Origin of the sequence: Bradyrhizobium sp. LTSP849 (assembly GCF_000938255.1) — a bacterium.
GTDB lineage: Bacteria > Pseudomonadota > Alphaproteobacteria > Rhizobiales > Xanthobacteraceae > Bradyrhizobium.
The window spans coordinates 170,339-226,630 of record NZ_JYMR01000038.1; the positions used below are offsets into that span (position 1 = coordinate 170,339).

Sequence of the window (56,292 nt, forward strand, 5' to 3'; positions counted from 1 at the left end):
GTGTTCAACAATCTCGTCATCTACAAGCAGGACGAGGCCCAGAACACGATGGACAACATCGTCCCCGAGCTCGCCGAGAGCTGGGCCTGGGTCAACGACAACAAGACGCTGACCTTCAAGCTGCGCCAGGGCGTCAAATGGCATGACGATAAGCCATTCACCTCGGCGGACGTGAAGTGCACCTTCGACATGCTGATGGGCAAGTCGCAGCAAAAGTTCCGGCAGAACCCGCGAAAATCCTGGTACGATCAGGTCAACGACGTCTCGACCAATGGCGATCTCGAGGTCTCCTTCAATCTGAAGCGGCCGCAGCCCTCGCTGCTGGCGCTGCTGGCCTCGGGCTACACGCCGGTCTATCCCTGCCACGTCTCGCCCGGCGACATGCGCACCCATCCGATCGGCACCGGTCCGTTCAAATTCGTCGAGTTCAAGGCCAATGAATCGATCAAGCTGACCCGCAATACCGACTATTGGCGCAAGGGACGCCCCTATCTCGACGGCATCGAGTTTACCATCATCCCGAACCGCTCGACCGCGATCCTCGCCTTCGTCGCCGGCAAGTTCGACATGACCTTCCCGACCGAGGTGAGCGTTCCGCTGCTGAAAGACGTCAAATCGCAGGCGCCCAATGCGATCTGCGAGGTCGAACCCAACAATGTCGCGACCAACATCATCGTCAATTCAAGCGCGCCGCCATTCGACAACATCGACATCCGCCGCGCCATGGCAATGTCACTCGACCGCAAGGCCTTCATCTCGATCATGTTCGAGGGCCAGGGCGACGTCGGCGGCACCATGCTGCCGCCACCGAACGGGCTGTGGGGCATGCCGAAGGAGATGCTCGAGAGCATTCCGGGCTACGGCCCGGATGTGAATGCGAACCGCGAGGAAGCCAAGAAGCTGATGCAGAAGGCCGGCTACGGACCCGACAAGCATCTCGCCGTCAAGGTCTCGACCCGCAACATTCCGGTCTATCGCGATCCCGCGGTGATCCTGATCGACCAGCTCAAGAGCATCTATATCGACGGCGAGCTCGACGTGGTCGAGACCGCCAACTGGTTCCCAAAGATCGCGCGCAAGGACTACATGCTCGGGCTCAACCTGACCGGCAACGCCGTCGACGATCCCGACCAGTCCTTCTACGAGAATTATTCCTGCGGCTCCGAGCGCAACTATACCAATTACTGCAACAAGGAGATCGAGAAGCTGTTCGACGTGCAGTCGCAGGAGACCGATATCGCCAAGCGCAAGAAGCTGGTGTGGGACATCGACAAGAAATTGCAGGAGGACGTCGCCCGCCCGATCATCTTCCATGCGCGAACCGGCACCTGCTGGCAGCCCTATGTCAAAGGCGTGACTGTGATGACGAACAGCTCGTATAATGGGTACCGGTACGAAGACGTTTGGATGGACAAGTAGCGCACGAACGGCTCGGCGGGAGGGCGCGAATGTTTGCCTATCTGGTGCGGCGCCTGTTCCTGATGCTCGTGACCCTGTTCGGGATCTCGATCGTCATCTTCTTCCTGTTGCGGATCGTGCCCGGCAACATCGTCGATATCCTGTTCGCCGCCGCCGGCTATGTCGACCCCGCCGATAAAGCCACTCTGGAGAAGGAGCTCGGCATCGACCAGCCGCTGGTGGTGCAATATTGGCACTGGATCAGCGGCTTTCTGCGTGGCGATTTCGGCTACTCCTACGTCTCCGAGAAGCCGGCGCTTCAGGAGATTTTGCCGCGGATTCCGATCACGGCGCGGCTAGCGGGCCTCGCATTGCTGTTTTCGGCGTCGATCGGCATTCCGCTCGGCGTCATCAGCGCAGTGAAACAGGGCACGCGGCTCGACTATGCGTTGCGCGTGGTGAGCCTGTCCGGCCTGTCGCTGCCGTCATTCTGGCTGGGGCTGCTGGTCCTCACCGCATCGGTGGCGATGTTCGGCGAGATGCCGCTGTTCAATCCGAACCCGCAGAGCTTTGGCGAGGCGCTTGCGACCTATTGCATCCCGGCGATGGTGGTCGGGTTCCGCAGTTCGGCGCTGACCATGCGCATCACCCGCTCCTCGATGCTGGAGGTGCTGCGGCAGGACTATATCCGCACCGCGCGCGCCAAGGGTGCATCAGATGCCGCGGTGAACTATCAGCATGCGCTCAAAAACGCGATTCTGCCCGTGATCACTGTGATCGGCATCGAGGCGGCATTCTTGATCGGCGGCCTCATCGTCACCGAGACCGTGTTCAATATCCCCGGCGTTGCGCGCTTCCTGGTCGAGGCGATCCGCTGGCGCGATTATCCGATCGTGCAGAACCTGGTGATGCTGATTGCCGTCGTGGTGGTGAGCGCGAATTTCGTCGTCGACATGCTGTACGCGGTGTTCGACCCACGCATCCGGTACACCGATTAGGAGACCTATTTGGCCGCGATCGACTATGAGGTTGAACTGAGACGCGCCGGGGCACACGCCACCGATGGCTGGCGGCGCGTGCTGTTCCTGATGCAACGGCATGTGCTCGGCGCGGCCGGGCTCATCATCATGATCGCGTTCGTGTTCACCGCGATCTTCGCGGACTTCATCGCGCGCTATGATCCCCTGACGATCGACGCCGCCCGCGCACTGGCTCGCCCGAGCCTGGCGCACTGGATGGGCACGGACTCCTTCGGCCGCGACGTCTTCAGCCGGATCATCCACGGCGCGCGGATCTCGCTTGCGGTGGGAATCGGCTCGACCACGCTCGGCGGCACCATCGGCGTCATCGTTGGCCTGACCTCCGGCTATCTCTCGGGCTGGGTCGACCTCGTATTCCAGCGCGTCTCCGACGTCCTCCAGGCGCTGCCGTTGCTGGTGCTGGCCCTGATCATGACGGCGGCACTCGGTCCGTCCCTGCCGAACGTCATCATCGCCATCGCCATTCCTCTGATCCCGACCGTGTCACGCGTCATCCGCGCCAACACGCTGGCGCTGCGCGAACTGCCCTTCATCGAGGCCGCCAAGTCGATCGGGATGAGCGAGACGCGGATTGCGCTGCGCCACGTGCTGCCGAACACGCTGGCGCCGCTGATCGTGCTCGCCACCGCCCAGCTCGGCTCGACCATTCTCACGGAAGCCTCGCTCTCCTTCCTCGGCCTCGGCATTCCCGAGCCCTACCCATCCTGGGGACGCATGCTCTCGGAATCCGCCGCCGAATACGTCCGCACCGCGCCCTGGCTCGTGATTTTTCCGGGCATCGCCATCAGCCTCGCCGTGTTCGGCGCCAATCTGTTCGGTGACGCCTTGCGCGACATCCTCGATCCCCGGCAGCGCGGCTGATGACGAACACATCCGATCTCGTCCTCGAGGTAAAGAACCTCAAAACGGTGTTCTTCACCAATTCGGGGCTGTTCAAGGCGGTCGACGACATCTCGTTCACCGTGAAGCGCGGCGAAACGCTGGCAATCGTCGGCGAGTCCGGTTGCGGCAAGAGCGTCACGGCGCTGTCCCTGATGCGGCTGGTGCCCGATCCGCCCGGCCGCATCGTCGGCGGCTCGATCACGCTCGAAGGCACCGATCTGCTGGCGCTGGACGAAGCAGGAATGCGCGCAATCCGGGGCGATCGCATCTCCATGATCTTCCAGGAGCCGATGACCTCGCTCAACCCGGTGATGCGGATCGGCGATCAGATCAGCGAGGCCGTGCGGCTGCATCGGACCGTCTCGACCAGGGAGGCAGGCGACATCGCGGTCGAGATGCTGCGCCTGGTGCGCATCCCCGAACCCGCGCGGCGCGCCCGGGAATATCCGCATCAACTCTCGGGCGGCATGCGCCAGCGTGCCATGATCGCGATGGCGCTGGCCTGCCGGCCGGCACTTCTGATCGCGGACGAGCCGACCACCGCGCTTGATGTCACCATCCAGGCGCAGATCCTGGCGCTGATCCTCGATCTCCAGAAGGAGCTCGGCACCGGCCTCGTGCTGATCACGCATGATCTCGGTGTCGTCGCCCAGACCGCGCAGCGCGTGATCGTGATGTATGCGGGCAAGAAGGTCGAGGAAGCCAGCGTCGAGGCGTTGTTCGCCGCACCAAAACATCCTTATACGCGTGGGCTGATGGCCTCGATTCCCACCGTGCCGGCATCCGGTGTCGCGGCGCAGGCACGGCTGAATGAAATTCCCGGCACCGTGCCGTCGCTGGTGCGGCTGCCGCCGGGCTGCGCCTTCGCGCCGCGCTGCAAGCTCGCAATCAAGCGTTGCCAGGAGGAATATCCGCCGCTTGCAGATTGGGGCGGTGGCCATCTCGCCGCATGCTGGCGCGCGGAAGAAGTGGCGGAGGTGGCATGACCGGGGCGTTGCTCGAAGTCACCGATCTCATGAAGCATTATCCGGTGCGCGCCGGCGTGCTGCGCCGGCAGGTCGGCACCGTGCATGCGGTGGACGGTGTCTCCTTCTCGGTTGGTGTCGGAGAAACACTGGGCCTCGTCGGCGAATCCGGCTGCGGCAAATCGACGGTGGCGCGCAGCGTGCTGCGGCTGGTCGAGCCGACCTCGGGCCAGATCCGCCTCGACGGTGAGGACATCACCCATCTCTCCAAGACCGCGCTGCGCCCGCATCGCCGTTCGATGCAGATCGTGTTCCAGGACCCGTTCGCCTCGCTCAACCCGCGCATGACCGCAGGCGACATCGTCGGCGAGCCGCTGGCCGTGCACGGGCTCGCGACCGGCAAGGCGCTGGTGACACGCACCGCACAACTGTTCGAGCAGGTGGGCCTGCGGCCCGACCAGATGCGCAATTTCCCGCATCAATTCTCCGGCGGCCAGCGCCAGCGCATCTGCATCGCGCGCGCACTCGCGCTCGGGCCCCGGCTGATCGTCTGCGACGAGCCGGTCTCCGCGCTCGACGTCTCGATCCAGGCGCAGGTGATCAACCTGCTGATCGATTTGCAACGGCAGCACGGCTTCTCCTATCTCTTCATCGCGCATGACCTCGCGGTGGTCGCCCATATCAGCCACCGCGTCGCCGTGATGTATCTTGGCCGCATCGTCGAGATCGCCGACAAGGACGAGCTGTTCCGTAATCCGCGCCATCCCTACACGCAGGCACTGCTGGCTTCGGTGCCGGTCGCGAACCCCCTTGCCAAGAAGCTTGCGCCACTTGTCGACGGCGATGTGCCGAGCCCGGTCAATCCGCCACCAGGATGCGCGTTTCACACGCGCTGCCGGTTTGCGGTGGAGCAGTGCAAGACGGAGCGGCCAGCGCTGGTGCAGGCCGGTGATGGGCACCAGGTAGCGTGTTTGCTGAATGAGGGGACGGGACGGAGCCAGTGACGTCGTCCCGGCGAAGGCCGGGACCCATAACCACTGGATCGAGTTTGGCGAAGACTCGGAGTTGTCAGCTCGCATCATAACCTCTCCCGGTGGTTATGGATCCCGGCCTTCGCCGGGACGACGAGATGAGTTTGAGGCGCTAACCCGCCCAATCTCCGCCACGATCCTCCCCGTCGTGACCTGCTCGCCTTCGACAACATCGATCGCGGCGACGACGCCGTCGATGCCGGCCTTGTGGACATGCTCCATCTTCATCGCTTCCAGCGTCAACACCGGCTGACCGGCCGTGACACGGTCGCCCGGCTTGACCAGGACGGAGACGACGCGGCCGTTCATGGCGGCGCGGACCTTGCCGTCGCCGCCGTTGGTGGCGGCAGCCTTCGGTGCTGTGAGGGTGAGATCCGTGACCGCGAGCGGGATGCCGCGATGCCCGAGATAGAGCCCGTCGCCGTCGCGCAGGAACTTCGCACTGTCCATCACGCCATCATGACGGAAGCGAACGGCGTCAACATCCAGCTGGTCGATATCGAACTTGTCCTGCCGGCCGTCGGAAGCCACGACGTAGCTGCCGCCGCGTTCGCGCGTGACTTCCAGCTCATGCGTGTGACCGGCGATCTCGATTTTCGCCGGCAGCGGGAACGTTGCCGCGAGACTCCGCCCGCTGCGCCATGACGGCGCGAGAGGATTGGTGATGTAAAGCAACAGCCCCGCCAGCGCCGTGGCGAACGCACTGTCCGCCCGAGGCGCCAGCAGCTCATCGCGATGCGCTTCGATGAACGCTGTCGTCGCCTCGCCCCGGGCAAAACCGGGATGGCGCAGGCAGGACATTAGGAACGCCTGATTGGTCGTCACGCCGAACGCTGTGAGTTGCTCCAGGCCGACAATCAGCCGCCCCCTCGCCTCCTCGCGCGTCGTGCCGTGGCTGATGACCTTGGCGATCATGGAATCGTAGAACGGCGGGATCTCCGTGCCCGATTGCAGCGCGTGCTCGACGCGGATGCCGTCCGGCACCTGCCAGCGCGCTATACGGCCCGACTGCGGCATGAAATCCTGCGCGGCATCCTCGGAGCACAGTCGCACCTCGATGGCGTGGCCTGAGAATTTAATGTCCTGCTGCTTCACCGGCAACGGCTCGCCGCGCGCGACGCGCAGCTGCAATTCGACGAGGTCGAGCTCGGTGATCGCCTCGGTCACGGGATGCTCGACCTGGAGGCGCGTGTTCATCTCCATGAAGTAGAACGCGCCGCTCTCATCGAGCAGGAATTCCAGCGTGCCGGCGCCCTCGTAACGCAGCGCCTTGACCGCGGCGACGGCGACCTCGCCCATCTTTGCGCGCAGCTCCGGTGTGACCGCGGGCGACGGCGCTTCCTCGATCAGCTTCTGGTGCCGGCGTTGCACCGAGCAGTCGCGCTCACCGAGATGGATGGCATTGCCGTGGCTGTCGCCGAACACCTGGATCTCGATGTGGCGCGGATTCTGGATGGCGCGTTCGAGGATCACGGTCGGATCGCCGAACGCGGCCTTAGCCTCGGAGCGCGCGCTGCGCAACGCATCGGGAAACGACGCCGCATCGGTCACGAGCCGCATGCCGCGGCCGCCGCCACCAGCGACCGCCTTGATCATGACGGGGAAGCCGATCTTCCTGGCCTCCGCGTGCATCACCTCGTCGTTTTGGTCGGCGCCCTGATAGCCGGGCACGCAGGGCACGCCGGCCTTCCTCATGATCTCCTTGGCGCCCGCTTTGTTACCCATCGCCTCGATCGCCTGCGGCGACGGGCCGATGAAAACGAGGCCGGCGTCCTTGCAGGCCTGCGCAAAATCCTCGTTCTCGGCGAGGAAGCCGTAGCCGGGATGCACGGCATCTGCACCGCTGGCTTTAGCGGCAGCAATGATCGCGGCGATGTTGAGATAGGATTGCGCCGGCAAAGCTTCGCCGATGCGCACGGCCTGATCTGCCTGCTTCACGTGGAGCGCATCGCGATCGGCATCCGAATAGACCGCGACGACGCCGAGGCCGAGCTGACGCGAACTGCGCATCACACGCAGCGCGATCTCGCCGCGGTTGGCAATCAAGACCTTGAAGAACGGGCGGTGCTGCACTGATCCGTTCCTCATGGGCGGGCCACCGAGAACTGCATGCGCTGCGGCGTGCGTGCGTCACCCTCGCGGCAGATCGCGAGCACTTCAGACAGGACCGCGCGGGTATCGCGCGGATCGATCACGCCGTCGTCGAGCACGCGGGCGCTGGTCGAGAACACGTCCATCTGGCCGTCGAACACGCCGATGATCTGCGCCTTCATGGCCTCGAGCTTTTCCTTCTCGGCCGGCTTGCCGCGTCGCGCGGCGGCGGCCTCGGTCACGATCGCCATGGTCTCGGCGGCCTGCTCGCCGCCCATCACGGCGGTCTTGGCGTTGGGCCAGGAGAAGCAGAAGCGCGGATGGAAGCCGCGGCCACACATGCCGTAATTGCCGGCACCGAACGAGGCGCCGCAATAGATCGTGATCTGCGGTACCGTCGCCGAGGTCACGGCCTGGATCATCTTCGAGCCGTGCTTGATCATGCCGGCTTCTTCGTAAGATTTTCCGACCATGTAGCCGGTGGTGTTGTTGAGATAGAGCAGCGGTGTGCGGGTCTGGCAGCAGGCCTGGATGAAATGGGTCGCCTTGTTGGCGCCGGCCGGATCGAGCGGACCGTTGTTGGTGATGATGCCGATCGCCTGGCCCTCGATGCGGGCATGGCCGCAGACGGTGGCCGGGCCGTAATTCGGCGCCATCTCGGTGAAATCGGAATCATCGACGATGCGCGCGATCACCTGCTTCATGTCGACGGGCCGCTTGTGATCCATCGGCATGATGCCGAGCAGCTCGTCCTGGTCGTAACGCGGCGGCTTGAATTGCGCAGCCGCCCTTTCCGGCCGCTGCCATTCCAGCGCCGCCATGATCTCACGCGCGATGCGCAGCGCATCGCGGTCGTCTTCGGCAAGATAATCGCCGAGGCCGGACACCTGCGTGTGCATCTCGGCGCCACCGAGCTCCTCCTCGGTCGCGATCTCACCGGTCGCGGCCTTCAGCAGCGGCGGCCCGGCAAGGAAGGCACGGGTGCGGCCGCGCACCATGACGATGTAGTCGGAGAGACCGGTCTGATAGGCGCCGCCGGCGGTCGAGGAACCGTGCGTCACCGTGACGACCGGCAACCCTGCTGCCGACAAACGCGCGAGGTTGCGAAAGATGTTGCCGCCGCGAACGAAATCCTCGACGCGGTAGCGCAGCAGGTTCGCGCCAGCGCTTTCGACGAGCTGCACGTAAGGCAGCTTGTTCTCCAGCGCGAGCTCCTGCACGCGCAGCGTCTTGTCGATGCCATAGGGCTGGAGCGCGCCGGCATCGATGCCGGCGTCGTTGGCGCTGACCATGCAGCGGATACCCGACACGAAGCCGATGCCGGCGATCACGCCGCCGCCGGGCACGCTCTTGTTCGCATCCGGCACGTCGAACATGTAGCCGGCGAGCGTCGACAGCTCGATGAAGGGCGCACCGGGATCAAGCACGAGCGCGACACGCTCGCGCGGCAGCAACTGGCCGCGCTTGTGGAAGCGATCCTTTGCTGCGGCGGATGCCGCGCGCGTGCGCTCTTCCAGCGCGCGCATGCGGTCGATCAGCGAGAGCATACCGTCGCGGTTGGCGTGGTAGGCCGCGCTGCCGGGGGAAATGGTGTTGTCGAGAATGGACATAATTTGATCCTGCTCGTCATTGCGAGGAGCGACTTGTCCGCCGTAGCTCGAAGAGCGAAGGCGGAAGCGACGAAGCAATGACGGGTGAGGCGACCCCCTTACCGATTCGTCCCAAAAATCTTCCGCGCCTCGGCGGGACTGGCGATCTCGCGGCCCGCGCGGCGGGCGCAGGCGGCGATGGCTTCGATCAGCTGGCCGTTCGACGTCACCTTCTTGCCGTCGGCGAGATAGAAGGCGTCCTCAAGGCCGGTGCGCAGGTGACCGCCGAGCTCGGCGCAGCGCTGGTGCAGCGGCCAGATCTCCTCGCGGCCGATCGCGGTGATCTGAAAATGCGCCTCGGGACGCTTCAGCTTGATCAGTATCGGCAGCAGGTCGGGATCCGACGGCATGCCGGAGGCCACGCCCATTACGAAATTATATTCGAGCGGGCCTTTGTACATCCCGACCTGATGGTACATGCCGACGCAGCGGATGATACCGACATCAAAACATTCGAACTCGGGGATGGTGCCGACCGCGTTCATGACGTCGAGATAGTCCTTCACCTTCTCAACCGCGTTGTCGAACATCATCGGCGGCCAGGCCCAGCTGTTGTCGGCCTTCACCTTCAGATAGTTCAGCGAGCCGGCGTTGCAGGCGGCTATCTCAGGTTTGGTCTCGCGGATGCAATCGAGCGCGCCGCTGTAGTTGGGACCTGAGACACCCGAGGTGTGGTTGATGATCACGCCGGGGCAGGCTTCGCGGATCGCCTGCTGGATCTCTTTGCTGACGCTGACCTCCCAGGACGGCAGATGCCCCTTATTCGGCGCCTGCTGGCGCAGATGGATGTGCATGATGCTGGCGCCCGCATCGAACGCGGCCCTGGCCTCGCGTGCCATCTGCTCCGGCGTAACCGGCACGTTGTGCTGCTTGGGGTCGGTGAGCACGCCGTTCAGCGCGCAGGTGATGACGGCCTTGTCGCTCATGACCTAAATGTCTCGCACGTTGAGAATTCAACGCTTGCGATCATGTGACGCGCGGCATGTGGCTTCTTGCGCGGAGAAGCTAGCTAAACGCGAGCTGTCGTAGGGTGGGCAAAGGCGCGCTTGCGCCGTGCCCACCATCTCTCCACACCTTACGAAGGTGATGGGCACGCTTTCGCTTTGCCCACCCTACTAGACTGTCCCTAGCTCGCCTCCGCAAGCACCCTCACCGTCTCACTGCTGCGATAGATCGCGAGATCCCGCGAGCCGACGAAGATCGCGCGCGGCTTCAGGCCATAGAAGCGGCGGATCGAATGGCTGAAATGGGTGGAGTCGGGATAGCCGATGTCCTGCGCCAGATGCGCGAGGTTGAGGTCCTGGTTCGCGAAGTGCAGCAGATGGCGCGCGCGCTTCCAGGCGCGGAAGGAACGGAACGAGATACCGGTCTCCTCCTTGAACAGGTGCAGGAAGCGCGAGGCCGAGAGCCCCGCCTCGGCCGCGCATGTATCCGCCGTCACGGGCTCACCCGTGAAGCGACCAATGCGGGCGACGGCGCGCATTACGCGGGGGTCGAGTACGCGGCGCGGCAGCGCCTCGCCAAAACACATCTCGTCGAATTCGGCGGTCGTGATGTCGTTATAGCGGCGCTGGCGCAGCAGCGCGTAAGCGGCGAGAATTTTGCGGGCATAGGCAGCCCTGTCGGGTCCGGTCAACCGCTCGGCCAAGGCCTCGATCACGCCGTCCGGCATGCTTTCCGGCTCAAGCGTCACGCTGATTGCGGTGCGGTAGTCGCTGGCAATGGAGTGCCGCTGGTTCGGCAGGGTGACGAACAGCTCGCCTTTGGCGAACGCGTCGTCGAGCGTCAGATGCAGGCTGCCTTTCACCGCGACATAGACGTGGCAGCAACCGGGGATCCGCTTGCGGGGGCGGCCGAGCAGGCCGGCATAAAACACCCGTTCCGGCGTGATCAGCATCAAATGGTCGGATTCGCGACCCAGATCTTCCATTGGCGGTCCTCCTCGCGCGGCTCTCTGGCCGCTGCGGACGGGGGTCACCTTAGCGGAAATTTGGGCGCTGTCACGACAGGATAGCGCTGCCACGGCGCGCAAAGGGACGGCAGCCCGGGAGGCTCCCGGAACCGATCCAGCATCATCGTCGTCCCGGCGAAGGCCGGGACCCATACCGCGAGGTCCATCGATGCGGATGGTACTAATCCCGAACGACCAATCTTCGCAAAACATCTCCCTGGGAGTATGGGTCCCGGCCTTCGCCGGGACGACCACTTAGATTATGCCCTCACCCGCGCCGCAACATTCTGCTCGACGCCCGCCTTCTGCTCCGCAGCAACCGCGCGCTTGAAGCCCTCGCGCTGCTGCAAGCGCGCCCAATAGGCCGCGACATTTGGCCCAAAATCCTTGGCGAGGCCGATATTGTCAGCGAGGCGGAGTGCGTAGCCGATCACGATGTCGGCGGCGGTGAAACGGCCGGCGCACAAGGTTTCAGCATTCGCGGTCGCAGCCTCAACGGCGCGCAGCCTCCCCAAGAACCATTTGGCGTAGTCGGTGGCGACCTGCGGATTGCGGCGCTCCTCCGGTTCGAGCTGGGTGTAGCGGAGCACCAGCGTTTGCGGGAAGGTTAACGTCGCGTCGCTGAAATACATCCAGTTCAGGAACGCACCATAGGCGGGATCCTCGGGGCCAACCATCAGCGGTGTCGGTCCGTGCTTGATGCCGAGATAATGGCAGATGCCCGAAGACTCCGTCATCTTCGTCTCGCCGTCGACCATGAAGGGAATCGTGCCCAACGGATTGAGCGCGAGGTATTCCTTGGCGAAGACCCGCGGCGGGAACGGCAGCATCTTCAGTTCGTAACGAAGCCCCATCTCCTCCAGCATCCAGAGTGGACGGAACGAGCGGGCGGAATCGCAGTGATAGAGCGTGATCATCAAGAGCTTCCTTTGCTGCCAGGCAGCGTGCCCATCATCTTGCACAGGACCATCAGCATGACCTCGTCGGCACCACCGCCGATCGAGGTCAGCCGGCTGTCGCGATAAGCGCGACTGACCGGCGTCTCGTTGGTAAAGCCCATTCCGCCCCAATATTGCAAGCAGGCGTCGGTGAGCTCGCGCCCGAGCCGGCCGGCTTTCAGCTTGGCCATGGTCGCAAGTTTTGTGACGTCCTCGCCAGCGACCAGCTGCTCGGCGGCGCGATAGATCAGTGCGCGCAGCAGCTCGACCTCGGTCTGCATCTCCGCGAGCTTGAAGTGCACGACCTGGTTGTCGAGGATCGACTTCCCGAAGGCTTTGCGGTTGCCTGTGTATTCGATGGTCTCGTTGATGATGTATTCGTGTGCCTTGAGGCAGGCGGCTGCGCCCCAGAGCCGCTCTTCCTGGAACTGGATCATCTGGTAGGTAAAACCCTTGCCCTCCTCGCCGATCCGGTTGCGCTTGGGCACGCGAACATTGTCGAAGAAGATTTGGGCGGTATCGGATGATCGCATGCCCATCTTGTCGAGTTTTCGCGCCACCGTGACGCCCTTGGCCTTCATAGGCACGCAAATCAGCGACTTGTTGCGGTGAACGGGGCCATCGCCGGTGTTGGCGAGCAGGCAGATCCAGTCGGCCTGGGTGCCGTTGGTGATCCACATCTTGCCGCCATCGATGACGTAGTCGTCGCCATCGGAGCGTGCGCTGGTCTTGATCGAGGCGACGTCCGAGCCCGCGCCGGGCTCGGAGACGCCGATGCAGGCGACAAACTCGCCGGAGATCGAAGGGCTGAGAAACTCGCGTCGCACCTCATCCGAGCCGAATCGCGCCAGCGCCGGCGTCGCCATATCGGTCTGCACCCCGATCGCCATCGGCACGCCGCCGCATGTGATCGCGCCGAGCTCCTCCGCCATCATCAGCGCATAGGAATAGTCGAGGCCCGAGCCGCCGAATTCGACCGGCTTGTTGAGGCCGAGGAAGCCAAGGCTGCCCATCTTCTTGAACAGCGCGTGTGCCGGGAAGATGTCGGCCTTCTCCCATTCATCGACATGGGGATTGATCTCGTTGGCGATGAATTTTTGCAAGGAGCGGCGGATGTGGTCGTGGTCGGCGGTGAACAGCATTTCTTCCTCGTCACAACCCCATCTGCCGGCTGGCCAGATCCTTCATGATCTCCTCGGTGCCGCCGCCGATGGCGTTGACCTTGACTTCGCGGTAGATGCGCTCGGCCTTGATGCCGCGCATGAAGCCGGCGCCACCGAAAATCTGCACGGCTTCGGAAGCACAGAACGCCATGGTCTGGGTCGCCTGGTTCTTCATCATGCAGATTTCCGCGACCGGGCTTTCGCCCTGCTCCAGCCGCCAGGCCAGCATCTCCAGCATCGCTTGCGATGCCGCGACCTTCTGCGCCATGTCCACGATCTTGTGGCGGATCACCTGGTGCTGGGCGAGCGGTTTGCCAAACGTCTTGCGCTCCTTGGCGTAGGCAATTGCCTCGTCGAGGCAGACGCGGGCGAAGGCGGTGCAGCTCGCAGCCATGCCGATGCGCTCGCTGTTGAAATTCTGCATGATGATCTTGAAGCCCTGGCCCTCCTCGCCGATCAAATTCTCGACCGGGACTCGGCAGTCGTCGAAGTGCAACGTCGCGGTGTCGGAGGCCCACCAGCCCATCTTCTTCAATTTGGTCCGCGACAAGCCCGGCGTGTCGCCCTCGATCAGGAGCAGGCTGACGCCGCCAGCGCCCTCGCCACCGGTGCGCACGGCAACGGTCAGATAGTCGGCGCGTACGCCGGAGGTGATGAAGGTCTTCTCGCCGCTCACGACGTAGTGATCGCCATCGCGCCGCGCCCTGGTGCTGAGGTTTGCCACATCCGAACCGCCGCCCGGCTCGGTGATGGCGAGCGCGGAGATCTTTTCGCCTGACAGCACCTGCGGCAGCACGCGTGCCCTAACCTCGGGACGCGCCGCGCGCGCGATCGGCGGCGAGCCGATGGTATGGCTCATCAGGCTGGCGCTGATGCCGCCGGCGCCTGCACGCGCCAGCTCTTGGCTCGCCACGATCTTCATGAACTGGTCGGCGGCGACACCACCATATTCCTCGGGAAATCCGAGGCCCAGCAGCCCGATCTCGGCGGCCTTGCGATAGAGCGCACGCGGGAATTCGCCGGCCTCGTCCCATTCATGGGCAAATGGCGCGATCTCCTTCTCGACGAAGCGGCGCATCATTTCGCGGAAGGCGTCGTGCTCGGCGGTATAGAACGGGCTCTTCATCGCTTTCGCCTTCGACTCGTCTCGTTCCACCATGGCCGGAACATTGGCGGCTCACTTGCGCGGAGTGGCTGGACGGGAACGCCGCTTCGGACGGGCCAAGGCCTAGCAACTCAACGCAAGACGGTTTTCGCCCCTCGCAGGCCAACTCCGGTTCAAAAAAGACGTGCTGCACAAAACTCCGGCTGGCCTCCCAAGGCCACGCCGGGCATGGTGCACGGCAATAAAAAGGCGGGCGGCACCAGACCGCCGAGGGAGGAATTTTTGGCCGTTCGTTACTACGACTGGATCGCCCATCATAGCCGCCGCACGCCCGGCAAGGTCGCGGTCATCGATCTCGCGAGCGAGCGCCGCTTCACCTATTCACAGCTCGATGCCCGCGTCTCACGCCTCGCCTCATTCCTCCGTCACGCGCTAAAAATCTCGCGCGGCGATCGCGTCGCGGTGCTGGCGCTGAACACGACCGATACGCTGGAGGTGCAGTTCGCCTGCGGCCGGCTCGGCGCCGTCTTCGTGCCGCTCAACACTCGCCTTACCGTACCCGAGCTTCAGTTCATCACCGGCGATTGCGCGCCGAAGGTGATGATCCACGATACCGATCTGGCCGATACGGCGCTGACGGTGGCGAAGCTCTGCGGCGTCGCAACGAGTCTATTGCTGGGTCCCGGCGGTTCCTATGAAGCCGGCATCGCCGCCACAAAGCCGCTCGACCGCATCGAGGAAGTCACGCTCGATGACGTCTCGACCATCATGTACACGTCGGGCACCACGGGGCATCCGAAGGGCGCGACCATCACCTATGGCATGACCTTCTGGAATTGCGTCAATCTCGGTGGCCCCGCCTGCATCGGGCCGTCTTCGGTACTGCTCACCGTGCTGCCGCTGTTCCACACGGGCGGACTGAATTGCTACACCAATCCGGTGCTGCATGCCGGCGGCACCGTGCAGATCATGCGCGCCTTCGATCCCGGCACCGCGCTCGGCCTGATCAACGATCCCGCACAGGGCATCAACGTGTTCTTCGGCGTGCCTGCGATCTACCAGTTCATGGCGCAGCATCCGGCGTTCGCGACGACCGATCTCGGCCGGCTGATCGTCGGCGGTGTTGGCGGCGCACCGATGCCGGTGCCGCTATTGAAGGTATGGGAGGCGCGCGGCGTTGCGCTCCAGCAAGGTTACGGCATGACCGAGACGTCGCCGGCCGTGCTGGTGCTCGACCGCGAGGATGCGGCGCGGAAGGCGGGCTCCGCCGGCAAGCCGGTGCTGCACACGGAAGTGCGCATCGTGCGCCCCGACGGCAGCGATGCCGATGTCGGCGAGCTCGGTGAGCTCTGGGTCAAGGGGCCGAACATCACGCCAGGCTATTGGAACAGGCCGGAAGCGAACAAGACGTCCTTCACGGACGGCTGGCTGCACACGGGCGATGCAACCCGCGTCGATGAGGAAGGCTTCTACTACATCGTCGACCGCTGGAAGGACATGTACATCTCAGGCGGCGAGAACGTCTATCCGGCCGAGGTCGAGAACGTCCTGCACCAGCTCACGGCAATCGCGGAAGCTGCGGTGATCGGCATTCCCGATCCACAATGGGGCGAGGTCGGCCTCGCCATCGTCGCGGTCAAGCCGGGACAAAGGCTGACCGAGGCCGATGTCTTCACGCACTGCGCCGCCAATCTCGCGCGCTTCAAATGCCCGCGTCAGGTTCGCTTCGTCGATGCCCTGCCGCGCAATGCCACCGGCAAGATTCACAAACCGACCTTGCGAAAGGAATTTTCGGTGACCTCGGAAGTCGACAAGAAAGTCGACAACGCCTGACCAAAGCGCCCCTCTCGCGGGCGCTTCTTCTTTTGTGACGTGCCTGCCCCAACCAAGAAACCCCAAGGAATTTTCATGAACAGGAAACTCTCCCTGCTTGCCGCGACAACAGCTCTGACGCTCCTCACAGCCCAGGGTGCCTACGCGCAGAAAGCGTACGACACCGGCGTCACCGACACCGAGATCAAGATCGGCAATGTCGAGGCCTATTCCGGTCCGGCTTCCGCCTATGGCGTGATCGGCAAGACCGAAGAAGCCTACTTCAAGATGATCAATGACCAGGGCGGCATCAACGGCCGCAAGATCAACTGGATCTCCTATGACGACGGCTATTCGCCGCCGAAGACCGTGGAGCAAATCCGCAAGCTGATCGAGAGCGACGAGGTCTTCCTCGTCTTCAACGCGCTGGGTACGCCGACCCAGACCGCCGTGCAGAAATATCACAACTCGAAGAAGGTGCCGCAGCTCTTCCTCGCAACCGGCGCCAGCAAGTGGAACGACCCGAAGAGCTTTCCCTGGACCATGGGCTTCCAGCCCAGTTATCGGGTCGAGGCACAAATCTTCGCCAAGTACATTCTGAAAGAGAAGCCGGACGCGAAGGTTGCGATCTTCTATGCCAATGACGATTTCGGCAAAGACTATCTCGCCGGCATCAAGGACGTATTCGGCGACAAGGCGTCGAAGCTGATCGTGGCCGAAGAGAGCTACGAGACGTCGGAGCCTTCGATCGATGCCCATATCGTCAAGCTCAAGGGCACCGGCGCCGATACCTTCGTCAACATTGCGACTCCGAAGTTCGCGGCGCAGGCCATCAAGAAGATCGCGGAGCTGGACTGGAAGCCGATGCACCTGATGACGGACGTCTCGGTGTCGATCGGTGCGGTGATGAAGCCGGCTGGCCTCGAAGCATCCGAAGGCGTGCTGTCAGCCGGTTATCTGAAGGATGCGTCGGATCCGCAGTGGAAGGACGATGAGGGCATGAAGAAGTTCATGACCTTTATCGACAAATACATGCCCGGCGCGAACATTTCGGATGCCAATCTGGTCTACGCCTATGCCGCAGCCCAGACGATGGTGCAGGTGCTGAAGCAGTCGGGCGACAATCTGACCCGTGAGAACGTGATGAAGCAGGCCGCCAGCCTCAAAGACTTCGTCCCCGACACGCTGATCCCGGGGATCAAGATCAACACTTCGTCCACCGACTTCGCACCGATCGAGCAGCTCAAGATGTGGCGGTTCAAGAGCGGCCAATGGGAACTGTTCGGCCCCATCATCAGCGCCGAAACCGGCGGCTAGTTCGGCCCCATCATCAGCGCCGAAACCGGCGGCTAGTTCGGCCCAACCTATCCGCCTGAAATACCGAATAGCGGCCGAAGGGCCGCTATTCTTTTTCATCCTGCTGGACGTCGACGGACACGATGGAAAGGCCAAGACGGCGCGAATCGCCGACGCCTCTCAACACCGGACATGCCCATGCAAGGGTAGCGATGCCTGAGGGCGGCAGGTCGAGGCTCAGCGTATAGCGGTCACAACCGATCGCGATCGCGGCAGGGTCGACGCGTGCGCCGTCGAGATAGAAATGCGCGCCGATCTTGTCCAGCGGCGCGCGGAGGGCGGGACTTCGGATGCAAATTACGTTGCGACCCGGAGTGCCCTTGATGCAGACGGCCGCCTGTGGCTCGCTCCAGCGAAATGTGTAGCCGGCTGATGATTCCACGGCGTGGAATCCGAGCTGAGCAATGACGTGATCGCCAAGCAGTCCCGTAGCAGGTTTGGCAGGCCCGCTAACGCGCCGGATACAGTCGAGCCGCTGAAGCCGGATCAGCGATGCGATGTAGCGTTTCATCCATCGTGCGATGGCTGCTCTCGACCCGATCACCGTCAGTGCGGTCAGGACCGTGTGCGCATGCGCAACGGCGAGGCGCGCCGTGGCACGTGCGCGGAGGTCGCCGTACAGCACCAGCTCGGTCCAACGCCAGAAGGCACGCAGCTTCTCGTCGGGCCGCCTCCAACCCCGGCCCGCAAGGCTATAACGCACCAGTGCGCTCAACGCATCGCGGGCAAGCGATGCATCGAAATTATCTCGCGTGCTCCATTCGATGGGAATTTCGAGCAGTTCGCTGCCGGGATCGTGGGCCGCCTCGCTGAAATAGCGAATCTCGCCCTGCACGAAATCAAGCGTGAATGTCTTCAGCTCGCTGATCCGGCCGACGTAGTAGTGATGAAAGCGTGCCTCTTCCAGATAGCCGATGGAATAGCCCCGCGCGAAATATCCGGCGGCGAGCACCCATTCGGCGAAATGGCCGAGCTCGGCGCGCAGGCCCCCGCATTCCTCGTAGACGTCGCGCCGCGTCACGAAGCACTGGTCCAGCACCTTGCGCCAGGGGTGCTGCGTTATGCCGAACTCGATGTCGGCCTGGTACATCGCAGCCTCGGCTTCCGACAGGCGGTTGTGGCAGATCGGGACTGACCGGCAGGAGAATCCCGCCCAATCGGGATGGGCGTCGATCGCGCGGATGCAGAGCTCGATCACGTCAGGCTCGGGCCGGCAATGCGATTCCGTGAAGAACAGATAGCTGCCACGGGCTTTGGTGGCGCCGAATGCGCAAAGCCCGATGTCGTGAACGGACTCGGTGAATTCGAGACGTGCCCTATCGCCGGCGAGCGCCTTCAGCTCATCGCACGCCGTGAAATCGGGCGGCACGACCAGGATGATCTCGTAGAGAGATTTGTCCGCGGTCTGCGAAGTCCAGCCAAGCCAGGATTGCTCCCACTGCCCGCGGTGATATTCGAGCGGGATGATGACGGAGAACATGGGTCGGTCGGGACTCATGCCGGATTTCATTCCTTAAGATGATCGCGCGAGGCGCCGACACGGGCGCAGGTCTAGGCGGGCAGAAACAGAGCAAAGGACTCATCGACGGTGCGCCGAAGGTGATCGCGATACAGCTTGTAGTTCGCATGGTCGGACCCGATCCGGCCCACGGCGGGATCGCCGATGTTGCGTGCCGGCACATAAGCGATCGGCGCCGCAATCGGCGTCAGTTGCGAACCCGAGCCGGCGCGTAGCGTCGAGATGATACCGTACATCTCGCCGGCCACCGTCGGCCGCGACACCGTAATCACGCGATGCTGGCCATGCTTGTTGATGACGAGATAGATGAAACCGGATTGGTGCGGTACCGCGACCTCGCCGGTGTGCTCATAGGCCGCATCCGTCCGCTCGCCCTCACGGAAGACCAGCGACGAGACCTTTGGCTCCCAGACGATTGCGGTGCGGTAGGCGAAGATCGCATCCTTGTCGCCGAACGACGGCCGCAGCGTGATGTAGACGTCTTCGAGCCAGGTCACCGCGCGATGCGAATAGGAGCCGAGGCTGTCCGGCGCGACATCGTTTGCGGCCGGAGGCGCCACCACGACCGCGCTTTTGCGTAAGGACACGCCCAGCGCCTGCTCCAGCCGGACCGTCGTTGCCAGCGTGAACGGCCGGCGCCCGCCGAGCACCTTTTCCAGCGTGGACAGGCTGAGCTTGGCCTGCTCGGCCAGCGCCTGCCGCGAGATCCGGCGTCTGGCGAGCTCCTCACGGATTGTCTCGGCGATCTCGCGACTTTGCTCGTCCGAAAGCTGCTTGTCGGAGAGTTTGTCCTGCGTCTGCATCGTTAACCCTGCTCCACGGGCGGCAGTCTAGCAGGGCGGACAAGTCAGCACAAAACCGCACATGGCCGCCCCGGCGCCGGACCGCCAAGGCCAGCCGCGGCGGAACATTGCCGATCATTCTGCTCGCGACATCAGCCCCTCCCGGCCGATGCTCGGTGTCGTCAAACACCCCTCGGGAGCAGGCCAAATGGATACCTACGACGCGGACGACAGCAACGAGCATCCCCTGCTGGGCAGGTTGATCAAGCTCGGATTGTTTCTTCTGGTCCAGGGCGTGGCCGTGCTGCTGGTCGGCTTCGTAGCCCTGCTGGTGAGCTTTGAGCCCAGCTGGTCGGCGACGACGGAGCAGGCAAGCCTGCTCCAGCCTGGCGACGCCCGCTCCGGCACCCTCCTCCTGAAGGAAGATGGCGCCTACACGGAAGCCGTCCGCCTCGGCATCGATGTCGACATCACGGTGTCCGGCCCGACGCTGCGCGCCCGCGTCACGCAGGTGTTCCGCAACCCGACCAAGGACTGGGTCGAGGCGACCTATGTCTATCCGCTCGCCAACGACGGCGCGGTCGATACGCTGAAGATGGTGGTCGGCGACCGCGTCATTGTCGGCGAGATCAAGGAGCGTCAGCAGGCACGCGTGATCTACGAGCAGGCGCGCCGCGCCGGACAGACAGCTGCGCTCACCGAACAGGAGCGGCCCAACATCTTCACCAACTCGGTCGCCAATATCGGTCCCGGCGAGACCGTGCTGGTGCAGATCGAATACCAGGAGCCGGTGCATCAATCCGGCAACGAATATGCGCTGCGCGTGCCGCTCGTGGTCGCCCCGCGTTACAATCCGGCGCCGATCGTGCAGAGCGTCGACTTCCGCCGGGACGGTTCCGGCTGGGGCGCGACCACATCGGACCCGGTGCCGGACCGCGACCGCATCGCCTCGCCTATGCTCGACCCTGCCAAGAACCCGCCGGTCAATCCGACCAGCATCACTGTGCGTCTGAAGGCCGGTTTTGCGCTCGGCGAGGTGAAGAGCCACCACCACAACGTCAAGGTCGAGAGCCCTGACAGCACGACGCGTGTCGTCACACTTTCCGACGGCACTGTCCCCGCCGATCGCGATTTCGAGCTGACCTGGAAGCCGGCCGCAGAGAAGGCGCCGTCGGTCGGCCTGTTCCGCGAACATGTCGGCGATGCCGACTACCTCCTCGCCTTCGTCACGCCGCCCACGGCTGAGCAGACGGTGCAGAAGCCGCTGCCGCGCGAAGTGGTGTTCGTGATCGACAATTCCGGTTCGATGGGTGGCACCTCGATCGAGCAGGCCAAGGCGAGCCTGCTTTATGCGCTGGGCCGCCTTCAGCCGAACGACCGCTTCAATGTCATCCGTTTCGACGACACCATGGACGTGCTGTTTCCGGCCTCGGTGCCGGCCGACGCGGCGCATGTCGGCGAGGCGACCTCGTTCGTGAGTGCGTTGCAGGCGCGCGGCGGCACCGAGATGGTGCCGGCAATGCGTGCGGCGCTGACCGACAAGCTTGGCGAGACCAGCATGGTCCGCCAAATCGTGTTCCTGACCGACGGCGCGATCGGCAACGAGCAGCAATTGTTCGAGACGATCACGGCGATGCGCGGCCGCTCGCGCATCTTCATGATCGGCATCGGGTCCGCGCCCAACACCTATCTGATGACGCGCGCCGCTGAACTCGGCCGCGGCGCCTTCACCCATATCGGCTCCGTCGAGCAGGTCGAGGAGCGCATGCGCGGCCTGTTCGCCAAGCTGGAGAACCCCGCCGTCACCGGCCTCACCGTCAAATTCTCCGAGGCCAAAGCCGACGTCACGCCGGCGATCATTCCCGACGTCTATCGCGACGAGCCGCTGGTGCTGGCGGCGAAGGTCGACAAGCTCGCAGGCTCGCTCGAAATCAAGGGACGCGTCGGCGACCGCCCGTGGTCGGTGACGCTGCCGCTGCAAAATGCCGCCGAAGGCAAGGGCCTGTCAAAGCTCTGGGCCAAGCGCAAGATCGGCGATGCGGAAGTGGCGCGCACCATGCGTGAGATGACGCCGGAAGATACCGACAAGGCGATCCTGGCGCTGGCGCTCGACCATCAGATCGTCACGCGGCTGACCAGCCTCGTTGCAGTCGACAAGACGCCGAGCCGTCCCGCGGGCGAGCCGCTTAAGCTCAGCGAGCTGCCGATCAACCTGCCGGCTGGCTGGGACTTCGCGAAAGTCTTTGGCGAACAACCGCAGCAGGCGCCGACGCAGTTGCGCGAACGCCGCGCCGATGCGGGCGGCCAGCCCGCGGCAAGGCGGCCGGCCCCTGTCGCGCCCGACGCGATCCGCCTGCCCAAGACCGCAACCTCGGCCGAGCTCAAGATGATCGCAGGCCTGATCCTGATCGTGCTCGCCCTGATCCTGTTCGTGTTCAACCGGCGTCGGCCCTTGCTCACTGACGCCGCTTGAGAGAGGAGCCCCCGAACTCCTCTTGCTTAGCGCGCGCGGCTGCCCGTCCCCATCCAAACAGCCGCGCGCGCCTTTTTTTACTGTCATTGCGAGGCGCGAAGCGACGAAGCAATCCAGACTGCCGCCGCGGAGACAGTCTGGATTGCTTCGCTTCGCTCGCAATGACGGGAGACATCATGCCCCGCCTCATCTCTCCTCTCGTTCTGGCGCTCGTCGGCCTCATCCTGTTCGGCGACGGCGCCTATATTCACGCCAAGGCGTGGCTTGCGCAGGTGCTGCTGCAGCGCGCGTTCGACAGGAGCGTGGCGACCGGCGAGGCCGTCAAGCCATGGTCATGGGCCGATACCTGGCCGGTCGCACGGATCGAGGTGAAGCGGATCGGCGCCAGCGCCATCGTGCTCGCTGGCACGAGCGGCCAGGCGCTTGCCTTCGGCCCCGGTCATATCGACCAAACGGTTGATGCGGGCGAGCGCGGTATTGCGGTATATGCCGCGCATCGCGACACGCATTTCCGCTTCCTGCGGAACGTTGCCATAGGGGACGTGATCGAGGTCACGCGCAGCGATGGCAAGCACTTTCGCTATCGCGCGGACGCCTCCAGCGTGGTTCGCTTCGACGCGTCGGGCATCGATGTTGCAACGCAGGATTTTGAACTCGTGTTAACAACCTGCTGGCCATTCGACGCCGTCACGCCGGGTCCCGAGCGCTATATCCTTCATGCCACGCTGATTGGAACCGATGGATGACGGTTCACAATCAGCCCGCACGGGTGGACCGCACCCTCCCGAACAGCCCATGGCGTGCCGGACAGGCGTGTTTGATGGAGCCGCTGAACTGGCGCCCCCGACCGTAGACTTAATAAGAACGGCCCGTTGGTTTCCTCTTATATTTTATAGTGAGCACGAAGAAAGTATTTAATGAACGAAGAGTTCAAGCAGCGTCTCGAGCAGCTCGAAAACCGCGTCGCGCTACTGGAAAGGAACCTGGATCTCATCGCAGCCGGGCAGCGACGCAGCTCACTTCGCAGCCTCTGGCGGCGTCCGCCGATGTGGACATTCGAGCAATATCCGCCGCGACTTCTCAATCTGAACGCGTTCAAGCCCGTGCCCGCGATTCCCGCCAACGCGCCGCGGATCGCGATGGTAACGCCGAGCTATAACCACGCGCAATTTCTCGGCGCCACGATCGACAGCATCGTGAGTCAGGCTTACCCTAACCTCTACTATCACGTGCAGGACGGCGCCTCGATCGACGGCACGCTCGAGCTCCTGAAGAGCCGCGGCGACAGCATCGGCTGGAAGAGCGAGCCGGATACGGGTCAATCCAACGCGATCAATCTCGGCTTCGCTGGCGTCGAGTGCGAGATCATGGCCTATCTCAACAGCGACGACATGCTGCTGCCCGGGACGCTCGCCTATGTCGCCGACTACTTCACGGAGCATCCGGACGTCGATATCGTCTACGGCCATCGCGTCTTCGTCGATCGCGAGGGCCTTGAGGTCGGCCGTGCCGTGCTGCCGCGCCATGACGGCAAGGCGCTGCAATTTGCCGACTACATTCCGCAGGAGACGATGTTCTGGCGCAAGCGCGTGTGGGACAGGATCGGACCGATCGACGAAAACTTCCACTACGCAATGGACTGGGACTTCATCATGCGGGCGCAGGCCGCCGGATTCAAGTTCGTGCGCCTGCCGCGGTTTCTTGCCTGCTTCCGCATCCATGACGCACAAAAGACCGCGGCAACTTATTCGGTCGGTGTCAGGGAAATGGGCATCTTGCGCCGACGCGTCCTCGGCTTCGAACCGACGCAGATGCAGATCCGCCGCGCCATCGCCCCTTATCTCGCGCAGCAACTGGCCTATCACTACGGTTACAAGTGGGGCGTGTTGCGATACTGAGGCGACGATTCGAGCCGACGATTGAATGCATCGATTGCGATCCACCTACATCGCTGCGCATTCCGCCATGCGGCATGCAGCCCTGCTGGTTGCCACCCCACGCAACTCGCCATACAACCACGTGACGCACCACCAAGAAGAACAACAGGTGAGGTCACACCATGGAAGCCCAGATCTCTGCCGCGTCGGTTTCTCCGCGCCCATGGTCTCCGCCGCCCGATGCCAGCGACATCGTCAAGGGCATCCACGCCATGTTGCATCCGCACAACATCGTGCTGGTGGGCGCGACCGACAAACCCGGCAACTACGCCGAGCGCATCTGGAACAATCTGGTCAAATACGGTTTCGAGGGTGGGCTCTACCCAGTCAACGCCAAGCGCGAGACCATCTGGGGCGTGCCCTGCTTCAAGGATTTTGCCAGCCTCCCCGAGAAGCCCGACCACGTTCTGGTGCTGGTGCCAGCGCGCTTCGCCGTGCAGGTGATCCGCGACGCGGCTGCAGCCGGCGCGCGTTCGGCCACCATCGTCACCTCGGGCTTCAGCGAGTTGCAGGATGAGGCGAGCCAGAAGCTCGCCGCCGAATTGCAAGCGGCCATACGCGAGACGGGGCTGGCCGTCACCGGCCCGAATTGCCTCGGCAATCTGAGCGCCGGCGAAAAGCTCTTCACCAATATCGATGACCGCATCGTCACCATGGAACAAGGCGCGGTGGCGATCGCCGGGCAATCCGGCGCCATCGTCATGGCGATCCGGCAGGCGCTGGAGGATCGCGGCGTCGGGGTCGGCTACATGGTGACGACCGGCAACGAGGCCGGGCTCGAGACGCCGGACCTGATGCGCTATTTCGCCGAGGATCCGAGCATCAAGGTGATCGTGGTCTATCTTGAAGGTGTGCGCAACACCAAGGCGTTTCGTGACGCCTGCAAGGCCGCGCGTACCGCCAGCAAGCCGGTGATCGCGCTGAAGCTCGGATCGTCCGAGGGCGGCCGCGCCGCCGCGATGGCGCACACCGGCGCGCTCGCCGGCTCGATCGAGACGTTCGATGCGATCGCGACGCGCGAGGGCGTGATCCGCGTACGCGGGCTCGACGAGCTGATCGAAACCACCGAATGCTTCGTCCACGCCGCGGTGCCCAAAGGCGACCGGCTCGCCGCGGTCACGTTGTCCGGCGGCAAGCGCGGCATGCTGATCGATGCTTTCTACGCCGCAGGTCTCAACTTCGCGCCGCTGAGCGGGCATGTCAGCTCCGAGCTTGCAAAAATGCTCGGGCCGGGCTCGATTGTCGGGAATCCGCTCGACGCCGGCTTTGCCGCGGTGGTCGATCCCTCCGTCTACATGAGGTCGATCAAGCTGATGATCGACGATCCCGACATCGACATCGTCATCGTCGATGCAGAGCTGCCGAAGGCACCGCATGAGCTGCGGGAGCGCAATTTGCGTATCGTCGACGAGATGGCGAGCCGGGCCTCGAAGCCCGTGATCTATATCAGCGCGATGTCGATCGGCTTCACCGAGTTCACCAAGGGCTTGCGCAAATCGCTGCCGCATCTCGCGGTGATGCAGGGCATGGACCGTGCGGTGACCGCGATCAAATCACTGCTCGACTATGCTAAGCTGCGCAAGGAAGTACCTGATATCGTCTCGAACTCGAAGCCAGCCGCGCGCGCGATGCTGGAGAAAGCGCTGACATCGGCAAGCGGCGCCGCCCTCGACGAGGTCGCCTCGAAGAAGCTCTTGAAGGCCTATGGCATCCCGGTCTCGAAGGAGGGAATCGCGCAGACGGCTGCGGACGCTGTGAAGATCGCCAAGCAGATCGGCTTTCCGGTCGTGGCCAAGCTCGTCAGCGCCGAGATTTTGCACAAGTCCGATATCGGCGGCGTGGTGCTGAACCTCAACAGCGCAGCCAAGGTGAAGAAGGCGTTTGCCGACATCACCGCGCGGGTAAACAAGCTGAAGGGCAAGCCGAAGCTCGACGGCATCCTGATCGCGCAGCAGGTCAAGGCCGACCTCGAACTCGTGGTCGGCGCCTCCCTTGATGCCGAGATGGGGCCGGTCGTGCTGTTCGGCACCGGCGGCATCGACATCGAGCTGATGAAAGACGTGGCGCTCGCCGGCGCGCCGCTGGACGAAGCCGAGGCGCGGCTCCTGATCGGCCGCACCAAGGCCGGCATCAAGATGCGCGGCTATCGCGGCAAGCCGGCGCTGCACGAGGCCTCCGCGGTGAAGGCGCTGGTCGGCCTGTCCAATTTGATCGCGGACGCCGGCGACCGGATCGCCTCGATCGACATCAATCCGTTCCTGATCAACGCCCGGACCGGCGTTGCGGTCGATGCGCTTATCGTGCTGAACAATGCCGCGGCAAAGCGCGCCGCCGGGCATTGATGTCGCATGGGGCCGATTAACCCTGCTTACCATCACGGCCGAAGCATCATCCTTCCAAACTCCCCGCTTTGGCCGTAGAATCGCCCCGGCATGGCACGCGCGAGCAATCTGGTGATCGGGACGGCGACGCTGGCGGTGATCGCTGTGGCGTTCGGCGGCCTGCTCGGCGTGCAGAAATGGCGCAGCATCCAGAGCCGCAGCCAGTTGCGCGTGGTGTTCGAAGGCGGTTCCGCGAGCGGCCTGCGCCGCGGCGGCCCGGTCAATTTCGACGGCGTGCCCGCCGGCCAGATCCTGTCGATCAAGCTGGACAATCCGCGCAAGGTGGTGGCGCTGGTGCTGCTCGACAATGCCGCGCCGATCCGCAAGGACACCGTGGCCGGCATCGAGTTCCAGGGCCTCACCGGCGTCGCTGCGGTCTCGCTGATCGGCGGCGCGCCCTCCGCGCCGCCGGTGCCGCTGGACTCGGACGGCATCCCCGTGCTGACCGCCGATCTGAGCGATGCCGAAACGATCGTCGACACCTTGCACAGTGTCGATCGCACGATCGTCAACAACGCTCCCGCGATCAAGGAAGGCCTGCGCACGTTCGAGGACTACACCGCCGATCTCAGGAGCAAGGGCGCTGAGATCGATTCCGTGATGGCCAAGGTCGACAGTGCCTTCGCAGGCTTCGACAAGGCGGTCACGAAGATCGAGGGCGTGGTGCCCGGCTTCGTCGACGGCAAGGCCGACGAGCTGTTCGAAAAGATAAGGGGGCTGCACGAGCTCGCCGACACCATGAAGAAGAAATCGGCGACCTACCTCGAGGACGGCCGCAAGACTCTGCTCGACCTCAGCGAAGCCGCCAACAAGATGAGTGGGACGCCCGCGCCGGCCTTAGCCCCGCGCCCGCCGCGCAAACCTGCGCAGCCGAAGCGGTAGGGCCTACCACGCGTAGCGCACGACGCCCTTGCCGGCGTAGGAGCGGGTGACATTCGAGAACTCGCCCTCGAAGGTCAGCGCCGTGGACCAGCCGCTCATCCAGTTCATTTGCACCGACGCCGTGGTCAGCGCGGAATCGCGCGCCTGCGCGGCGCCGTTCACGACGAAGGCCGATCCCGGCAGCGTCTGGAACACCGCGCCGACGCTGCGGTCCGGATTGAAATCATGCGCCCAGGCGACACGGCCGCGCAGCGTCACCACGCCGCCGGCAGCCGCAAACGCCTTGTCCGCGCGCAGGCCGAGCTCGGTGCGGGTGTCGGTGACGCTCTTGGCTGCGTAATTGAGCGCGAAATTGTTGTTGCCGACCACGGCGAACTCCGAATAGCCGGGAAGGCTGAACATGGTGGCCTGGAGCGCGGCATAGGGCGTGAGGCCAATCCACTGCGTTGCCTGGCGATAGCCGCCCTCGATGCGGCCCGAGACGGCGTTGGCATTGAACTGTGCGCGCAGCTGATCGACGCCGGCCGCTGTGACGATGCGATTGGTGGTGACGTCCTGCCAGCCATAGGCCAGCGCCGCCGTGACATAGGCAGGTCCTGCGTTGTGACGCACGAAGGCGCCGGCCTGGAATAAATCCGAGCGGCCCCAGCCGAGCCCGTTGACGTTGAAGCCGGTGCCGCCGCCGGCGAGCGCGAAGCCCGCGATCGTCGATGGCGAGAAGCGATAATCCAGACCGACCGCGGTGCCGTATATGCTGCTGGTGGTGTTGTTCGAGCCAAGCGCCGCATTGCCGTCGGTGGTCTGCGCGCCGCCATAGCCGGCAGCCCAGACGTCCCAGCGCTGCTCGAATGTCGGCGTCGGTGCCTTGCGGTAGATCGAAGCAAAGGCATCGCTGGGGCGCTTGCCGGCCGCGACATAGGCATTCGCGTTCGTCTCGTCGGCATAGGGCGTCGCGCCCGGTGTGCCGCTGCGCCCCGCGCTGAAGACGTCGGTCAACAAGCCGATAAATTGGTTCATCGCATTGAACGTCGTCTGCTGCGAGCCCGTCCCTGACTCGCCGGAGGCTTGCGTCAGTCCCGTCGGCGAGAGGTTGGCCAGCGCGACGGGGAGGCTGCCGGTGCTGTCGAAGTAGTGTGTCAGGACATTGGCGACGTTTTGCTGGTTGATGTTGAGGCCGCCGCCATAGCCGAGCGCGAGATCCAGGAAGACGTTGTTGGGATCGTAGCTCAGCGTCGCATGCAGGTTCGACGACAGACCCGTGACGACCGGATTGAACGTGTCGGGCCGCGTGCCCGCGTTCAGGATCGTGTAGTGCTTCGCGATCGAACCGGTCGGCACGACCACGACGGTGGCGCCGCCGAGCGTCGCCGTTCCCGTGACGACCGCGAGACCGTTGCTGGTGCCGGACACCTGCACCATGTAGCGCGACGCCGACGTGAACGAGAGATCGCCGGACACGTTGAGCGTTCCAGTGGGATTGCCCGGTGCCAGCGTGCCGCCATTGACGGTGATGGAGCTTCCGACCGTGCCGACGCCGCCGAACGTGCCGCCGGCCGCAACACTCACATTGCCGTTGATGGTGCCGGCCAGCAGGAGCGTGCCGCCCAGCACGTTCCAGTCCTGATTGCCGGTGCCCGTCACGGTCCAGGTCGAGCTGTCGATCTTGTTGAAGGTCGAGAAGCCGTCGTACTGGAGGCCGGTGCCGATCAGGTCGAGATTGAACGTATCCTTGCCGGTGCCGCCAAGCTGGAAAGTGTCGGTGCCGGAGGCGAGCACTTGGCCCTTGATGACGCTGCCGGGGCCGAGGGTGAGGGTGTTCGGACCGCAGCTACAGAAATCGATCGCGACGGCACCAGGCGCGCCGGCGTTGATCGTTCCCGAATTGAAGATGCTGGCACCACCGCTCACGCTGATGCCCGTGCCGCCGTCGCCAACGGTGATGGTGCCGGTATTGACGATCTGGTTGGTCGTGCTCAGCGTAGTCACGTCGATGCCGATGCCGGAAGCGCCGACGGTGATCGTGCCGTTGTTGGTGACGGTGTTGGAATCACCGACCACTGCGATGCCTTCGGCAAAATCTGTTCCGGTGATACGCCCGCTGTTGGTGATCGTGGATGACGACAGGCCGGAATAGTCGATGCCCGTACCGCCCAGGCCGACATTGATCGTCCCGCTCTGGCTGATGACGGCCCGATCACCCTGCACCGAAATGCCTGCCGATCCACTGTCGCCCGTCGTGATCGAACCGCCATTGGTGACCTTGGCGTCGTCGCCTATCACGGCAATGCCGGCACCGAAATCGCCGGCCGTAATAACGCCGAAATTGCTGCCGGTTTGAAAGTTGCCCTGCATGAAGATGCCGGCAGCATTCTGCCCGACCGAGATCGTGCCAGTGGCCTTGTTGGTGACCGTGTTGTTGTCATTGATCGCAAGAATGCCGCCGGAGAAGCCGGGGGAATCGCCGACGGTGATCGCGCCGGCATTGGTCACGGTCGCGCCGCCGAACACGAGGATGCCAATCGCACCGTTAGTCCCCGTGATCGTGCCCGTCGCGGCATTGGTGATCGTGTTGTTCTGGCCGGCGAAGACGCCCGCGCCACCGGCTCCGACGGACAATGCACCGCCGTTGGTGACGGTGTTGTTGTCGCCGATCGAGATGGCGGCGCCACCATCGCCGGTCGTGATCGTCCCGGCATTGACAATGATGTTGTGATCGAGCGCGGAGATGCCGAGGCCGTTGTCCAGCACCGTGATGGTGTTGTTGTTGGTCACGGTGTTCGAGCTGCCGACACTCATGCCGGTCAGGCCGGAGCCTGCCGACAGCGTTCCGTTGTTGGTGACGGTGTTGGAGTCGTTGACGCCGATCGATACTGCTCCGTTGTCGTTCACGGTCGCGCCGGAGAGCACGTTGACGGTGAGACTGTTGACACCAGCGCCGGCCTGAAAGCCGTCGACGTCGGTGCCGCTACAGGTGACGGTCTGGCCGCTCGAGGCCGGATCGGGCGCGCATTGCGCGGTGGCCGGCGTGGTCGAAATGCCGAGGCCAAATACAAGCGTCAGGATTGCCGACGCGCCAGCGAATGACACGGAGCCATACCGGCGCAGTCCGCCCTGCGGCCTCCATCGCCCCACGCCCCTCACGTCACACTCCCCCCAGCCCCAGCTGTTCCGCCGGAACTTAGGCCATGAGGAGGTTCCGTAGAACTACGGCACCGCCCAAATGCGTCCGTTTGGCGCACAACCGAGGCAGAATCCGACACTCATGTTGCAACCGAGACACGGTTTTGCCGGCGAACTTACCATTCCGCGCAAGATGCGGTTGCCACCCGACCCGGATATCGGCCGTTATGACCTAGTAGTTGCTGGGCGCCGCCTCGTTCGGGATGCCGTCGATCGGACATTCGGCGGTGCCCGGCGTCGAGCGGGTCATCGCCTCGACCATGTCGCGCGTGCCTTCGGGATCGGCAATCCAGTTCTTGTAGAAATCATAGGGGCAAGCCGCGACGCCGCGCGGGCTTTCGCCGGAATTGATCATGCCGGTGTAGCCGCGATGGACCAGCTTGTAGAGATGGTTCTGCGACTGGCCATTGCGGCGCGCATCGCGGATCAAATGTTTCGACAGCTGGGCATATTGGATGCCGTAATCCTCCTCGCCACACTCGCCGAGCGTACGGCCGTCGAAGCCGATGATCGCGGAGTGACCGAAATAGGAATAGACGCCATCGAAGCCGGCGGCGTTGGCGACGGCGACATAGACGTTGTTGGCCCATGCCATCGCCTTGGAAATCATGATCTGCTGTTCCTTGGCCGGATACATGTAGCCTTGGCAGCGCACGATCAGCTCGGCGCCCTTCATGGCGCAGTCGCGCCAGATCTCCGGAAAATTGCCGTCGTCGCAGATGATCAGGCTGACCTTCATCCCTTTCGGGCCGTCGGAGACATAGGTGCAATTGCCTGGATACCAGCCCTCGATCGGCACCCACGGCATGATCTTGCGGTACTTCTGCACGATCTCACCCTTGTCATTCATCAGGATCAGGGTGTTGTAGGGCGCCTTGTGCGGATGCTCCTCATGGCGCTCGCCGGTCAGCGAGAACACGCCCCACACTTTCGCCTTGCGGCAGGCCTCGGCGAAGATCGCGGTCTCTTCACCGGGCACCGCCGAGGCGGTCTCATACATCTCCTTGGAGTCGTACATGATGCCCTGGGTGGAGTATTCCGGAAAGATCACCAGATCCATGCCGGGCAGGCCGGCCTTCATGCCCACCAGCATGTCGGCGATCTTGCGGGCGTTGTCGAGCACCTCGGCCTTGGTGTGCAGGCGGGGCATCTTGTAATTGACCACTGCGACGCCGACGGTGTCGTTGCTGCTGGAAATATCGCCGTGAAGCATTGGGTCCGCTCCTGTCTTTTATTCGTTTGAGGTTATCGCGTGCGTTAGTGGCTGATCATCCAGGGGCGCGCGGTGGGAAAGCCCTTGGCGCCGCTCTTGCTCTTGGTCATCAGCCGTGCCGGCTTTTTCTTGTCCGTCGAGCTCTTATCCTTGACCGTCTTGCCCGACGAGCAGCAGCCACAGCCGGGGCCGTGCGAGGCCTTGTATTGCGCGAGCGTCTGCGGCGCGTGTGAACTGCGCTCGTTGACGGCGTGCGCCTTGCGCGTCTCGGATGGCATACAGAAGAAGTTTGGCGCGGTCAGGATGACGCGCGGCGCCATCGTCTCGCAATGCGGGCAGCTTTGCGGATCGTCGCATTCCGCCATCGGGCGAAGATCCTTGAAGGGACCGCAGTCGTCACAGAGATATTCATAGACCGGCATCGCATCATCCCTACGCTATGGCCTGTTCAACACATCTGGCGAGGGATGCGGGGCGGCAGATATGCGCCGTCCCGCATCTCCTCGCGCAGGGATCATTTGTCCGGCGAGATCGGCATCTGGATATCGCCAGTGATGTGCTTGATGGGACCCGCCGACGACGGCATCACGTCGAAGTCGAAGATTTCCGTTGGCAACCATAGCGTGGCGCAGGCGTTCGGCACGTCGACCACGCCGGAGATGTGGCCCTGAACCGGTGCGGTGCCAAGGATCGAATAGGCCTGGGCGCCGGAGTAGCCGAACTTTTTCAGATATTCGATCGCATTCAGGCAGGCCTGGCGATAGGCGATGGTGACGTCGAGATAGTGCTGCTTGCCTTGCTCGTCGACCGAGATGCCTTCGAAGATCAGATAGTCCTTGTAGTTCGGCGTGATCGGCGACGGCTTGAAGATCGGATTCTTGATGCCGTACTTCGCCATGCCGTCCTTGATCACCTCAACCTTCAGGTGCAGCCAGCCGGCCATTTCGATGGCACCGCAGAAGGTGATCTCGCCGTCGCCCTGGCTGAAATGCAGATCGCCCATCGAGAGACCGGCGCCTGGCACATAGACCGGAAAGTAGATCTTCGAACCGCGCGAGAGATCCTTGATGTCGCAATTGCCGCCATGCTCGCGCGGCGGCACGGTGCGCGCGCCTTCGGCGCCGATCTTGTCCTTGACGTCGCCCTTGGCGCGGCCGCCATGGGAGGTCGGCGCGAATGGCGGGTTGGCGAGGCCGGGCACGCGGGTCGGATTGGTCGCGATCAGCTCGGCCTCGCGCTTGTTCCAGGTGTCCAACATCTTCGGATCAGGCAGACAGCCGATCAGGCCGGGATGGATCAGGCCGGCGAAGTTAACGCCGGGAATGTGGCGCGACGAGGTGTAGAGACCCTTGATGTCCCAGATCGACTTCTGCGCCAGCGGGAAATGGTCGGTGAGGAAACCGCCGCCGTTCTGCTTGGAGAAGAAGCCGTTGAAGCCCCAAAGGCTCTCCTTCAGCGGGCCGACGTCGAGCAAGTCAACCACCAGCAGATCGCCGGGCTCGGCGCCCTTGACGCCGATCGGGCCGGACAGGAAGTGCACGATCGAAAGGTCGATGTCGCGCACGTCATCGGCGGAATCGTTGTTCTTGATGAAGCCGCCGGTCCAGTCATAGGTCTCGATGATGAAGTCGTCGCCGGGATTGACCCAGGCCACGATCGGAATGTCGGGGTGCCAGCGGTTGTGCACCATGTCATTGTCGTAAGCCGACTTGGTGAGATCGACCTTGATCAGTGTCTCTGGCATCGAGAAGCTCCCCTTTTACACGGTTGGTTAGACGGACAGATATTTCGAGACCTGCGCGGCATCGACGGCGTCGCGCGGATCGTCGCGCACGATCTCGCCGTTCTCGATGACGAGCACGCGGTCGGCGATATCGAGTGCGAAACTGAGGACCTGCTCGGATACGACGATCGACAGACCCCGCTCATCTCGGATGCGCTTCAGGGTGCGCGCCATGTCCTTGATGATGGACGGCTGGATGCCCTCGGTCGGCTCGTCCAGCAACAGCACTTTCGGCTTGGTCGCGAGCGCGCGCGCGATCGCGAGCTGCTGCTGCTGACCGCCGGAGAGATTGCCGCCGCGGCGGCCCTTCATCTCCAGCAGCACCGGAAACAATTCGTAGATGTCAGCCGGCACCTCGGTCCCACCGGAGACGACGAGACCGGTCTCGATGTTCTCCTTCACCGTCATGGTCGAGAAGATCATGCGGCCCTGCGGTACATAGGCGAGGCCCTTGGCGACGCGCTCGTAGCTCGGCAGGCTGCCGAGCTCGGCACCGTCCATGCTGACCGAGCCGCTCTTGGTCGGAAGGATACCCATCAGCGATTTCATCAGCGTGGTCTTGCCCATGCCGTTGCGGCCCATAATCGCAACGATCTCGTTGGCGGCGACCTTGACGTTGAGGCCGTGCAGCACCTCGCTCTGGCCGTAAGCGACGTGAAGATCGGAAATAGCCAGCATGCGAGGCTCCCTAGTGACCGAGGTACACTTCAATGACCTTGGGGTCGTTCTTCACCTTGTCCATGGTGCCCTCCGAGAGGATCTGGCCCTGGTGAAGCACGGTGACCTTGTGCGCGATGTCCTCGACGAACTTCATGTCGTGCTCGATCACCAGCACCGATCGGTTCTTGATGATGCGATTGAGCAGCTCGGCGGTCTTGGCGCGCTCGGAGACGCTCATGCCGGCGACGGGCTCGTCGAGCATCAGGAGATCAGGGTCCTGGATCAGCAGCATGCCGATCTCGAGCCACTGCTTCTGGCCGTGACTGAGCAGATCGGCGTTCACGTTCAGCCTATCCTTCAGGAAGATCATTTCGGCGACTTCATGCACCCGGTCGCGCACGGCAGCGTCGCGGGTGAAGGTCAGTGCGCCGAACACCGAGCGGCCGCGCGGATAAGAAATTTCAAGGTTCTCGAACACCGTGAGATCGTCGTAGATCGACGGGTTCTGGAACTTGCGGCCGACGCCGGTCTTGACGATCTCGTTTTCCTTCATCCGGGTCAGCTCCTTGCCGCGAAACTGGATCGAGCCGGATGTTGCTTTGGTCTTGCCGCAGATCAGGTCGAGCACGGTGGTCTTGCCGGCGCCGTTAGGGCCGATGATGACGCGGATCTCGTTCTCGTCCACGTAGAAGGAGAGATCGTTGACCGCCTTGAACCCGTCGAACGACACCGTCAGCGCTTCGACCGCGAGCAGGAATTCCTTAGGCTGGTGACCTACGAGCATGATGATCTCCTCACTCCGCCGGGGCGCCGTCGGCGACCGAGCTGTCGGTCCAGCCTTCAGGTTTTGGCTTGCGCGACGAGATCAGGCGATCGATGCGCGGCTGCACATAATCGCCCCAGATCCCGGCAAGGCCGTTCGGGAAGGCCAGGACCACGGCGATGAACAAGCCGCCCAATCCGAACAGCCACAATTCGGGAAATGTTTCCGACAGGCTGGTCTTGGCGAAATTGACCAGCAGCGTGCCGTAGACTGCGCCAAGGATCGACAGCCGGCCGCCGACCGCGGTGTAGATCACCATTTCGATCGACGGCACGATGCCGACGAAGGACGGCGACATGAAGCCGACATTGAGCGCGAACATGGCGCCGCCGATCGCGGCGAACACCGCAGCGACGCAGAAGGCGAAGATCTTGAAGTTCGCGACGCTATAGCCGGAGAAGCGGACCCGGTCTTCCTTCTCGCGCATCGCAACCAAGATGCGTCCGAGCTTGGAGTGCCGGACGAACTGCGCGATCATGATGCAGACGAACAGGCATCCGACCTCGAAGAAATACAGCACGATCTTGGCGTGATCGGGTCGGATATCCCACCCCTTCAGCGTCCGCAGATCGGTCATGCCGTTGATGCCGCCGGTGTAGCCCTGCTGTCCCACGATCAGGATGGTGAGGATGGCCGCGACCGCCTGGGTGATGATGGCGAAGTAGGTGCCGCCGACCCGGCGCTTGAACATCGCCGTGCCGATGATCAGGGCGAAGATGCCGGGCACCAGAATGATGGCGGCAATGGTGAAGGTGAGACTGTGAAAGGGCTTCCAGAACAGCGGCAACGAGGTGATCTGATTCCAGTCCATGAAGTCTGGAATGCCCGGCGTCGACTGGATCTTGGTGTTCTCGGGGCTGGAGGCTTCCAGCTTGAGAAACATCGCCATGCAGTAGCCGCCGAGCCCGAAGAACACCCCCTGGCCGAGGCTGAGAATGCCGCCATAGCCCCAGCAAACCACCAGCCCCAGCGCGACGAAGGCATAGGTGAGATATTTGGCGACCAGATTGAGCCTGAAGACGTCGAGCGTGAGCGGCAGCACCACCACCAGGAAGACCGCGAGCAACAGAATTCCGATCAACTCCGATCGATTGAAGAAGCGATTGTCGGTCATTGCATCAGCCTTCCGTTTCTCACTTGCGGACCTTGAGGGCGAACAGCCCTTGCGGCCGCAGCATCAGGATTCCGACAACGGCGAGCAGCGTCAGTACCTTGGCCATCGAGCCCGACATGAAGAACTCAAGGGTGGATTGCGTCTGTGAGATCGAGAAGGCCGAGGCGATGGTCCCGAGCAGGCTCGCGGCGCCGCCGAACACGACCACCAGGAAGGTATCGACGATGTAGAGCTGTCCGGACGTCGGCCCGGTCGAGCCGATCATCGTGAAGGCGCTGCCGGCGACACCGGCGATGCCGCAGCCGAGGCCATAGGTATAGCGATCGACTTTTTCGGTGTTGATGCCGACCGCGCCGGCCATGATGCGGTTCTGCACCACGGCGCGCACCTGGCGACCCCAGCGCGATTTGTACATCACATAGGCGACACCGACAGTGATCAAGACGGTGAGGCACATCACGAAGACGCCGTTGATCGGCACTTCAATGCTCTCGGACACGTGCAGCGAGCCGAGCATCCACTGCGGCAGGTCGACGCCGACCTCACGCGCGCCGAACACGGAGCGAAAGGCCTGCTGCAAAATCAGGCTGAGTCCCCAGGTGGCGAGCAGCGTATCGAGCGGGCGCTTGTAGAGATGCCGTATCAGCACCCATTCCACCAGCATCCCCAGCGCACCGGATGCGACAAAGGCCAGGATCATCGCGAGGAAGAAGTAGCCGCTGAACAGGCTCGGCAAATAGGTCTGGAAGAAATTCGAGGTCATCCAGGTGACGTAGGCGCCCAGGATCATGAACTCGCCATGGGCCATGTTGATGACGCCCATCTGGCCGAAGATGATGGCAAGGCCCAACGCCATCAGCACGTAGACCGAGAACAGGATCAGTCCTGCAAAACCCTGCATGACGAAGATGGAGCCAAGATCACCAAGCGAATAGTCGCCGAACATCGATGTCCTCCGTCGGGGATAAGGGTCCCGCGTCGCGAGCAGGTTCGCGACGCGGGGGTCTTGGGCGTGGACTTGCAATCCACGCCAGGGAGCGGTTGGCCTTGAGGGAAACGGCGACGGACGCCGCGTCTCTTACTGGTAGCCGGTCTTACTGGTAGCCCTTGGGGAACGGATCCGGCTCGACGAGATCGGCGGTCTCGTAGATCAGCTCGAACTGGCCATCGAGCTTGGCGCGTCCCACCCGGGTCTTCGACCAGAGGTGATGGTTTTCGTGGATGCGCACATAGCCTTCCGGAGCGCCCTTGAACTCGACACCTGGCGAAGCTGCCGCGATCTTGTCGACGTCGAAGGAGCCGGCCTTCTCCACCGTCAACTTCCACAGCCACGGGCCGAGATAGGCAGCCTGGGTGACGTCTCCGATCACGGTCTTTTCGCCCCACATCTTCTTGAACGCGGGCACGAAGGTCTTGTTGTTCGGGTTGTCGAGCGACTGGAAGTACTTCATGCAGGCATAGGCGCCCGCAATGTTCTCGCCGCCGATGCCGTCGATTTCGTCTTCGGTCACCGAGATCGTCAGCAGCGCCTGCTTGGAAAGGTCGATGCCGGCGGCCTTGAGTTGCTTGTAGAACGCCACGTTCGATCCGCCGACGACGTCGGTGAAGATCACGTCAGGCTTGGTCAGCTTGATCTTGTTGATGACCGAATTGAACTGGGTGTTACCGAGCGGATAATACTCCTCGCCGACGACCTTGCCCTTCAGCACGTTCTCGACGTGCTTGCGCGCGATCTTGTTCGAGGTGCGCGGCCAGATGTAGTCGGAGCCGACGAAGAAGAACGACTTCGCGCCCTTCTCCTTCGCGATCCAGTTCAGGCCGGCGAGAATCTGCTGGGTCGCCTCCTGGCCGGTGTAGATCACGTTCTTGGACTGCTCGAGGCCTTCGTAGAAGGTCGGGTAATAGAGCATGCCGTTGTACTGCTCGACGACCGGCAGCACGGCCTTGCGCGAGGCCGAGGTCCAGCAACCCATGATCGCGGCGACCTTGTCGTTGACCAGCAGCTTCTTGGCTTTCTCCGCGAAGGTCGGCCAGTCGCTGGCGCCGTCTTCCTGGATGAACTTGATCTTGCGTCCGAGCACGCCGCCCATGGCGTTGATCTGCTCGATGGCAAGCTTTTCGGCTTCGATCGAGCCGGTCTCGGAGATCGCCATGGTGCCGGTCGCCGAATGCAGGATGCCGACTGTCACCTCGGTGTCAGTGACCGCCAGACCCGTGGTATTGACCGCCGAGGTCGCCGGAGCCTGCGCAAAGGACGCCCGCGGCAGCATCGTAATGGCCGGCAAGGCCGCCATTCCCATCAATAGTTTGCGCCGGAGCGGCGACAATAGGCCCTTGGTTTCTTCGTCTGACATGAGCACCCCACTTTTGTTCGAGGACACGCGATTGGTCCGGTGAGGATGGCTCGAATTTGTGCACCGCAAGCATACGCAAGATCGCGTATACTGCACCGCAAAATACCGACGTAGGCTTTTGGTACGGGATTTGCGAGTTTTCGAGAGGTTCGGACGAGTTCGGGAGTGGGGTTAAGTGGCAGGGCGGCAGCGAATAGACCGCGTCAGGCGCCAGTACAACCAATGGGTCGCCAACCAGACGCTGGAAGACTACGCACTGCGCTTCACCGCCAAGAGCGCGCGCCGCTGGTCCGCCGCCCGCGTTGCCAACACCGCGCTGGGCGCAATCTCGTTCCTCGCGATGGAGGCGATCGGCGGCACCATCACCCTCAATTACGGCGTCACCAACGCAACTGCCGCGATCCTCGTCGTCTCGACCATCATCTTCTGCTGCGGCGTGCCGATTGCCTATTATGCCGCCAAATGCGGCATCGATATTGACCTGCTCACCCGCGGCGCTGGCTTCGGCTATATCGGCTCGACCATCACCTCGCTGATCTACGCCTCCTTCACCTTCATCTTCTTCGCGATCGAAGCCGTGATCCTGGCGTCCGCGCTCGAGATGTGCTTCGGGATTCCGCGTCCCGTAGGCTATCTCATCAGCGCCGTCGTCATCATCCCGCTGGTGGCCTACGGCATCACGCTGATCAGCCGCTTCCAATTGTGGACGCAGCCGCTGTGGATCGTGCTCCACATCATGCCGTTCGCGGCGATCGCCTGGCACAACCCGCACTCCTTTACGGAGTGGCGCAAGTTCTCGGGCGAGCACGGCGATCTCAACGGACATTTCGACCTGTTGCTGTTCGGTGTGGCAGCCTCGGTCGTGTTTTCGCTGGTGGCGCAGATCGGCGAGCAGGTCGACTTCCTGCGATTCCTGCCGCGCGACCGCCGTGCCTCCAAGGTCTCATGGTGGATCGCGTTGATGAGTGCAGGGCCGGGCTGGATCGTGCTCGGCGCATTGAAATTGCTGGCAGGTTCGTTCCTCGCCTTCTTCGCGCTCGGCCACGGCGTGCCGCCCGAGGAAGCCGCCGAGCCGGCGCATATGTATCTCGAAGCCTTTCGATATGTGCTGTCGCAACCGGACCTCGCGCTGGCCTTGACCGGCACGTTCGTGATCCTGTCGCAGGTCAAGATCAACGTCACCAACGCCTATGCCGGCTCGATCGCCTGGTCGAACTTCTTCTCGCGTCTGACCCACAGCCATCCCGGCCGCGTCGTCTGGCTGGTCTTCAACGTCATCGTGGCGCTGCTGTTGATGGAGATTGGCGTCTACAAGGCGCTGGAGCAGACACTGGCACTCTATTCCAACGTCGCGATCGCCTGGGTCGGCGCGCTGGTCGCTGATCTCGTCATCAACAAGCCGCTTGGATTGCGGCCACAGCAAATCGAATTCAAGCGCGCGCATCTCTACGACATCAATCCGGTCGGCGTGGGCGCAATGACGATCGCGACCATCATCTCCATCAGTGCCTTCTACGGCCTGTTCGGGCCGACCGCGAAAGCGCTGTCGGCCTTCATCGCGCTCGCGGTTGCCTTTCTCACCGCACCCCTGATTGCATGGGCGACCGGCGGCAAATACTACATCGCGCGCAAACCGAAGCGGAGCTGGCAGAACCTCGAGGCGATCCAGTGCTGTATCTGCGAGCACGCGTTCGAACCGGAAGACATGGCCTCCTGCCCCGCTTACGCCGGGCCGATCTGCTCCTTGTGCTGTTCGCTGGACGCCCGCTGCCACGATCTCTGCAAGCCGCACGCACGGATCCAGACGCAATTCTCCGAGACGCTCGGCAAGATCCTGCCGCAGCCGATCTACGCGCGGATCAACTCGCAGCTCGGCCACTACATCGGCGTGTTCGTGGTCTCCGCCGGCCTCGTCGCGCTGGTGCTTGGGCTGATCTATCTCCAGACCTCGGTGAGCGTGCATGGCGAGAACTTGCTCGTCTCCAACGTGCTCTGGAAGGTGTTCTTCTCGCTCAGCATCATCATCGGCGTGGTCGCGTGGCTGTTCGTGCTGGCGCAGCAGAGCCGCCGTGCGGCGGAGGACGAGACGCGGCGGCAAACGACACTGCTGATCCAGGAGATCGACGCGCACAAGCGCACCGACGCCGAGCTCCAGCGCGCCAAGGAGGTCGCCGAATCCGCCAACCTCGCCAAGAGCCGTTATGTCGTCGGCCTTAGCCATGAGCTGCGCTCGCCGCTGAACGCGATCAGCGGCTATGCCCAGCTGCTCGAACAGGATTCGACGCTGCCCGCCAAGCCGCGCGATCAGGTCCGCGTCGTTCGCCGCAGCGCCGATCACCTCTCCGGCCTGATCGACGGCATTCTGGACATTTCCAAGATCGAGGCGGGACGGCTCTATCTCTCGCGCGACGAAGTCCGTCTCACCGAATTCCTGGATCAGCTCGTTGGCATGTTCCGCCTCCAGGCCGGCGCCAAAGGCATCGACTTCGTCTTCAAGCGGCCGGCAACCTTGCCGACCGTCGTCTATGCCGACGAGAAGCGGCTGCGCCAGGTCCTGATCAACCTTCTGTCCAACGCGATCAAGTTCACGCAGGCCGGCAGCGTGCAATTTATCGTGCACTATCGCAGTCCCGTCGCCGAGTTCGAAGTGACGGATACCGGCCCCGGCATCCGCAGCGACGATCTTGAACGCATCTTCGCGCCGTTCGAGCGCGGCGCGCTCGGGGTCTCGCAACCGCAGACCGGCACGGGACTGGGGCTCACCATCAGCCGGTTGCTCGCCGGCGTGATGGGCGGGGACATCAAGGTCACCAGTACGGTTGGCCGCGGCAGCACGTTCAAGGTGAAGATGCTGCTGTCGGAGGTCACCAATCCCAGGCTCACTGCGCCGGTGGAGGCGCCGGTCTCCGGCTATCACGGCGCGCGCAAGACCATCCTCGTCACCGACGACGATCCCGTGCATCGCGATCTCCTGCGCGAGATACTGGCCCCGCTCGGCTTCATCCTTCTCAGCGCCGCCGACGGACCGGGCTGCCTGTCGCTGGCGCAGCATTGCCGACCCGATCTGTTTCTGCTCGACATCTCGATGCCGGGTATGGACGGCTGGACCGTGGCGGAATCGTTGCGCGCCAGCGGACATCACCAGGCGCGCATCCTGATGGTATCGGCCAGCGCGCTCGAAGCGCACGGCACACCGCTGGCACAGCCTTTCCATGACGGCTATTTGATGAAGCCGATCGACATCCCACGGCTGCTGGAAAGCATCCGCCAGCTTCTGAAGATCGAATGGCAATACGGCTCGGACGAGATCGTCGTGCCGCTGTGGCATCCCGAAAGCGGCTCGCGGCCACCGGTCAGGCATATCGAAGCACTGATCGGGCTCGGCCAGATCGGCTACGTCAGGGGCATCCAGCTGAAGCTGGACGAGATCGGCAGCGAACATCCCGAGCATGCCGACTTTGTCGCGCAGATGCGAACGCTGGTCGATCGCTTCGACCTCGACCAGTACATGACAACATTGAAAACACTGCATGCTTATGAGCATTGAGACGAAAAAGCGCGACGTCGCGCTCGTTGTCGACGACTCTCCCGAAACGCTGCGGCTGCTCACCGACGCGCTCGACGGCGCGGGGATGACGGTGATGGTGGCGCTCGACGGTGCCAGCGCCATGCGCATCGTCGACCAGATCACGCCCGACATCGTGCTGCTCGATGCCGTGATGCCCGGGCTGGACGGGTTCGAGACGTGCCGCCGGCTCAAGCGCGACGCAGGCCTCGCCAATGTTCCCGTGATCTTCATGACGGGCCTCGCCGAGACCGAGCATATCGTGCGCGGGCTGGAGGCCGGCGGCGTCGACTATGTGACAAAGCCGATCGTGATCGAGGAGATGCTGGCGCGGATCCGCGTTCATCTTGGCAACGCGCGGCTGACCCAGAGCGCGCGCGCCGCGCTCGATGTCTCGGGCCGCTTCCTGTTTGCAGTCAACCGCCAGGGCCACATTCTCTGGGCGACGCAGCAGGCCCAGAAATTGTTGACCGATCATCACGGCACACCTGCGGGCGAGGAGATCGGATTGCCGCCGTCGCTGCTGCAATGGCTGGAACAGGCGCATAAGGGCAAGAGCGGATCGAAATCCCAGGCCGCCTCTCTCCCCGACCATCCACAATTGCGGTTCTACTACATGGGTGAGCTAGGGCCGAACGAGTTCCTGCTGCGGCTCTCCAAGGAGTCCGGCACCGCGCTGCCGCCCGAATTCACCAGCGAGCTCGGCCTCACCACCCGCGAGGGTGAAGTGCTGGCCTGGCTCAGCAAGGGCAAGACCAACCGCGACATCGCGCAGATTCTGGGATTAAGCCCGCGCACGGTCGACAAGCATCTCGAGCAGATCTACGCCAAGCTTGGTGTGGAGAACCGGACGGCGGCGGCCGCGATTGCGACGAATGCGACGCGGCGGAATTCCTGATCGATCCGGCCGTGGAGTTGAGACGCCCTCAACCCAGCAAATAGTGTCGTCCCGGCGAAGGCCGGGACCCATAACCACAGGGAGTAGTTTGGCGAAGACCCGTCATCGTGGGATTACCACCATCCGCGATCGATAGATTCCGCGGTATGGGTCCCGGCCTTCGCCGGGACGACACCAGAATTGGTGGCGGCGCCTACCGCCCCTCACCCGTAAACAAACGCCCCATCATCCAGATCCGTTTTCGGGATCTCGTCCTTCTCGGTCCAGTAGTCCTGGCTGTGCTGCCATTCCGGCTTGTCGCCGCGCTTGGGCAGCAGGTTCATGTCGCGCATGATGTAGCCGGGGTTGAAGTTTTCCGGATCGATCCAGGGCAGGATCGGCATGTTGTGGTCCTCGGCGCGCAGCTTGACTTCGACCTTCTTCGTTCCCTTCGCTTTCATATGTCCGAGCATACGGCAGACAAAATCGGCGACGAGATCGACGCGCAGCGTCCAGCTCGCGCGGAAATAGCCGAACACCCAGACCATGTTCGGAACACCCGTGAACATCATGCCGCGATAGGTGACGGTGTCGCCGAAAGCGAGCGCCTTGCCGTCGATCTCAAAGGCGATGTCGCCGAGGGCTGCGAGATTGAAGCCGGTCGCGGTGACGATGACGTCCGCTTCGAGCAACTTGCCGGATTTGAGCTGGATGCCGTTCTCGACGAAGCACTCGATCTCGTCGGTGACGACGGAGGCCTTGCCGCTGGCGATGCCCTTGAACAAATCGGCATCCGGCACGAAGGCAATGCGCTGCCGCCACGGCCGATAGGTCGGGGTGAAATGCGTCTCGACGTCGTAGTCGGGACCGAGGACCGCGCTGATCTGGCCGATCAGGTCCTTCTTCACCTGCTCCGGCTTGGAGATGCAGAGCTTCGTAAACGCATCCTGCTCGAACAATATTTTTCGCCGGACGATCTCGTGGATCCACTCCTCATCGACCTGAAGCCGGCGCAGCTCCTCGGCGATCTCGATGGCATTGCGGCCGAGCCGGAAATAGGTCGGCGAGCGCTGGAGCATGGTGACATGGGCGCACTTGTCCGCGATGTTCGGCACCAGCGTCGCGGCGGTTGCGCCCGAGCCGATCACGACCACCTTTTTGCCAGCAAGATCGATATCATCCGGCCAGGTCTGCGGATGGACGATGCGCCCCTTGAAGCGCTCGGCGCCCTTCCATTCCGGCGTGTAACCTTCCGAATGACGATAGTAGCCCTGGCACATCCAGAGGAAGTTCGCGGTGAAGGTCTTCGCTTCACCAGTATCGGTCGTGGTCGCTTCGATGGTCCAGAGATTTTGCTCGCTCGACCAACTCGCCGAATTGATCTTGTGCTTGTAGCGGATGTGCCTCGCGATATCGTTGTCGTCGATCACCTCGTTCATGTAGGCGAGGATTTCCTCGGCGGTCGCGATCGGCGGTCCGACCCAGGGCTTGAAGCTATAGCCGAAGGTGTGGAGATCACTGTCCGAGCGGATGCCGGGGTAGCGATGCGTGCTCCAGGTGCCGCCGAACGTCGCCTGCGTTTCCAGGATGACGTAGCTCGTTCCCGGCAGCTGCTTTGTAACGTGATAGGCGCTGCCGATGCCGGAGATGCCGGCGCCGACGATCAGCACGTCGAAATGCTCTGAAGCCTGTTTGGTCGTGGCGTGACTGCGAACAGCGACATTCATTGTTGCTTCTATGCCTTGTTTTGCTTTTAAGGCCGTCCTTGACCGGACGACGCGTTTCCTCCGCGACGGGCGTGCTCGCCCATCGCGCTTCCGCTGCAAAATGACATAGATCAAGTCGCGGTCAAATCACAGGGCCGCACCCCAGCTCCGCGCGGTCTGCAAGATCCAGTCGCGATAGAGCGTGAGCGGCGTGACGCCGGTCAATCCGCCGCAGCCGGCGGCCCCATTCGGCCCGGTTGACCAGCTGATGACGCCCACAAGCACGGCACCGTTCGGCCTGTCCTCGAACACCGGACCACCGGAATCGCCGGTGCAAGCGCCAATTCCGTCGCGAACACCGTTGGTTACGGGATCGACCAGCCGGATCTGAAGCGTGCCGGGCTGGCCCGTGGCGACGAGCGCAGCAACGCGCGAGGTGCCGCCGCTCTTGCCATCTCCGCGCACGGTGACGCCGATGCCGGCGATGGTGAAGCGGCTGCCGACCTGAATTGGAATATTCGGTGCGCCGACCGACACCGTCGATTTTCCCTTGAGTGGAATATCGAGCTGCAACAATGCCACGTCGGCAGTGGCGCGATGCGCCTGCATCGCCTGCATGTTGAAGTTCGGATGGATCGCGACCGTCCGCACATTCAACAGTTGCGGCTTACCATCGGCGCCATAGTCGACGATCTTGTAGTCCGCACCGGGCTGTACGCAGTGGGCGACGGTGAGCACCAGCTTCGGTGCGATCAGGCTGCCGGTGCAGAAATTGCCGCGCGAGCCAACGATGGTGACGACCGCGCGGGCAACGCCGTCGGTCTGCGGCGTGCCGCCACCGACGATGGCGTGGGCCGGCGTGGCGAGCAGCAATGCAATTGTGACAAGTGCGGCAGACTTCTTCATGGGACCACGTCATGACCTTCGAATCGGTGGGGGCCTGGAATGGCTTGAGGCTGGTCCTTACCGATATCGCATGCTAGCCGTCTTGGGGAAGCATTGACGAGGCAGGACAGTGGCAATCGAAGCAGTGATCTTTGATTTTGGCGGCGTGCTGACGAGCTCGCCGTTCGAGGCGTTCGCGCGATTCGAGCGGGAGCGCAGTCTGCCAACCGACATCATCCGGCGCACGAACGCCGCCAATCATCTTGAAAACGCCTGGGCCAAATTCGAGCGCGCCGAAGTCGATATCGACACCTTCGATAAACTGTTTGCCACAGAATCGCTCGCGCTCGGCGCTGAAGTGCGCGGCCGCGACGTGCTGCCTCTGCTTCAGGGCGATCTGCGACCGGAGATGGTCGAGGCCCTGAAGCGCATCAAGGCGCAGTTCAAGACTGGCTGCATCACCAACAATCTGCCCGCCAACGCCATCGGCAGTATGACGGGACGCTCTCTCTATGTCGCCGAGGTGATGGTGCTGTTCGACCACGTCATCGAATCTGCCAAAATCGGCCTGCGCAAGCCCGACCCGCGCATTTACAAGATGATGGTCGAGACGCTGAAGGTCGATCCGAAGGCTTGCGTCTATCTCGACGATCTCGGCGTCAATCTGAAGCCGGCGCGCGAGATGGGCATGACCACGATCAAGGTCGCCAGCGGCGCCCAGGCGATCGCCGAGCTCGAGGCGGCGACGGGGCTGAAGCTGAGGTAGGCCGGTTCGACAGCCGTAGGGTGGGCAAAGCGAAGCGTGCCCACCAACTCTCGCGCGACGCGGGATGAAGATGGTGGGCACGGCGCGATGCGCCTTTGCCCACCCTACGAGAGCAAGCTTACTCCGCCGCGACGGCAATCCGCTCGGGGAATGCGGCGGCGAGCGATGCGCGGTCGGGCTTCAGCACGCCGCGCTCGGTGATGAGGCCAGTGACGAGACGCGCCGGCGTCACGTCGAACGCGTAGTTCGCGACCGGCGAGCCCTCGGGCACGATGCGCACCGTCTCCAGCCGTCCATCCGCGGTGCGGCCGGTCATATCGGTGACCTCAGTGCCGCTACGTTGCTCGATCGGGATATCGCGGATGCCATCATTGACGGCGAAATCGATCGTCGGCGACGGCAGCGCGACATAGAACGGCACGCCATTGTCATGCGCGGCGAGCGCTTTCAGATAGGTGCCGATCTTGTTGCAGACATCACCATTGGCGGCGACGCGATCGGTGCCGACGATGGCGAGATCGACCATGCCGTGCTGCATCAGATGGCCGCCGGTATTGTCGGGAATCACGGTGTGCAGCACGCCGTGATGGCCGAGCTCCCACGCCGTGAGCGAGGCGCCCTGGTTGCGCGGGCGGGTCTCGTCGACCCAGACATGGATCTTGATGCCGCGCTCATGCGCGAGATAGATCGGCGCGGTCGCCGTGCCCCAGTCGACGGTGGCGAGCCAGCCGGCGTTGCAATGGGTCAGTACGTTGACGACCTCGCCCGGTTTCTTCTTCGCCACGATCGCCTCGATCAGCTTCAGGCCGTTGCTGGCGATGCCGCGGTTGATCTCGACGTCCTGCTCGACGATTTCGTCGGCGCGCGCATAAGCCGCTTCCGCTCGTTCCACCGGATCGATCGGCGCGAGCGTCGTGCGCATCTCGTCGAGTGCCCATTTCAGATTGATCGCGGTCGGCCGCGCCACGACGAGAGTCTCGTAGGCGCGCTTTAGGCCGGCGTCGGAAGCATCCTCGCGCATCGCAAGCGCCATGCCATAAGCCGCGGTGGCGCCAATCAGCGGCGCGCCGCGCACCAGCATGTCGCGGATCGCTGTGGCCGCGTCTTCACATGAGGTCAGCCGCGCGACGACGAATTCGTGCGGCAGCCTACGCTGGTCGATCGCGCCGATCGACCAGCCGTCGCGCTCGCGCCAGATGCTGCGAAAATGCTTACCGTCAACCTTCATCGCGTTTGCCTCTCGTCTCAGGCGCGCAGGATACGGCCCGCCACGGCGTCGAGCTTCTTCAAAAGCTCGGGATCGCGCGCCTCGGGCGCGGTGATCAGCGCGGTGTCGAGCGCGCGGTCGGAGCCGATCGGGCACGGTTCATGCTCGCGCGGGAAATCCTTTGCCAGCCGCGCGACCAGCGCCTTCGCCTTGTCGGCGTTGGAAGACAGCACGCGGATGATGTCCTGAACGGTGACGGCATCGTGGTCGGGATGCCAGCAATCGAAATCCGTCACCATCGCGACCGTGGCGTAACAGATCTCTGCCTCGCGGGCGAGCTTGGCTTCCGGCATGTTGGTCATGCCGATCACAGAGTAACCGAGCGTCTTGTAAGTCATGCTCTCTGCGTAGGTGGAGAATTGCGGTCCTTCCATGCAGACATAGGTGCCGCTGCGGGCGGTTGCGATGCCTTCGGCTTCAGCCGCCGTCGCAAGATGGACGCGAAGCCGCGGCGAGACCGGATGCGCCATCGAGACATGCGCGACACAGCCCCTGCCGAAGAACGAGCTCTCGCGCCTGTGGGTGCGGTCGACGAACTGGTCGACGAGGACGAAGGTACCGGGCGGCATCTCCTCCTTGAAGGAACCGCAAGCCGAGAGCGAGATCAGATCGGTGACGCCGGCGCGCTTCAGCACGTCGATATTGGCGCGGTAGTTGATGTCGGAGGGCGACAGCCGGTGGCCCTTGTCGTGCCGCGGCAGGAACACGATCGGCAGGCCGGCGATGGTGCCGCGCCGCAACGGCGCCGACGGCTCACCCCAGGGGCTCTTGATCACCTCTTCGCGCGCGCCCTCGAGTCCCGGCAGGTCGTAAATGCCGGAACCGCCGATGATGCCCAATACCGCCTGCGTCATGCCTGCTTCACCCCGTTCGCCACGTGCGACATGGTTAAGCTATGCCAGTTTTGCGGCAGATTTGAAACGGGAGTTGAGGGGCGGGACGATCGTGTGAGAAGCATAAGCGCTCGCCACACACTCCGTGTCGTCCCGGCGAAGGCCGGGATCCATAGCCCAGGGAGTAGTTTGGCTAAGAGTGGTCGTTCGGGACGACAACCACCCGCGATCGATGGATTCCGCGGTATGGGTCCCGGCCCTCGCCGGGACGACGCCATAAAGTTGGTTAAGCAGCCCTCGCCGGCTGCAACTGCATCGCGACCATCCGCTCCAGCGTTTCGACCGACTGGAAATTCTCCGGCGTGATCTCGGATTGCGGGATGGTGAAGTCGAACTCGGCCTCGACGCCCAGCATCAAATTGACCATGTCCATCGAGGTCAAGCCGACATCGACCAGCTTGGCCTGCGGCGTGACATCGGCGGACAGTGAGTTCTGTTCGAGGATGCCCTTCACCAGCTTAATGATGCGATTGCGCAAATCGGTATCGAAAGCCTGCATCGGCAAATTCCCATATGTCGTCTTAGGTCGGACCGGCTTGCCAGCTACGATGGGCAGGGATGGCCGGTCCCGCAATGGGCGCGACCATTACATCGCGTTTCTTAGTAAACGATGACTCAGATTGATTAAAATCCAGACCTCTTCCAAATCGCTAACGCGATAGGCGGGGTTTCGGCGAAGCAAACAACCGGGCCTTAACTGTTCGTTTGGAATTGGGGTTCGTTTACCCTCTATTTCATCGACGAATTTGAATTAAATCCGTAGCCTCATCTCACAAGCAAGATCGACGGTGGATTGCTGGACGGCATCGCGAATGATGCCGGCGATCCTGAACGGCAAAGCGGAGGCGGACGAGCATGAACGTGCGTGAAGCGGTTCTTACTGTCGACGAAACGCAGACAAGCCTCCTCGAGCAGGGCCCCTCTTTGATCGAGCGCGCAGCTCGCACCGCCACGGTGGCGGCAATCGACTCCGAGGGTGTCGATCGCGACGCCCGCTTCCCCCACAAGGCTTTCGACACCGCCCGTGAGCAAAAACTGCTCGGGGTCATGATCCCGGTCGAGTTCGGCGGCCTAGGCGCCTCGATCCACGACGTCACCGACATCTGCTATACGCTCGGCCGCGCCTGCGCCTCCACGGCGATGATCTACGCGATGCATACGACCAAGGTCGCCTGCGTGATCCGCCACGGCCATGGCATCCCCTGGATGGAAACCATGATGCGCCGGGTCGCCCGCGACCAATGGCTGCTCGCATCCTCCACCACCGAAGGCCAGAACGGCGGCAACATCCGCGCCAGTGCCGCGGCCGTCGACAACGCCGGCGATACCGTTTCGCTGGTGCGCGACGCCACCGTGATCTCCTACGGCGCCGAGGCCGACGGCCTCGTCACCATCGCCCGCCGCGCCACCGATGCCACCGCCTCGGACCAGGTGCTGCTGGCGCTCGCCAAGGATGATTATTCGCTGAAGCGGACGCTAGGTTGGGAAACGCTTGGCATGCGCGGCACCTGCTCGACCGGTTTCGAGCTCAGGGTCGATTGCCCCGCCGACCGCGTCTTTCCGGAGTCCTACGACAAGATCCACGCCCAGACCATGACGCCGTTCGCGCATCTGTGCTGGTCCTCGGCCTGGGCCGGCATCGCCGCCGCCGCCGTAACGCGCGCGCAGGCCTTCGTCCGCAAGGCGGCCCGCAGCTCCGGCGGGCAAATGCCGCCGGCCGCGGCGCACTTCACCGCCGCAAAAATGTCGCTGGCAAAGCTGCGCGCCCTGATATCAGCCAATCTCGACGCCTTCGCCCGCGCCGAACATGACGAGCGTGCGCTGGGCTCGCTCGACTTCCAGTCCTCGATCACGCTGTTGAAGGTGCAAGCCTCCGAGCTCGCGGTCGAGACCGTGATGCATGCGATGCGCACCACCGGCCTCGCCGGTTACCGCAACGATGGCGAATTCACCATGGGCCGCCACCTCCGCGACGTACTGTCATCGCCGATCATGATCAACAACGACCGCATTCTGGCCAACGCCGCGACATCGACGTTGATGAGCGGCATTCCGGCAAGCCTTCGAGACTGACAAGTCTTCGCGACCAACAAGCCTTTGCGACTGACGTGCCTTCGACCAACAAGAATAATTTCAGATAGCAGGAAGTCGAACATGAACATTGCTGTTCTCCCCAACTCGCCTGACACCGCGCCGCAGGCCGCCGATCCGCTCGATCATCTCGCCGACGCGCTGTTTCATCCTATGGGCTCGGACGGCGTCTATGCCCGCACCGCACTTTATGAGGGCGTCGTCGAGCGGCTCGCCGCGCTGATCACCAGCAATCGCGAAGCCGGCACCGAGGTGATGCGCTTCCCGCCGGTGATGAGCCGCGCCCAGTTGGAGAAATCCGGCTATCTCAAGAGCTTTCCGAACCTGCTCGGCTGCGTCTGCGGCCTGCACGGCACCGAGCGCGAGATCAACGCCGCGGTGAGCCGTTTCGACGCTGGCGGCGACTGGACCAGTTCGCTGTCGCCGGCCGATCTCGTGCTGTCGCCGGCCGCCTGCTATCCCGTCTACCCGATCGCGGCGAGCCGCGGGCAGCTGCCGAAGGGTGGCCTGCGCTTCGACGTCGCCGCCGACTGCTTCCGCCGCGAGCCGTCAAAGCATCTCGACCGGCTGCAATCGTTCCGGATGCGCGAATATGTCTGCATCGGCACCGCCGACGACGTCGCGGATTTCCGCGAGCGCTGGATGGTGCGCGCGCAGGCGATCGCGACCGATCTCGGCCTGACCTTCCGCGTCGACTATGCCAGCGACCCCTTCTTCGGCCGCGTCGGCCAGATGAAGGCGGTGAGCCAGAAGCAGCAGCAGCTCAAGTTCGAGCTGCTGATCCCGCTGCGTTCGGAAGAGCAGCCGACCGCCTGCATGAGCTTCAACTATCATCGCGAACATTTCGGCACGACCTGGGGCATCCAGGACGCCAATGGCGAACCGGCCCACACCGGCTGCGTCGCCTTCGGCATGGACCGGCTTGCGGTCGCGATGTTCCACACGCACGGCACCGATCTCTCCGCCTGGCCAGCCAAGGTGCGGGACCTGCTGGGTATGCAGCCGCTAGCTCCGGCTGACGCCCACGGCGAAGGCTGGCGCTAAGATAAGAGGCCGACCATTTCCACGGGTAAGACGAGCGTGATCCATACCAAGGTCCGATGCCGCGAGATTACCGAGTCCGATGTCGATGCCATCGCGGACTTGCTGACGCGTGGCTTCGTCGGCCGCTCGCGCAACTATTGGATCCAGGGCCTGCGCCGGCAGGCCTTCCGGCCGGTACCGGAAGGCTATCCGCGCTTCGGCTACATGCTCGACGATGACGGCACGCCGGTCGGCGTGCTGCTGCTGATCTACACCACGCGGAAGGACGGCGAGGAGATCGCCATCCACTGCAACCTTTCGAGCTGGTATGTCGAGCCGGCCTACCGCAACTACGCCCCGCTGCTGACCAAGATCGCGCAGCGGCACAAGCACGTGACCTATCTCAACATCAGCCCGGCGGTATGGACCTGGCCGATCATCGAGACGCAGGGCTTTCGCGCCTATTGCCGCGGCCTGTTCTTTTCGGTGCCGGCGCTGTCGCGCGCGCCTCGCTGGAGCAAGATCGAAGTCATCTCGCAGCATACCAAGCAGATCGAAGGCCTTTCCGAAGCCGAGACCGAACTGCTGACCCGGCATGCGCGCTACAATTGCCTGAGCCTGGTCTGCCGTACGCCGAAGGGCGCCTTCCCCTTCATCCTGCAACCGGTCCGCATCCGCCGCGGTTTCATCGCACCGCCGGCGATGCAGCTGATCTATTGCCGCAGCGCCGCCGAATACGCCGCCTGCGCCGGTCGCATCGGCCGGCTGCTGCTGCGGCTCGGCAAGATCTCTGTCATTGTCGATTCCAACGAGCCGATCCCCGGCCTCGTCGGTATTTATACCGAGCGCCGCGGCCGCAAATATTTCAAGGGCCCGCATCGCCCACGGCTCGCCGACCTGACGGACACCGAGCTCGTGCTGTACGGGCCGTAGGAAATCGGCTCCGTCTTCAATCGAATCGGCTTGTAGCCCGCATGATCGCAGCGACATGCGGGAGCAGCTGTCCCGGATATCGCTGCGCTCATCCGGGCTACGGGCCTACGTATGGCCCGGCGGCCGTTGCACGCACTCTCTCCATCAGCAGTCACCCTCCGTAAACTACGGCGCTTAAGGGAATTTTCCCGCCTCTTCGCTACCTTCGGGGTCCGAAATAGGTTGCGTTAAGCGTATTGCCCACCGAGACCCGCTGATCCCATGATTTCGACCGACGACAACAAGCCTGGTGCACGCCACGAGCAGGGTCCGCAAGCCCTGGTCGCGCTGAGCCAGCTCGCGCTCGACGGCATGGAACAGGGCGTCTGTGTCTACGACGCCGACAACCGGATCGTGCTGGTCAATCGTCGGTATATCGAGCTGTTCGAAATGTCGGCCGACATCGTCAGGATCGGAGCGCGCTACCGCGACGTGCTCGGCCACAGCGTGGTGCTTGGCAACATCCCGGCAGGTGAGGTTGACGCGCTCTACGCTTCCCGGATCGCATTGATCGCCGCCGGCAAGCCATTCCGCACCCGGCAGACGCTCGCAAGCGGCATTGTCATCACGCTCGAGCTGAAGCCGCTTCCCGACGGCGGCTGGATGACGGTCTGCGACGATGTCAGCCGCCTCGCCCGGCTCGAGGCGGAACTGCGCGTCCAGACCGAACGCAGCCAGCACGCGCTCGCCAACATGTCGCACGGCCTCATCATGTATGATTCCGACAGCCGCGTCGTGGTCTGCAACGAGCGCTTCCTGCACCTCTACGACCTCGACCCCGAAATCGTGAAACCGGGCATCACGCACAGCACGGCGATCGACCACTGGCTCTCGCGCGGCAATCGATCGGACATGCCGGGGGAAGAATTCCACGATGCCCGGATCAACGATGTCCGCACCAGGACGCCGAAAACCGTTCAAGTGACGCGTTACGACGGGCGAAAAATACAGGCCATCTCCCGATTCATGCCCGATGGCGGTTGGGTGACGGTGCATGAGGATGTCACCGAGCGGCTGCAATATGAAGAGACGTTGAAGCAGCAGAACGTCATTCTCGATGCCGCGCTGGAGAACATGGCGCACGGGCTCGCCTTCTACGACAGCGACATGCGCCTGCGCATCTGCAACACCACGTATCGCACGATCTACCGGCTGTCGCCGGAGGAGAGCAAGCCCGGCACACATCTCGCCGAGCTGATCGAACGATCGATGGTGAACGGCGCCTTCGCTTCGGAATACAGCCCGCGGCAGATCCTCGAGGCCGCCCGCGCCCAGATCGCCAGCCGCGACTCCTCGCCAATGCGGCGAAGCATGTCGAACAACACCGTGATTTCGGTGCGCTACTGCGCGCTGCCCGATGGCGGCTTCGTCGCCACCTACGAGGACATCACCGAACGCGAGCGCGCGGTCGAGGAGCTGAGCGAGCAATATCGCCGCTTCGACGCGGCGCTCAACAACATGAGCCAGGGCCTGTGCATGCTCGATTCGAGCCTGCACGTGATCGTCTGCAACCGCCGTTACATCGAGATGTATGGCCTGTCGCCCGAGGTGGTAAAGCCGGGTGTCTCGATGCGCGAGATCATGGAGCATAGCTGCGACCTCGGCATCCATCCGAATACGACCGCGGCCAAGCTCTATGCCGACTATGTCGAACGGCTGCGCGAGGGCGAGCACACGCTGCACCGCCATTTGAGCGACGGCCGCATCATCAAGCTCAATCACAAGCGGATGGAGCATGGCGGCTGGGTGGTCACCTATGAGGACGTCACCGAGCGCCACAAGGCCCAGGCCCGCGTCGCCCATATGGCACAGCACGATTCGCTCACCGACCTGCCCAACCGCACGCTGTTCCGTGAGAAGATGAGCGACGGGCTGAACCAGGTTGCGATCGCCGGCGGCGCCATGGCCGTGCTGTGCTTCGACCTCGACAATTTCAAGACCGTCAATGACCGCCTCGGCCATGCCGCCGGCGACCGGCTGCTGCGCTGGGTCGCAGCGCGGCTGAAGGAGAATGTCGGCGGGCACGACACCGTTGCACGTCTCGGCGGCGACGAGTTCGCCGTGCTCCAGCGCGGTCCGCAGCCGCAATCGGCCGAAAAGCTCGCGCGCCGCCTGGTCGAGATCATCGGCCGGCCGCCGCCGCTGGAAAGCCAATCGATCCATATCGGCGTCTCCATCGGCATCGCGATCGCGCCCGATCACGGGCTCGACGCGGACGAGCTGATGAAATGCGCCGATCTCGCGCTGTACCAGGCCAAGGCCAAGGGGCGCGGCGCCTATCAGCTGTTCGAGCCCGAGATGGAGGAGCAGGCGCGCAGCCGGCACGCGCTGGAGCATGATCTGCGCAGCGCGCTGGGAGCCAACGAATTCCATCTGGTGTTCCAGCCGCAAGTGCGGCTGGACGCAACCGAGCTCACCGGTTTCGAAGCGCTATTGCGCTGGAAGCATCCGTCGCGCGGTCTGGTCTCACCGGCCGAATTCATTCCGATCGCCGAGGAGACCGGATTGATCGTTCCGATCGGCGAATGGGTGCTGCGTACGGCGTGCGCGACGGCGGCGTCTTGGCCGAACCTTACGATCGCGGTCAATCTGTCGCCGGTGCAGTTCCGCTCCCGCGGGCTGGTGGCGATGGTCACGAGCGCGCTCGCCGAGGCCGGCCTGCCGCCGCAACGGCTCGAGCTCGAGGTCACAGAGACCGCACTGCTCGACGACAGCGAGGCGACGATCGAGATCCTGCATCAGCTTCGCGCGCTGGGCGTACGCGTCAGCCTCGACGATTTCGGCGTCGGCTATTCCTCGCTGAGCTATCTGCGCAAATTTCCGTTCGATCGCATCAAGATCGATCGCTCCTTTGTCGGCACGCTCGGCGAAAGCCCGGAAAGCATCGCCATCGTCCGCACCATCGCAAGCCTCGGCGCAGTGCTCGGCGTCGAAACCACGGCGGAGGGCGTCGAGACGATCGAGCAGCTCGACTTCGTACGCGAATGCGGCTGCACCGCGGTGCAGGGCTATTATTTCGGCAGACCGTGCCCGGCGGCGGAGGTCGGGCACGCGATCGAGCGGCTCAGCACGGTCCGACGGGTAGCTTGAGCTTCTTCCTCTCCCCTCGTGAATTTCCGCGAAAACAACCCCATGCACAGTAGAAGGGGGATTGATTTCAAAAGAGAAATTCGTGGAGACGCGGCTGACCTCAACCCGGGTGATGGCGAGGCCCTATCCCGCAGCAGGCAGCTTCGTAGGGTGGGCAAAGGCGCCTTGCGCCGTGCCCACCATCGTACCTCGAATGCAACAGCAATGGTGGGCACGCTTCGCTTTGCCCACCCTTGTATTAGCGCGCCGGATTAGAATGGCCTCGTTCCGTGAGGAATGGCCCAGCCCGGGTGGCCGCCCGAGCTGGGCCGCCGATCGATCGGATCGATGCCCACCGAAGCCTTGAGGGCTGCGTTTCGTAGCAAGATCGCGGTCGGCACTTCATCGGGACCCGCATGGTTGAACGAACTTCAGGTTCGCATTCACAAGGGAGGGTCGAGGAAGATGGCCAAGCGTATCATGATCTGTGCCGGGATCGATACCGGCAAACACAAGCTCGATGTGGCGCTCGATGGCAGTTCCGAGCGGATCCAGGTCGAGAACACACCGGAAGGCTACACGGAGCTGCTGGAATGGCTGCAACGCCACAAGGTCAAGCGGGTTGGGATCGAGGCGAGCGGCGGCTATGAGCAGGCGGTGGTTGCCGAACTGCGACGCAAGCGGCTTGTGGTCGTC

The 56,292-nt window shown here is 63.4% G+C and carries 43 protein-coding genes (1 of these 43 running past the window's edge); 20 read left to right on the forward strand and 23 right to left on the reverse strand.

Annotated elements, in window-relative coordinates; all coding sequences use genetic code 11:
- The 5 genes in view from UB31_RS23305 to UB31_RS23325 are tightly spaced (at most 29 nt apart) and all read left to right on the forward strand, a layout consistent with a single transcriptional unit that may run on beyond the window.
- Positions 1-1,419: the 3' portion of an ABC transporter substrate-binding protein gene (locus UB31_RS23305; protein ID WP_045012557.1), read on the forward strand. Its footprint begins 180 nt before the window's first position; 1,419 of the gene's 1,599 nt are visible here — the last part of the coding sequence; its start codon lies off the left edge, out of view; it ends in the stop codon at positions 1,417-1,419.
- Between the two features lie 29 nt (positions 1,420-1,448).
- Positions 1,449-2,396, forward strand: a complete 948-nt coding sequence (locus tag UB31_RS23310) for an ABC transporter permease (protein WP_045012558.1) — start codon at positions 1,449-1,451, stop codon at positions 2,394-2,396.
- 9 nt (positions 2,397-2,405) lie between these two features.
- Positions 2,406-3,299: an ABC transporter permease gene (locus UB31_RS23315; protein WP_045012559.1), complete on the forward strand. Its 894-nt coding sequence runs from the start codon at positions 2,406-2,408 to the stop codon at positions 3,297-3,299.
- The gene (locus UB31_RS23320; RefSeq protein ID WP_045012560.1) at positions 3,299-4,306 is read left to right on the forward strand and encodes an ABC transporter ATP-binding protein; all 1,008 of its coding nucleotides are present in this window, start codon (positions 3,299-3,301) and stop codon (positions 4,304-4,306) included. Before UB31_RS23315 ends, UB31_RS23320 begins: the two co-directional genes overlap by 1 nt.
- Positions 4,303-5,289 (forward strand): ABC transporter ATP-binding protein, encoded by a 987-nt coding sequence (locus UB31_RS23325; RefSeq protein WP_045012561.1) that lies wholly within the window; start codon positions 4,303-4,305, stop codon positions 5,287-5,289. Before UB31_RS23320 ends, UB31_RS23325 begins: the two co-directional genes overlap by 4 nt.
- Positions 5,290-5,382: 93 nt before the next feature.
- On the opposite strand, the gene UB31_RS23330 is transcribed toward UB31_RS23325, so the two are convergent.
- From UB31_RS23330 to UB31_RS23360, 7 genes are all read right to left on the reverse strand, one after another.
- On the reverse strand, positions 5,383-7,404 hold the full coding sequence (locus tag UB31_RS23330; RefSeq protein ID WP_045012562.1) for an acetyl-CoA carboxylase biotin carboxylase subunit: 2,022 nt from the start codon (positions 7,402-7,404) through the stop codon (positions 5,383-5,385).
- Entirely contained in the window at positions 7,401-9,017 is a 1,617-nt protein-coding gene (locus tag UB31_RS23335) for an acyl-CoA carboxylase subunit beta (protein WP_045012563.1), read from the reverse strand. The genes UB31_RS23330 and UB31_RS23335 overlap by 4 nt, the downstream gene beginning before the upstream one ends.
- Before the next feature lie 98 nt (positions 9,018-9,115).
- Entirely contained in the window at positions 9,116-9,982 is an 867-nt protein-coding gene (locus tag UB31_RS23340) for a beta-keto acid cleavage family enzyme (protein WP_045012564.1), read from the reverse strand.
- A 200-nt stretch (positions 9,983-10,182) separates the two neighbouring features.
- On the reverse strand, positions 10,183-10,986 hold the full coding sequence (locus UB31_RS23345) for a helix-turn-helix domain-containing protein (protein ID WP_045012565.1): 804 nt from the start codon (positions 10,984-10,986) through the stop codon (positions 10,183-10,185).
- Positions 10,987-11,267: 281 nt separating this feature from the next.
- On the reverse strand, positions 11,268-11,924 hold the full coding sequence (locus UB31_RS23350) for a glutathione S-transferase family protein (RefSeq protein WP_045012566.1): 657 nt from the start codon (positions 11,922-11,924) through the stop codon (positions 11,268-11,270).
- The gene (locus UB31_RS23355) at positions 11,924-13,087 is read right to left on the reverse strand and encodes an acyl-CoA dehydrogenase family protein (protein WP_045012567.1); all 1,164 of its coding nucleotides are present in this window, start codon (positions 13,085-13,087) and stop codon (positions 11,924-11,926) included. The genes UB31_RS23350 and UB31_RS23355 overlap by 1 nt, the downstream gene beginning before the upstream one ends.
- 10 nt (positions 13,088-13,097) lie before the next feature.
- A complete protein-coding gene (locus UB31_RS23360) occupies positions 13,098-14,234 on the reverse strand; it encodes an acyl-CoA dehydrogenase family protein (protein ID WP_045012599.1) in 1,137 nt (378 codons plus the stop codon).
- A gap of 261 nt (positions 14,235-14,495) precedes the next feature.
- Here UB31_RS23360 and UB31_RS23365 point away from each other — a divergent pair, with 261 nt between their 5' ends.
- Together UB31_RS23365 and UB31_RS23370 are read left to right on the forward strand one after the other, a co-directional pair.
- Entirely contained in the window at positions 14,496-16,046 is a 1,551-nt protein-coding gene (locus tag UB31_RS23365) for an acyl-CoA synthetase (RefSeq protein ID WP_045012600.1), read from the forward strand.
- Positions 16,047-16,121: 75 nt separating this feature from the next.
- The gene (locus tag UB31_RS23370; protein ID WP_045005893.1) at positions 16,122-17,342 is read left to right on the forward strand and encodes an ABC transporter substrate-binding protein; all 1,221 of its coding nucleotides are present in this window, start codon (positions 16,122-16,124) and stop codon (positions 17,340-17,342) included.
- An 85-nt stretch (positions 17,343-17,427) separates the two neighbouring features.
- On the opposite strand, the gene UB31_RS23375 is transcribed toward UB31_RS23370, so the two are convergent.
- A complete protein-coding gene (locus UB31_RS23375; protein WP_245306046.1) occupies positions 17,428-18,879 on the reverse strand; it encodes a glycosyltransferase family 2 protein in 1,452 nt (483 codons plus the stop codon).
- A 53-nt stretch (positions 18,880-18,932) separates the two neighbouring features.
- On the reverse strand, positions 18,933-19,703 hold the full coding sequence (locus UB31_RS23380; protein WP_045012569.1) for a helix-turn-helix transcriptional regulator: 771 nt from the start codon (positions 19,701-19,703) through the stop codon (positions 18,933-18,935).
- 187 nt (positions 19,704-19,890) lie between these two features.
- Between UB31_RS23380 and UB31_RS23385 the strand changes: the two genes are divergently transcribed.
- The 5 genes from UB31_RS23385 to UB31_RS23405 all read left to right on the forward strand — a co-directional run bounded on the left by UB31_RS23385 (position 19,891) and on the right by UB31_RS23405 (position 27,355).
- The gene (locus tag UB31_RS23385) at positions 19,891-22,155 is read left to right on the forward strand and encodes a marine proteobacterial sortase target protein (protein ID WP_045012601.1); all 2,265 of its coding nucleotides are present in this window, start codon (positions 19,891-19,893) and stop codon (positions 22,153-22,155) included.
- 176 nt (positions 22,156-22,331) lie between these two features.
- A complete protein-coding gene (locus tag UB31_RS23390; protein ID WP_045012602.1) occupies positions 22,332-22,901 on the forward strand; it encodes a class GN sortase in 570 nt (189 codons plus the stop codon).
- A 171-nt stretch (positions 22,902-23,072) separates the two neighbouring features.
- Positions 23,073-24,053, forward strand: a complete 981-nt coding sequence (locus UB31_RS23395) for a glycosyltransferase family 2 protein (protein ID WP_045012570.1) — start codon at positions 23,073-23,075, stop codon at positions 24,051-24,053.
- A gap of 161 nt (positions 24,054-24,214) precedes the next feature.
- Positions 24,215-26,434, forward strand: coding sequence for an acetate--CoA ligase family protein (locus UB31_RS23400; RefSeq protein WP_045012571.1), 2,220 nt, complete (start codon positions 24,215-24,217; stop codon positions 26,432-26,434).
- Between the two features lie 90 nt (positions 26,435-26,524).
- The gene (locus UB31_RS23405; protein ID WP_045012572.1) at positions 26,525-27,355 is read left to right on the forward strand and encodes an MlaD family protein; all 831 of its coding nucleotides are present in this window, start codon (positions 26,525-26,527) and stop codon (positions 27,353-27,355) included.
- Between the two features lie 3 nt (positions 27,356-27,358).
- Here the strand turns inward: UB31_RS23405 and UB31_RS23410 are convergent, their stop codons facing one another.
- From UB31_RS23410 to urtA, 9 genes are all read right to left on the reverse strand, one after another.
- Positions 27,359-30,442: an autotransporter outer membrane beta-barrel domain-containing protein gene (locus UB31_RS23410; protein ID WP_245306047.1), complete on the reverse strand. Its 3,084-nt coding sequence runs from the start codon at positions 30,440-30,442 to the stop codon at positions 27,359-27,361.
- 265 nt (positions 30,443-30,707) lie between these two features.
- Positions 30,708-31,748: an aliphatic amidase gene (locus tag UB31_RS23415; protein WP_045005901.1), complete on the reverse strand. Its 1,041-nt coding sequence runs from the start codon at positions 31,746-31,748 to the stop codon at positions 30,708-30,710.
- A gap of 44 nt (positions 31,749-31,792) precedes the next feature.
- A complete protein-coding gene (locus tag UB31_RS23420) occupies positions 31,793-32,170 on the reverse strand; it encodes an FmdB family zinc ribbon protein (RefSeq protein ID WP_045012574.1) in 378 nt (125 codons plus the stop codon).
- Between the two features lie 92 nt (positions 32,171-32,262).
- Positions 32,263-33,492 (reverse strand): formamidase, encoded by a 1,230-nt coding sequence (gene fmdA / locus UB31_RS23425; RefSeq protein ID WP_045012575.1) that lies wholly within the window; start codon positions 33,490-33,492, stop codon positions 32,263-32,265.
- 27 nt (positions 33,493-33,519) lie between these two features.
- Positions 33,520-34,209, reverse strand: a complete 690-nt coding sequence (gene urtE / locus UB31_RS23430) for an urea ABC transporter ATP-binding subunit UrtE (protein WP_045005904.1) — start codon at positions 34,207-34,209, stop codon at positions 33,520-33,522.
- 10 nt (positions 34,210-34,219) lie between these two features.
- The gene (urtD, locus tag UB31_RS23435) at positions 34,220-34,975 is read right to left on the reverse strand and encodes an urea ABC transporter ATP-binding protein UrtD (RefSeq protein WP_045005905.1); all 756 of its coding nucleotides are present in this window, start codon (positions 34,973-34,975) and stop codon (positions 34,220-34,222) included.
- Between the two features lie 10 nt (positions 34,976-34,985).
- Positions 34,986-36,128, reverse strand: a complete 1,143-nt coding sequence (gene urtC, locus UB31_RS23440) for an urea ABC transporter permease subunit UrtC (RefSeq protein ID WP_045012576.1) — start codon at positions 36,126-36,128, stop codon at positions 34,986-34,988.
- 19 nt (positions 36,129-36,147) lie between these two features.
- Positions 36,148-37,074: an urea ABC transporter permease subunit UrtB gene (urtB, locus tag UB31_RS23445; RefSeq protein WP_045005907.1), complete on the reverse strand. Its 927-nt coding sequence runs from the start codon at positions 37,072-37,074 to the stop codon at positions 36,148-36,150.
- A 148-nt stretch (positions 37,075-37,222) separates the two neighbouring features.
- On the reverse strand, positions 37,223-38,482 hold the full coding sequence (urtA, locus tag UB31_RS23450) for an urea ABC transporter substrate-binding protein (protein ID WP_045012577.1): 1,260 nt from the start codon (positions 38,480-38,482) through the stop codon (positions 37,223-37,225).
- A gap of 175 nt (positions 38,483-38,657) precedes the next feature.
- On the opposite strand from urtA, the gene UB31_RS23455 reads away from it, so the two are divergent.
- Complete coding sequence (locus tag UB31_RS23455) at positions 38,658-42,029, forward strand: hybrid sensor histidine kinase/response regulator (RefSeq protein WP_045012578.1); 3,372 nt, start codon at positions 38,658-38,660, stop codon at positions 42,027-42,029.
- A complete protein-coding gene (locus UB31_RS23460; protein ID WP_045006024.1) occupies positions 42,013-42,945 on the forward strand; it encodes a response regulator in 933 nt (310 codons plus the stop codon). The genes UB31_RS23455 and UB31_RS23460 overlap by 17 nt, the downstream gene beginning before the upstream one ends.
- A gap of 203 nt (positions 42,946-43,148) precedes the next feature.
- Here the strand turns inward: UB31_RS23460 and UB31_RS23465 are convergent, their stop codons facing one another.
- A complete protein-coding gene (locus UB31_RS23465) occupies positions 43,149-44,651 on the reverse strand; it encodes a flavin-containing monooxygenase (RefSeq protein WP_045012579.1) in 1,503 nt (500 codons plus the stop codon).
- A 126-nt stretch (positions 44,652-44,777) separates the two neighbouring features.
- Positions 44,778-45,536 (reverse strand): S1 family peptidase, encoded by a 759-nt coding sequence (locus UB31_RS23470; RefSeq protein ID WP_045012580.1) that lies wholly within the window; start codon positions 45,534-45,536, stop codon positions 44,778-44,780.
- 109 nt (positions 45,537-45,645) lie between these two features.
- On the opposite strand from UB31_RS23470, the gene UB31_RS23475 reads away from it, so the two are divergent.
- Entirely contained in the window at positions 45,646-46,281 is a 636-nt protein-coding gene (locus UB31_RS23475) for an HAD-IA family hydrolase (RefSeq protein WP_045005912.1), read from the forward strand.
- Positions 46,282-46,399: 118 nt separating this feature from the next.
- Here UB31_RS23475 and mtnA read toward each other — a convergent pair whose 3' ends face one another.
- The 3 genes from mtnA to UB31_RS23490 form a co-directional block, all read right to left on the reverse strand.
- Positions 46,400-47,509: an S-methyl-5-thioribose-1-phosphate isomerase gene (gene mtnA, locus UB31_RS23480; RefSeq protein ID WP_045012581.1), complete on the reverse strand. Its 1,110-nt coding sequence runs from the start codon at positions 47,507-47,509 to the stop codon at positions 46,400-46,402.
- Between the two features lie 17 nt (positions 47,510-47,526).
- Positions 47,527-48,402 (reverse strand): S-methyl-5'-thioadenosine phosphorylase, encoded by an 876-nt coding sequence (locus tag UB31_RS23485; RefSeq protein WP_045005914.1) that lies wholly within the window; start codon positions 48,400-48,402, stop codon positions 47,527-47,529.
- Between the two features lie 265 nt (positions 48,403-48,667).
- Positions 48,668-48,940 (reverse strand): phosphopantetheine-binding protein, encoded by a 273-nt coding sequence (locus UB31_RS23490; protein WP_045012582.1) that lies wholly within the window; start codon positions 48,938-48,940, stop codon positions 48,668-48,670.
- 356 nt (positions 48,941-49,296) lie between these two features.
- On the opposite strand from UB31_RS23490, the gene UB31_RS23495 reads away from it, so the two are divergent.
- From UB31_RS23495 to UB31_RS41625, 5 genes are all read left to right on the forward strand, one after another.
- Entirely contained in the window at positions 49,297-50,514 is a 1,218-nt protein-coding gene (locus UB31_RS23495; RefSeq protein WP_045012583.1) for an acyl-CoA dehydrogenase family protein, read from the forward strand.
- An 81-nt stretch (positions 50,515-50,595) separates the two neighbouring features.
- The gene (locus UB31_RS23500; RefSeq protein ID WP_045005917.1) at positions 50,596-51,576 is read left to right on the forward strand and encodes an amino acid--[acyl-carrier-protein] ligase; all 981 of its coding nucleotides are present in this window, start codon (positions 50,596-50,598) and stop codon (positions 51,574-51,576) included.
- 36 nt (positions 51,577-51,612) lie between these two features.
- A complete protein-coding gene (locus UB31_RS23505; protein ID WP_045005918.1) occupies positions 51,613-52,488 on the forward strand; it encodes a GNAT family N-acetyltransferase in 876 nt (291 codons plus the stop codon).
- Between the two features lie 261 nt (positions 52,489-52,749).
- Positions 52,750-55,617, forward strand: coding sequence for a PAS-domain containing protein (locus UB31_RS23510; RefSeq protein ID WP_045012584.1), 2,868 nt, complete (start codon positions 52,750-52,752; stop codon positions 55,615-55,617).
- 444 nt (positions 55,618-56,061) lie between these two features.
- Positions 56,062-56,292: IS110 family transposase (locus UB31_RS41625; protein WP_045011530.1), on the forward strand; the 231-nt coding region annotated here is incomplete at its 3' end.

Excerpts from the sequence above, each read along its gene's own strand:
- urtE (WP_045005904.1), bottom strand. The coding sequence starts at position 34,209 with ATGCTGGCTATTTCCGATCTTCACGTCGCTTACGGCCAGAGCGAGGTG.
- UB31_RS23415 (WP_045005901.1), bottom strand. The coding sequence starts at position 31,748 with ATGCTTCACGGCGATATTTCCAGCAGCAACGACACCGTCGGCGTCGCA.
- fmdA (WP_045012575.1), bottom strand. The coding sequence starts at position 33,492 with ATGCCAGAGACACTGATCAAGGTCGATCTCACCAAGTCGGCTTACGAC.
- UB31_RS23340 (WP_045012564.1), bottom strand. The coding sequence starts at position 9,982 with ATGAGCGACAAGGCCGTCATCACCTGCGCGCTGAACGGCGTGCTCACC.
- UB31_RS23400 (WP_045012571.1), top strand. The coding sequence starts at position 24,215 with ATGGAAGCCCAGATCTCTGCCGCGTCGGTTTCTCCGCGCCCATGGTCT.
- urtB (WP_045005907.1), bottom strand. The coding sequence starts at position 37,074 with ATGTTCGGCGACTATTCGCTTGGTGATCTTGGCTCCATCTTCGTCATG.
- UB31_RS23460 (WP_045006024.1), top strand. The coding sequence starts at position 42,013 with ATGCTTATGAGCATTGAGACGAAAAAGCGCGACGTCGCGCTCGTTGTC.
- UB31_RS23420 (WP_045012574.1), bottom strand. The coding sequence starts at position 32,170 with ATGCCGGTCTATGAATATCTCTGTGACGACTGCGGTCCCTTCAAGGAT.
- urtD (WP_045005905.1), bottom strand. The coding sequence starts at position 34,975 with ATGCTCGTAGGTCACCAGCCTAAGGAATTCCTGCTCGCGGTCGAAGCG.
- UB31_RS23375 (WP_245306046.1), bottom strand. The coding sequence starts at position 18,879 with ATGAGTCCCGACCGACCCATGTTCTCCGTCATCATCCCGCTCGAATAT.
- UB31_RS23405 (WP_045012572.1), top strand. The coding sequence starts at position 26,525 with ATGGCACGCGCGAGCAATCTGGTGATCGGGACGGCGACGCTGGCGGTG.
- urtC (WP_045012576.1), bottom strand. The coding sequence starts at position 36,128 with ATGACCGACAATCGCTTCTTCAATCGATCGGAGTTGATCGGAATTCTG.
- UB31_RS23370 (WP_045005893.1), top strand. The coding sequence starts at position 16,122 with ATGAACAGGAAACTCTCCCTGCTTGCCGCGACAACAGCTCTGACGCTC.
- UB31_RS23350 (WP_045012566.1), bottom strand. The coding sequence starts at position 11,924 with ATGATCACGCTCTATCACTGCGATTCCGCCCGCTCGTTCCGTCCACTC.
- UB31_RS23345 (WP_045012565.1), bottom strand. The coding sequence starts at position 10,986 with ATGGAAGATCTGGGTCGCGAATCCGACCATTTGATGCTGATCACGCCG.
- UB31_RS23310 (WP_045012558.1), top strand. The coding sequence starts at position 1,449 with ATGTTTGCCTATCTGGTGCGGCGCCTGTTCCTGATGCTCGTGACCCTG.
- UB31_RS23495 (WP_045012583.1), top strand. The coding sequence starts at position 49,297 with ATGAACGTGCGTGAAGCGGTTCTTACTGTCGACGAAACGCAGACAAGC.
- UB31_RS23380 (WP_045012569.1), bottom strand. The coding sequence starts at position 19,703 with ATGCAGACGCAGGACAAACTCTCCGACAAGCAGCTTTCGGACGAGCAA.
- UB31_RS23355 (WP_045012567.1), bottom strand. The coding sequence starts at position 13,087 with ATGCTGTTCACCGCCGACCACGACCACATCCGCCGCTCCTTGCAAAAA.
- UB31_RS23360 (WP_045012599.1), bottom strand. The coding sequence starts at position 14,234 with ATGAAGAGCCCGTTCTATACCGCCGAGCACGACGCCTTCCGCGAAATG.
- UB31_RS23470 (WP_045012580.1), bottom strand. The coding sequence starts at position 45,536 with ATGAAGAAGTCTGCCGCACTTGTCACAATTGCATTGCTGCTCGCCACG.
- UB31_RS23335 (WP_045012563.1), bottom strand. The coding sequence starts at position 9,017 with ATGTCCATTCTCGACAACACCATTTCCCCCGGCAGCGCGGCCTACCAC.
- UB31_RS23490 (WP_045012582.1), bottom strand. The coding sequence starts at position 48,940 with ATGCAGGCTTTCGATACCGATTTGCGCAATCGCATCATTAAGCTGGTG.
- UB31_RS23395 (WP_045012570.1), top strand. The coding sequence starts at position 23,073 with ATGAACGAAGAGTTCAAGCAGCGTCTCGAGCAGCTCGAAAACCGCGTC.
- UB31_RS23390 (WP_045012602.1), top strand. The coding sequence starts at position 22,332 with ATGCCCCGCCTCATCTCTCCTCTCGTTCTGGCGCTCGTCGGCCTCATC.
- UB31_RS23325 (WP_045012561.1), top strand. The coding sequence starts at position 4,303 with ATGACCGGGGCGTTGCTCGAAGTCACCGATCTCATGAAGCATTATCCG.
- UB31_RS23510 (WP_045012584.1), top strand. The coding sequence starts at position 52,750 with ATGATTTCGACCGACGACAACAAGCCTGGTGCACGCCACGAGCAGGGT.
- UB31_RS23485 (WP_045005914.1), bottom strand. The coding sequence starts at position 48,402 with ATGACGCAGGCGGTATTGGGCATCATCGGCGGTTCCGGCATTTACGAC.
- UB31_RS23385 (WP_045012601.1), top strand. The coding sequence starts at position 19,891 with ATGGATACCTACGACGCGGACGACAGCAACGAGCATCCCCTGCTGGGC.
- UB31_RS23500 (WP_045005917.1), top strand. The coding sequence starts at position 50,596 with ATGAACATTGCTGTTCTCCCCAACTCGCCTGACACCGCGCCGCAGGCC.
- UB31_RS23330 (WP_045012562.1), bottom strand. The coding sequence starts at position 7,404 with ATGAGGAACGGATCAGTGCAGCACCGCCCGTTCTTCAAGGTCTTGATT.
- UB31_RS23320 (WP_045012560.1), top strand. The coding sequence starts at position 3,299 with ATGACGAACACATCCGATCTCGTCCTCGAGGTAAAGAACCTCAAAACG.
- UB31_RS23465 (WP_045012579.1), bottom strand. The coding sequence starts at position 44,651 with ATGAATGTCGCTGTTCGCAGTCACGCCACGACCAAACAGGCTTCAGAG.
- urtA (WP_045012577.1), bottom strand. The coding sequence starts at position 38,482 with ATGTCAGACGAAGAAACCAAGGGCCTATTGTCGCCGCTCCGGCGCAAA.
- mtnA (WP_045012581.1), bottom strand. The coding sequence starts at position 47,509 with ATGAAGGTTGACGGTAAGCATTTTCGCAGCATCTGGCGCGAGCGCGAC.